This window comes from Streptomyces sp. NPDC036764 (genome assembly GCF_055609385.1).
Window position 1 is genome coordinate 176608 of the sequence record NZ_JBVJPT010000009.1, and the last position, 57671, is coordinate 234278.

47 protein-coding genes and 2 tRNA genes (2 of these 49 only partly in view) are annotated in these 57671 nt (G+C 68.9%); 15 read left to right on the plus strand and 34 right to left on the minus strand.

Annotation, left to right across the window (positions count from 1 at the left end; genetic code table 11):
- Positions 1-247, minus strand: partial view of a hypothetical protein gene (locus ACZ69Q_RS29330; RefSeq protein WP_471047195.1) — the 5' end (the start) only. 875 nt of this gene lie to the left of the window's left edge; 247 of the gene's 1122 nt are visible here — the first part of the coding sequence; it begins with the start codon at positions 245-247; its stop codon lies beyond the left edge, outside the window.
- 609 nt (positions 248-856) lie between these two features.
- Here ACZ69Q_RS29330 and ACZ69Q_RS29335 point away from each other — a divergent pair.
- On the plus strand, positions 857-1891 hold the full coding sequence (locus tag ACZ69Q_RS29335) for a hypothetical protein (RefSeq protein ID WP_471047197.1): 1035 nt from the start codon (positions 857-859) through the stop codon (positions 1889-1891).
- Between the two features lie 8 nt (positions 1892-1899).
- On the opposite strand, the gene ACZ69Q_RS29340 is transcribed toward ACZ69Q_RS29335, so the two are convergent.
- Both ACZ69Q_RS29340 and ACZ69Q_RS29345 read right to left on the minus strand, forming a co-directional pair.
- Positions 1900-3279 carry a hypothetical protein gene (locus ACZ69Q_RS29340; RefSeq protein ID WP_471047199.1) on the minus strand — a complete coding sequence of 460 codons (1380 nt, stop codon included), beginning with the start codon at positions 3277-3279 and terminating at the stop codon, positions 1900-1902.
- Between the two features lie 233 nt (positions 3280-3512).
- The gene (locus ACZ69Q_RS29345) at positions 3513-4499 is read right to left on the minus strand and encodes a polyphosphate kinase 2 family protein (RefSeq protein WP_471047200.1); all 987 of its coding nucleotides are present in this window, start codon (positions 4497-4499) and stop codon (positions 3513-3515) included.
- A gap of 299 nt (positions 4500-4798) precedes the next feature.
- Between ACZ69Q_RS29345 and ACZ69Q_RS29350 the strand changes: the two genes are divergently transcribed.
- Positions 4799-5635, plus strand: a complete 837-nt coding sequence (locus ACZ69Q_RS29350) for an enoyl-CoA hydratase/isomerase family protein (RefSeq protein ID WP_471047202.1) — start codon at positions 4799-4801, stop codon at positions 5633-5635.
- Positions 5636-5713: 78 nt separating this feature from the next.
- Here the strand turns inward: ACZ69Q_RS29350 and ACZ69Q_RS29355 are convergent, their stop codons facing one another.
- The gene (locus tag ACZ69Q_RS29355) at positions 5714-6250 is read right to left on the minus strand and encodes a winged helix-turn-helix transcriptional regulator (protein WP_471047203.1); all 537 of its coding nucleotides are present in this window, start codon (positions 6248-6250) and stop codon (positions 5714-5716) included.
- A 109-nt stretch (positions 6251-6359) separates the two neighbouring features.
- Between ACZ69Q_RS29355 and ACZ69Q_RS29360 the strand changes: the two genes are divergently transcribed.
- Positions 6360-6683: a putative quinol monooxygenase gene (locus ACZ69Q_RS29360; protein WP_471047205.1), complete on the plus strand. Its 324-nt coding sequence runs from the start codon at positions 6360-6362 to the stop codon at positions 6681-6683.
- A gap of 2 nt (positions 6684-6685) precedes the next feature.
- Here ACZ69Q_RS29360 and ACZ69Q_RS29365 read toward each other — a convergent pair whose 3' ends face one another.
- From ACZ69Q_RS29365 to ACZ69Q_RS29380, 4 genes are all read right to left on the minus strand, one after another.
- Positions 6686-7042 (minus strand): carboxymuconolactone decarboxylase, encoded by a 357-nt coding sequence (locus ACZ69Q_RS29365; protein WP_471047207.1) that lies wholly within the window; start codon positions 7040-7042, stop codon positions 6686-6688.
- Positions 7043-7186: 144 nt separating this feature from the next.
- Positions 7187-8797 carry an MFS transporter gene (locus ACZ69Q_RS29370; protein ID WP_471047210.1) on the minus strand — a complete coding sequence of 537 codons (1611 nt, stop codon included), beginning with the start codon at positions 8795-8797 and terminating at the stop codon, positions 7187-7189.
- Positions 8798-8922: 125 nt separating this feature from the next.
- On the minus strand, positions 8923-9324 hold the full coding sequence (locus ACZ69Q_RS29375; protein ID WP_471047212.1) for a hypothetical protein: 402 nt from the start codon (positions 9322-9324) through the stop codon (positions 8923-8925).
- 450 nt (positions 9325-9774) lie between these two features.
- Complete coding sequence (locus ACZ69Q_RS29380; RefSeq protein ID WP_471047215.1) at positions 9775-10320, minus strand: hypothetical protein; 546 nt, start codon at positions 10318-10320, stop codon at positions 9775-9777.
- A gap of 413 nt (positions 10321-10733) precedes the next feature.
- On the opposite strand from ACZ69Q_RS29380, the gene ACZ69Q_RS29385 reads away from it, so the two are divergent.
- Together ACZ69Q_RS29385 and ACZ69Q_RS29390 are read left to right on the plus strand one after the other, a co-directional pair.
- On the plus strand, positions 10734-11312 hold the full coding sequence (locus ACZ69Q_RS29385) for a hypothetical protein (protein WP_471047217.1): 579 nt from the start codon (positions 10734-10736) through the stop codon (positions 11310-11312).
- Complete coding sequence (locus ACZ69Q_RS29390) at positions 11309-11878, plus strand: potassium channel family protein (protein WP_471047219.1); 570 nt, start codon at positions 11309-11311, stop codon at positions 11876-11878. The genes ACZ69Q_RS29385 and ACZ69Q_RS29390 overlap by 4 nt, the downstream gene beginning before the upstream one ends.
- A gap of 327 nt (positions 11879-12205) precedes the next feature.
- On the opposite strand, the gene ACZ69Q_RS29395 is transcribed toward ACZ69Q_RS29390, so the two are convergent.
- Positions 12206-13021: a sulfite exporter TauE/SafE family protein gene (locus ACZ69Q_RS29395; RefSeq protein WP_471047222.1), complete on the minus strand. Its 816-nt coding sequence runs from the start codon at positions 13019-13021 to the stop codon at positions 12206-12208.
- A gap of 285 nt (positions 13022-13306) precedes the next feature.
- Between ACZ69Q_RS29395 and ACZ69Q_RS29400 the strand changes: the two genes are divergently transcribed.
- Positions 13307-13957: a DUF4328 domain-containing protein gene (locus ACZ69Q_RS29400; protein WP_471047225.1), complete on the plus strand. Its 651-nt coding sequence runs from the start codon at positions 13307-13309 to the stop codon at positions 13955-13957.
- A gap of 605 nt (positions 13958-14562) precedes the next feature.
- On the opposite strand, the gene ACZ69Q_RS29405 is transcribed toward ACZ69Q_RS29400, so the two are convergent.
- The 12 genes from ACZ69Q_RS29405 to ACZ69Q_RS29460 form a co-directional block, all read right to left on the minus strand.
- A complete protein-coding gene (locus ACZ69Q_RS29405; RefSeq protein WP_471047227.1) occupies positions 14563-16620 on the minus strand; it encodes a restriction endonuclease in 2058 nt (685 codons plus the stop codon).
- A gap of 420 nt (positions 16621-17040) precedes the next feature.
- Positions 17041-19014 carry a TIGR03960 family B12-binding radical SAM protein gene (locus ACZ69Q_RS29410; RefSeq protein ID WP_471047230.1) on the minus strand — a complete coding sequence of 658 codons (1974 nt, stop codon included), beginning with the start codon at positions 19012-19014 and terminating at the stop codon, positions 17041-17043.
- Positions 19015-19102: 88 nt separating this feature from the next.
- On the minus strand, positions 19103-20611 hold the full coding sequence (locus ACZ69Q_RS29415; protein ID WP_471047232.1) for a CYTH and CHAD domain-containing protein: 1509 nt from the start codon (positions 20609-20611) through the stop codon (positions 19103-19105).
- A 166-nt stretch (positions 20612-20777) separates the two neighbouring features.
- Entirely contained in the window at positions 20778-21977 is a 1200-nt protein-coding gene (gene rodA / locus ACZ69Q_RS29420; protein ID WP_471047233.1) for a rod shape-determining protein RodA, read from the minus strand.
- Complete coding sequence (gene mrdA / locus ACZ69Q_RS29425) at positions 21974-24235, minus strand: penicillin-binding protein 2 (RefSeq protein WP_471047235.1); 2262 nt, start codon at positions 24233-24235, stop codon at positions 21974-21976. Before mrdA ends, rodA begins: the two co-directional genes overlap by 4 nt.
- A gap of 127 nt (positions 24236-24362) precedes the next feature.
- On the minus strand, positions 24363-25043 hold the full coding sequence (gene mreD, locus ACZ69Q_RS29430) for a rod shape-determining protein MreD (protein WP_471047238.1): 681 nt from the start codon (positions 25041-25043) through the stop codon (positions 24363-24365).
- Between the two features lie 13 nt (positions 25044-25056).
- Positions 25057-26106 (minus strand): rod shape-determining protein MreC, encoded by a 1050-nt coding sequence (gene mreC / locus ACZ69Q_RS29435; RefSeq protein WP_471047241.1) that lies wholly within the window; start codon positions 26104-26106, stop codon positions 25057-25059.
- A gap of 184 nt (positions 26107-26290) precedes the next feature.
- On the minus strand, positions 26291-27310 hold the full coding sequence (locus ACZ69Q_RS29440) for a rod shape-determining protein (RefSeq protein ID WP_004931372.1): 1020 nt from the start codon (positions 27308-27310) through the stop codon (positions 26291-26293).
- Positions 27311-27591: 281 nt separating this feature from the next.
- On the minus strand, positions 27592-28005 hold the full coding sequence (ndk, locus tag ACZ69Q_RS29445; RefSeq protein ID WP_129802331.1) for a nucleoside-diphosphate kinase: 414 nt from the start codon (positions 28003-28005) through the stop codon (positions 27592-27594).
- A gap of 81 nt (positions 28006-28086) precedes the next feature.
- Positions 28087-28443 (minus strand): DUF4233 domain-containing protein, encoded by a 357-nt coding sequence (locus tag ACZ69Q_RS29450; protein ID WP_471047244.1) that lies wholly within the window; start codon positions 28441-28443, stop codon positions 28087-28089.
- A gap of 9 nt (positions 28444-28452) precedes the next feature.
- Positions 28453-29955, minus strand: coding sequence for a bifunctional tetrahydrofolate synthase/dihydrofolate synthase (folC, locus tag ACZ69Q_RS29455; RefSeq protein ID WP_471047246.1), 1503 nt, complete (start codon positions 29953-29955; stop codon positions 28453-28455).
- 200 nt (positions 29956-30155) lie between these two features.
- Entirely contained in the window at positions 30156-32780 is a 2625-nt protein-coding gene (locus ACZ69Q_RS29460; RefSeq protein WP_471047249.1) for a valine--tRNA ligase, read from the minus strand.
- A gap of 136 nt (positions 32781-32916) precedes the next feature.
- Between ACZ69Q_RS29460 and ACZ69Q_RS29465 the strand changes: the two genes are divergently transcribed.
- A complete protein-coding gene (locus ACZ69Q_RS29465; RefSeq protein ID WP_471047252.1) occupies positions 32917-33912 on the plus strand; it encodes a hypothetical protein in 996 nt (331 codons plus the stop codon).
- Between the two features lie 70 nt (positions 33913-33982).
- Here the strand turns inward: ACZ69Q_RS29465 and clpX are convergent, their stop codons facing one another.
- From clpX to ACZ69Q_RS29490, 5 genes are all read right to left on the minus strand, one after another.
- On the minus strand, positions 33983-35266 hold the full coding sequence (gene clpX / locus ACZ69Q_RS29470; RefSeq protein ID WP_030967070.1) for an ATP-dependent Clp protease ATP-binding subunit ClpX: 1284 nt from the start codon (positions 35264-35266) through the stop codon (positions 33983-33985).
- A gap of 180 nt (positions 35267-35446) precedes the next feature.
- A complete protein-coding gene (locus ACZ69Q_RS29475; RefSeq protein WP_471047255.1) occupies positions 35447-36127 on the minus strand; it encodes an ATP-dependent Clp protease proteolytic subunit in 681 nt (226 codons plus the stop codon).
- Positions 36128-36178: 51 nt separating this feature from the next.
- On the minus strand, positions 36179-36787 hold the full coding sequence (locus ACZ69Q_RS29480; RefSeq protein ID WP_030967072.1) for an ATP-dependent Clp protease proteolytic subunit: 609 nt from the start codon (positions 36785-36787) through the stop codon (positions 36179-36181).
- A 361-nt stretch (positions 36788-37148) separates the two neighbouring features.
- Positions 37149-38543 (minus strand): trigger factor, encoded by a 1395-nt coding sequence (gene tig, locus ACZ69Q_RS29485; RefSeq protein ID WP_471047258.1) that lies wholly within the window; start codon positions 38541-38543, stop codon positions 37149-37151.
- 210 nt (positions 38544-38753) lie between these two features.
- Positions 38754-38830, minus strand: a tRNA-Pro gene (locus tag ACZ69Q_RS29490).
- A gap of 131 nt (positions 38831-38961) precedes the next feature.
- Here ACZ69Q_RS29490 and ACZ69Q_RS29495 point away from each other — a divergent pair.
- Positions 38962-39032, plus strand: a tRNA-Gly gene (locus ACZ69Q_RS29495).
- 62 nt (positions 39033-39094) lie between these two features.
- Here the strand turns inward: ACZ69Q_RS29495 and ACZ69Q_RS29500 are convergent.
- The gene (locus ACZ69Q_RS29500) at positions 39095-41248 is read right to left on the minus strand and encodes a serine/threonine-protein kinase (RefSeq protein WP_471047261.1); all 2154 of its coding nucleotides are present in this window, start codon (positions 41246-41248) and stop codon (positions 39095-39097) included.
- A 111-nt stretch (positions 41249-41359) separates the two neighbouring features.
- Positions 41360-41554 carry a hypothetical protein gene (locus ACZ69Q_RS29505; RefSeq protein WP_004001285.1) on the minus strand — a complete coding sequence of 65 codons (195 nt, stop codon included), beginning with the start codon at positions 41552-41554 and terminating at the stop codon, positions 41360-41362.
- Positions 41555-42094: 540 nt separating this feature from the next.
- On the opposite strand from ACZ69Q_RS29505, the gene ACZ69Q_RS29510 reads away from it, so the two are divergent.
- Complete coding sequence (locus ACZ69Q_RS29510) at positions 42095-43297, plus strand: acyltransferase family protein (protein ID WP_471047263.1); 1203 nt, start codon at positions 42095-42097, stop codon at positions 43295-43297.
- 67 nt (positions 43298-43364) lie between these two features.
- Here ACZ69Q_RS29510 and ACZ69Q_RS29515 read toward each other — a convergent pair whose 3' ends face one another.
- Positions 43365-43847, minus strand: a complete 483-nt coding sequence (locus ACZ69Q_RS29515; RefSeq protein WP_471047266.1) for an HD domain-containing protein — start codon at positions 43845-43847, stop codon at positions 43365-43367.
- A 34-nt stretch (positions 43848-43881) separates the two neighbouring features.
- On the minus strand, positions 43882-45060 hold the full coding sequence (locus ACZ69Q_RS29520; RefSeq protein ID WP_471047268.1) for a PP2C family protein-serine/threonine phosphatase: 1179 nt from the start codon (positions 45058-45060) through the stop codon (positions 43882-43884).
- Between the two features lie 162 nt (positions 45061-45222).
- On the opposite strand from ACZ69Q_RS29520, the gene ACZ69Q_RS29525 reads away from it, so the two are divergent.
- A complete protein-coding gene (locus ACZ69Q_RS29525; protein ID WP_471047271.1) occupies positions 45223-46479 on the plus strand; it encodes a GNAT family N-acetyltransferase in 1257 nt (418 codons plus the stop codon).
- 16 nt (positions 46480-46495) lie between these two features.
- Here ACZ69Q_RS29525 and ACZ69Q_RS29530 read toward each other — a convergent pair whose 3' ends face one another.
- Together ACZ69Q_RS29530 and ACZ69Q_RS29535 are read right to left on the minus strand one after the other, a co-directional pair.
- Positions 46496-47305, minus strand: coding sequence for an Fpg/Nei family DNA glycosylase (locus ACZ69Q_RS29530; protein ID WP_471047274.1), 810 nt, complete (start codon positions 47303-47305; stop codon positions 46496-46498).
- 188 nt (positions 47306-47493) lie between these two features.
- A complete protein-coding gene (locus tag ACZ69Q_RS29535) occupies positions 47494-47979 on the minus strand; it encodes a ribose-5-phosphate isomerase (protein ID WP_471047277.1) in 486 nt (161 codons plus the stop codon).
- Between the two features lie 217 nt (positions 47980-48196).
- Here ACZ69Q_RS29535 and ACZ69Q_RS29540 point away from each other — a divergent pair, with 217 nt between their 5' ends.
- Positions 48197-49663 (plus strand): amino acid permease, encoded by a 1467-nt coding sequence (locus tag ACZ69Q_RS29540; RefSeq protein ID WP_471047279.1) that lies wholly within the window; start codon positions 48197-48199, stop codon positions 49661-49663.
- Positions 49664-49740: 77 nt separating this feature from the next.
- On the opposite strand, the gene ACZ69Q_RS29545 is transcribed toward ACZ69Q_RS29540, so the two are convergent.
- Positions 49741-52932: a serine/threonine-protein kinase gene (locus ACZ69Q_RS29545; protein ID WP_471047281.1), complete on the minus strand. Its 3192-nt coding sequence runs from the start codon at positions 52930-52932 to the stop codon at positions 49741-49743.
- Between the two features lie 241 nt (positions 52933-53173).
- On the opposite strand from ACZ69Q_RS29545, the gene ACZ69Q_RS29550 reads away from it, so the two are divergent.
- The gene (locus ACZ69Q_RS29550; protein ID WP_471047283.1) at positions 53174-53899 is read left to right on the plus strand and encodes a hypothetical protein; all 726 of its coding nucleotides are present in this window, start codon (positions 53174-53176) and stop codon (positions 53897-53899) included.
- 94 nt (positions 53900-53993) lie between these two features.
- Here ACZ69Q_RS29550 and ACZ69Q_RS29555 read toward each other — a convergent pair whose 3' ends face one another.
- The gene (locus ACZ69Q_RS29555) at positions 53994-54575 is read right to left on the minus strand and encodes a biotin transporter BioY (RefSeq protein WP_471047286.1); all 582 of its coding nucleotides are present in this window, start codon (positions 54573-54575) and stop codon (positions 53994-53996) included.
- Between the two features lie 486 nt (positions 54576-55061).
- Here ACZ69Q_RS29555 and ACZ69Q_RS29560 point away from each other — a divergent pair, with 486 nt between their 5' ends.
- From ACZ69Q_RS29560 to ACZ69Q_RS29570, 3 genes are all read left to right on the plus strand, one after another.
- Positions 55062-56264, plus strand: a complete 1203-nt coding sequence (locus ACZ69Q_RS29560; RefSeq protein WP_471047289.1) for an ROK family protein — start codon at positions 55062-55064, stop codon at positions 56262-56264.
- A 226-nt stretch (positions 56265-56490) separates the two neighbouring features.
- A complete protein-coding gene (locus ACZ69Q_RS29565; protein WP_471047292.1) occupies positions 56491-57558 on the plus strand; it encodes an ABC transporter substrate-binding protein in 1068 nt (355 codons plus the stop codon).
- A 5-nt stretch (positions 57559-57563) separates the two neighbouring features.
- Positions 57564-57671, plus strand: partial view of an ABC transporter permease gene (locus ACZ69Q_RS29570; RefSeq protein WP_471047295.1) — the beginning only. The gene runs 738 nt beyond the window's last position; the window shows 108 of its 846 coding nt (coding positions 1-108); its start codon is at positions 57564-57566; its stop codon lies off the right edge, out of view.

Here is a 57671-nt window from a genome sequence, read left to right on the forward strand (position 1 = left end):
ACCGCCACAGCGCCACGAACGGCCACACGAACACCGCCCGGCCGAGCCACAGCAGCGCCCGGCCCACCGGCCGCAGGACCGTGTCGTTCAGGAAGCGCCCGGCGACCACGAGTGCGTCCCACGCCATGCGCACCGGCACGACCAGTACGAGCACGACGATCCGCACGGGTATCCGGATCGCGACGACAAGACACCCCTCGGGCGCCGGGTGCTGCTGTTGCCGAGCCGGTGGCTTCTCAAGGTCCATATCGGTGTAGACGCCCAAGTCACCTGTCCGGATCCCGATGCCCGGTGATCGCCAGGGATCTTCCAGGACAACCCCGGGCGGGGGGCGAGGGGTTCGCATTGCGGGATGCGCGGAGCGGGTGAAGAGTGGACTTATAGGCCCGGGTCGGCCAACAGTTGATGCGGAACCGCGCAGAGCGCATCGGGAACCATCATGGCCAGAACCACTCGGCGATACTTCCTCCGCAGGGTCAACGCGTCTCTCCTGGCTGCGGCACTCGCACTGCCGGCCGGTGTGACGAGCGCGGTGGCGGCCCAGCAGGCGCCCGACGCGGGCAGCCCCGAGGCCCCCGTACAGGCGCCACCACCGCCACCACCGCCTCCACCCCCGCCTCCGTCTCCGCCCACCCCGACGCCGACGACAACGTCTCCGCCGGCTCCTCCTCCGCCGCCGCCCGAGCCCAAGCCTCCACCGCCCAAGCCTCCACCGCCCAAGCCGCCGCCCCCCGATGACCCACCGCCCGGTGACGAGGAACAGGAAGAGGACAAGGAACAGGAGCAAGAACCGGGAGAGGGAGAGGAAGAGAAGACGAAGGACCCGCCGTCGGAGCAGACGCAAGCGGTTGAAGACGTGACGACGACGCTCAGCGCGAAGCGCGAGGACGTACCCAAGGAGCTGACGGCGTCCGTCGACACAGTGACCGCGACGCTCCGGGCGGCCGAAGCCCCGGACACCACACCGCAGGACCGGGGAGCGGTCACCGACAGCGCGAAAGAACTGGCCTCGGCGCTGGAGGTCATCAGCGACGACGGCACGCCGGCCGAGGTACGGGAACAACTGACCACGCTCGTGCAGCAGGTGACCGCCACCCTGGAGGCCGGGCAGGCCCCCGACGTGCCTGCCGAGGACCGTTCGCGGCTCTTCGTCGTGATGAAGCGGATGACTGCCGAGTTCGGCCTGGTCGCCGATCCCCAGACGCCCCAGGGCGTGCGCGGGCCGACGATTGCGGCGATCACAGACACGACCGAAGCGGAGGAACAGGACAAGGGGAGTGACGAGACGGGCCTGACGATAAGTTCCTCAATGGGCCTTGTCAGTGACCGGCAGATACCCGAGAAGCAGCGGCAGAGGCTCGCGGAGATCACTGCGGAGGTCAGTCGGCTGATGAAACGGGCGACCGACCCCGAGGCCTCGCCGGAGGAACGGGCCGAAGCTCAGCGGGAGATGAACGACCGGTCCTCCCGGATGAAGGACGAGCAGGAGGAGGCCGCCTCGGCTCAGGAACCGCCGGACTCTCCGCTCGGGGAGGCCGCCGAAGTGTGCACCAACGCCGTGTTCGAGGCCGTTTCGCAGCGGGAACTCTCGAAGGGTCTGGAAGACGTGACGCCCTCGGCTTGGGACAGCACCGGGGTCAAGGACTTCTGGAAGGCCAGCGACGAGGGAAACAACATGCTCGACGTCCGCGCCCAGTTGGAGAACGACGAGCACACCCACGCCCCCTTCGAGGTCGCGCCGCTCATCACCGGGCTCGCCGAGATCGTGGAGGGCAATGACCTGATCGGGAAGCTCGGCGGAAAGCCGGCCGCCCACTGCCGACAGACGGCCGTGTACCTGCAGGAGAAAGGCATCACGACGGGGAGCTGGCTGCCGAGCGACGAGGGATAGGCCCCTCGTCACACACCGGCGGACTTCAGCAGTTCCGCCACGGGCACCTCCGCGTCGGCCCGAATGCTCGCGGCCCCGTACCTGTCCAACTCCGTTCGTTCTTCCCGCAGGGAGCCCTTTGCCTCCCAGAAACGAAGCGAGGAGATGGAGGAAACGGGCCGGACACCCGGCGACCAGCTCGTCGTCACGAACCGTGGTTTGCGTGTCACGTTGATGAGGTTGTTGTTGTGCCGGACGCGCCCGCTGTAGATGATCTGCTGTCCGCACAGCACCCACGAACAGTAATAGCGCTTGTCGCTTTCGTGCCACGTGTAGTGCGCCTCACTGAACTCGTCCACATCGAGCTTTCCCCGGTCCTTCCTCATGTAAGAGATCTGCACATTGACGCTGACCGTGTCGTATTCCGCTTCTCTGGGAAGTTGGAAGACGCGCCGGGTCGAGAACTCCTGCCCGACTTCAAGCCACTTGCCGGCGCCGTAGACGTGACTGCTGCTGATCGTGGTCTTCCTGAGATCACCGATGTAGAGCTCGGCCTCCCCCAGCGTGTTTCCCAACTCCCCGGCGGTCTCTCGCCACTCCTCCACCAATTCCGCGTCCCTGGGTACTTTGGAGTATGCGGCGGCCCTGCCCCGGACCGTGTAGATGTCATTGATGACATAGACGGGAATTCCGCCGGTGTTCTTCATGGAGAACGTCAGTGGCACATGGACGAACGGCAGCTTCCGATCCGCCCGCGCCGCCCCGAACTCCGCCTTCAAGGTGAGGTGCATGGGGGCCGCCGTCGGTTGGTACATGGTCGAGTAGGCCAGGCTGACACCGGTCAGGAGCGCGGTGGCCACCACGCCGGCCGCGAATCTCTTGGGCCACGGGACGCCTTTCCAGCATTTCGCCCGCACGAGAACGACGAGCGCCCACACCGACCAGGACCAAAGGGGCAGGAACATCAGCAGATAGGGCGTGTACTCCATCTCTTCGAGCCACATGAAGAGCAGGAGGCTGGACGTGGCCAGCGCGATGAGCACCCCGAGCAGCACGACAGCCCCGGAGAACCTGAACTGACGTCTCCCCCAGTAGTCGAGCACGGTCACCGCGGCCAGGCCCTGCACGAGGCCCGTCAGTACGAAGAGCACGCCGGTCATCCGTTGCGCGAAGGTGAGCGCCCCGCCGGCGTCCGGCCATCCGACGGCCGCGCTGAGCACCATGGACGCCAGCAGTCCGGCCATCATCAGCACGAGCGTCGTGTGTCTTCGCCAGGGGTGGTCCGGCCACGTGCCGCTGTCACCGCCGCGCCAGTAAATGGAGGTCGTGTCCTCCAGGTCCGTATCGTCCGGAAAGCCGAGATGGCGGAGAATCCTGCGCAGCTCCCCCACCGACCAGGCGCTGCCCACCGTCGCACCGCCCACGGTCACCCGGCGAAGACCACGACTGTCCGGTGCCTCGACGACGACCCATGGGCGGATGCTCATGCCACCAGGCTCGGACGCGGCCCACCCGAGCGCACCCGGGGCTACCCCGTTCGGCCGCCCCGGGACAGCAGGCCGATCGTGATGGCCAGTCCTGACTCTCGATGTGCTTCTGGGCCCGCCCGCGCGCCTCGTCGTTCCACGGCCCGGCCCTCCCGTCAGGAGCGCCCGTGCTTCTTCTTGCCCTTCTTGGCCTTCTTGCCTTCGGCGGCCGAGTCCGCGTACGGGTCGGGCGATGCGCCCTGCGGGGCCTGGCTCTCCAGCTCCCGTCTGACCTTGGCCAGGTCGCGACGGGTCCGGTTGCTGACGTGCGGGTACTGCGGATCGATGTCCATCAGGGTGTGCGCCAGCACGGCCGCGGCACACAGCCGCGCGAACCACTTGTGGTCGGCCGGGATGACGTACCAGGGCGCCCATGGGGTGCTGGTGGCGGACAGCATCTGCGAGAACGCCCGCTGATAGTCGTCCCACCTGGCCCGTTCACGGACGTCCGCCGCGGAGAACTTCCAGTTCCGCTCGGGAACGTCGATGCGCTTGAGGAAGCGGATGCGCTGCTCCTCCTTCGACAGGTTCAGGAACAGCTTGACGACCTTGAAGCCGTTGTCGGTGAGATAGCGCTCCCAGTCGTTGATCTCCCGGTAGCGCCGCCCCCACACGTCGGGGCCGCGCACCGCCTCCGGCAGCTTCTGCCGGGCGAGGTTCTCCGGGTGCACCCGGACCACCAGGACCTCCTCGTAGTGCGACCGGTTGAAGATCCCGATCTCCCCGCGTCCGGGCAGGCGGGAGGCGTAGCGCCACAGATAGTCGTGGTCGAGTTCCTCGTCCGAGGGCACCTTGAACGACGACACGCTCACGCCCTGCGGATTGACCCCGCTCATCACATGCCGGATCGTGCCGTCCTTGCCCCCGGCGTCCAGCGCCTGGAGGCACACCAGCACGCCGTAGGTGTCCTGGGCGGCCAGCCGCCGCTGGTAGTCCGCGAGCAGCTCGATGCCGTCCTGCAGCAGCCGCACGCCTTCCTTCTTCTTGCGGACGCCCGCCTTGTAGCCCGGATCGAAGTCCTCCGCCAGATGCACCTTCGTGCCGGGCTCGACCCGCAGGGGCCCGATGAAGTCCGCTATGCGCGCGGCCCTGTCGTCACCCATCGCCGGCTCGCCCCTTTCATCGCCTCGATCCTGCTCCGTCCGGCCCGCCGCGCGGTCTCGCGCCGTCCCAACAGCCGACCGCGGAAGGAGCTCCGGCGCTTCACCCTCCGAGGGTGGTTCGCCGAGGGGGGCGCCGCGGATGGTCCGCCGGGGATGGGTCGCCGAGGGCGCGCCGGTCGGGCGGGGAGTAGCGGCTCGGTACGCCCCGCCCGCTCACCGCGTAACCCCAGGCGGACCCTCGTACAGTGAAGTGAGCGGATCGCCCCGAACTCCATGGTGCTCGTCGTCAAGGAGTGATCATGAGCTTCGCCTACGCGTCGATCCACACCCGGCAGGAAGACGGTGTCCTGTTCGCCAACCTCTCCGCCGGTCCGCTCAATCTCATCGGCGTCGATCTCGTGCGCGACCTGGTCTCGCTCGTCGACACGCTGTACGGCGACCCCGGTGACGTGCGGGTCGTCGTCATCGAGAGCGCCTCGGCCGAGTACTTCTCGGCGCATGTGGATCTCACGGCGATCCCGCAGTACACGGCGGAGGCGGCGAAGGCCGGCGGCCCCGGAGACGCCTCGCTCGGCATGTTCCTGTACAGGCTGGCGCACGTCCCGGTGATCACCATCGCCAAGGTGCGCGGCCGGGCCCGCGGCGGCGGCAACGAACTCGCGCTGGCGTGCGACATGATCTTCGCGGCCCGTGAGAACGCGATCTTCGGGCAGTTCGAGTCCGGCACCGGAGCCATGCCCGGCGCCGGCGGAGTACAGCATCTGGCCCGCCGGCTGGGCCGGACCCGCGCCATCGAAGCCATCGCCGGCGCCGACGACTTCGACGCCGGCCTCGCCGAGCGCTACGGCTGGATCAATCGTGCCCTGCCCGACGCCGAACTGGACGGCTTCGTCGAGCGCCTGGCCAAGCGCATCGCCGGCTTCCCGCCCACCGGGGTCAGGACCGCCAAGCGCGCCATCAACGACCTCACGCTGCCGGCCCCGGCGAACGTACGCTCCGACGCGGCCACGTTCGTCGGCCTGGTCGGTCTGCCCGAGACCCGTGAACGCCTCGACCACCTGTCGGGCAGGGGCCTCCAGACGCCGGGTGACGTCGAGCGCGATCTCGGCAGGGCCGTGACGGAGTTCGGCGACTGAGCGTCAACCAGTGATCGGCTCGGGGCGAATGAGCGTCATCCGGTGATCAGCTCGGGGCGGCTGAGCGTCATCCGGTGATCAGCTCGGGGCGGGTGACGGGGTGACCGGTTCGAGGAGTCGGCGTGGGGTGTTGATCGCCCTGGACACGGGATCGGTGTCGGAGTCGGCCGGTTCGAATCCGGGTCCGGGTTCGAACCGGACCTCCGGGACCGGAACGGCCGAGCCGCAGTCCTCGCAGCGTCCCTCGGGGTCGAGCAGCCCTCCGTCCCGGTCGTGACGGAGGACGCGCTTCACTCCCGCGGGAGAGTAGAACGCGTCTCCCCAGTTCATCAGGGCGCGTACGACGGGCCACAGTTCGACGCCCTTGTCGGTCAGCCGGTACTCGACACCGGCACCCGCGTCCTCGTCACGGGTGAGCACGCCTTCCTGTACGAGGGACTTCAGCCGGTTGGCCAGTACGGCGCGCGGGATCTTGAGCTGGGTGGCGAAGTCCCCGAACCGACGCACACCGAAGAACGCGTCGCGGACGATGAGGAGCGTCCACCGCTCCCCCACGACTTCCAGGGTGCGCGCCAGCGAGCAGTTGCCGTCCGCGTAGGTGCTGGGGAGCGTCATGCGCCGATTCTACCCGCACCAGTTCACTCACTGAACCAAGCGTGCTACGTTCGTCCTCGATGGCAGTTCAGTCACTGAACTGCACACTGGAGCCCGTGGAGGCTGCCCCATGTACCAGTTCCTTGTGTCCTTCACCGTCCAGCCGGAGCACCGCGACGACTTCGTCCGGGCAGCCCGGCGGACCGCTCGCGACTCCCTGGCGAACGAGCCCGGCTCGCACCGGTTCGAGGTCATCGCGGATGAGGAGAACGCGGACGTCTTCTACCTGAACGAGGTCTACGAGGACGTCGAGGCGTTCGACGCGCACGCGAACGGCCCCTACTTCGCCGCGTTCTTCGCCGAGGCAGGCGCCTACGCCGAAGGCCCGACGTGGCTCATGCGCGGAAACGTCGTGGCCGACAAGACCACCGCCCCCGCCGATCTACGGCCGTGAGTTCAGGACCCGGTGCGGCTCTGGGCCTCCGCCTGAGCGATGGCCTCGGCCTCGCTCTCGGCCATCGCCAGCGTGACGCCGAACGCTTCGGCGATATGGCCCGCGGCCGACATCACGCGCGCCGTCCCCACCACGGGGGCGATCGCGACCAGCAGGTCCTGCAGGTGCTCGACGGTGAACTCGGCCTTGATCGCCGGGTTGATGTGGGCCAGGTAGGAGATCGCCGGTGCGTCCATGGCCACGAGTGCGGCGAGCCGGGAGAGGATGAGCGTGCGCTCGTCCATGTTGCAGTGCTCGAGGGAGTCGATCGTCATCGCGGCGATCGTGTCGAGTACGGGAGTCTCGGATGCAGTGGCCATGACAGGAACCGCCCTCCGGTGCTGTAGGAAGTTTCAACCGCGCCCACCCGCTCGACGCGGGAATCGCCCCTGGGTGTCCGGCGATTGCCCCTCAAGCGTAGGCGGCGTCCTGCGGCGGCGCGCGTCGAGCCGGAGGTGCCGTGCCTACGTGGAGCGGGGCTGGGTCGTCGGGATCCTCGACGTGAAGAACATCGCCAGGGCGCAGGCGAACCCGAGGATCGCGAGCGCGGCACGCAGGCCGTCCAGCCGGGCGTCGGCGTTGGCGTCCAGCGCGGCCTGAGCCACATCGTCGTCGACACCCGCCTCGTCGAGAGCGGACTTCAACTGATCGTCCGACAGGAAGGTCACACCGTCCTGGATCTCGACGGCCGCCTGATCCTTGACCTCGGCCGGGATCGCCGGATTCTGTTCGAAGCTGGTCAGGAACGAGGAGGCGAGCGCGGCGATCAGGATCGATCCGGCGAGTGCCGTACCGATCGAGGAACCGAGGTTGGTTACGGCGTTCTGGATGCCGCCGACCTCCGCGCTCTGCTCGTCCGGCACCGCCGAGACGGTGACCGAGCCCAGTTGGGACGCCAGCGCCCCGGTGCCCAGCCCGATCAGCAGGAACGGGATGGTCACGATCTCCGCCCCGGCGTCCGCGTCCAGCGCGGCAAGCAGGACCACCGCGCCGGCGAGCAGCGCGAGGATCCCGAGCCTGACCACCCGCCTCGGCGAGACGTCCGGGAGGAAGCGGGGGATCAGGGTCGCGGCCGCCAGCAGGGTCAGGGAGAGCGGCAGGAGGCGGGCACCGGTCTCCAGCGCGGACAGGCCGAGCGCGATCGACAGATAGAGGGGTACGACGAAGAACACGCCCATCAGGACGAGGTACTGGAAGAAGAACATGGTCAGGCCGCCGGTGAACTGCCTGATGTGCAGCAGCGCCGGGTCGATGAGCGGATCCCTGTGCCGCTCCACGAGGCGGGCCTCCCAGGACAGGAAGAGCCGGATCAACAGCACGCCCGCCAGCATCAGCCACACGACCGGCGAGATCCCGAGCCACACAGGCGCGTCGGGCTTCGGCCGGAACCAGCCCCACTCGTCCGAGCGGAGGACGCCGTAGACGAAGACCCCGAGCCCGAGGGCGCACAGGGCGGCGCCGACGAGGTCGATTCGCGGGCGCTCGCGGCTCACGGCGTCGGAGATGTTTCGGGCGAACACCAGAATGCCGGACACCACCAGGACCTCACCGGCGAACACCCAGCGCCACGACAGATATGTCGTGGCCAGGCCTCCGATGAGGGGCCCGAGCGCGATCGCCACGGCGCCCGCGGCCGCGACGAGTCCGTAAGCGGCGGGTCGTCGCTCGACCGGGAAATTGCCGGCCACCAGCGCCACGATCGATGGCAGGATGAGTGCGGCCCCGATGCCCTCCAGGAAGGACCAGCCGAGCAGCAGCACCGGCAGGTTCGGCGCGAGCGCCGTGACGAGGGAACCGCATCCGTAGATGCAGCAGCCGATCATGAAGGCGCGTCTGCGGCCGATCAGTGTTCCGACCTTGCCGCCCGGGATCATGAACATCGCCATCACGAGCGTGTAGGCGGTGATGGCGCCCTGAATCCCGGTCACCGTGGTGCCCACGTCGTCGGCCACCGCTGAGATGGAGACGTTCATGACGGAGCTGTCGAGCGCCATCAGGAACTGACCGGCCGCCAGTGTCCACAGGACGAGCCCCGCCTTTGCCGAACCCTCAGCCGTGCCAGTCCTGGACGTCATGGCCGAAGCATTGCCCCCATCCAGGCCCGGATCCTTGACCCACGACAGAGTTCAGCCGCTCGGCGCACAGCGACTTCTTGCCGGTCGGGCCGATCAGGATGTGACCGGACCTGCGGGACTGATGCTCAGGAGCCGGCAGTGCGGTCGAAGCTGGTGATGTTGAGCTTGATGCCCTTCACGCTCTTGAGCGTCGTGGGGTACTCACCGCGGGCGGTCTGGCCGGGTTGCACGTCGGTCTCCAGTTGAGAACCGTTCGCCAGTCGTGTGCCGCCGGCGTCGACCGCCTCCCAGTCCCACGAGTAGTCGGACTTCTCACTGCTGCTGTTCTTGATCGTCCAAACGACCCAGATATTGGTGAGACCGGCCGTTGAGCGGTCGTCGAGCTGGAAACTGATGAGGTCCGCTCGTTCGCCCTGCGCTTCCTGCGGCGTTTCCCCGGTGGTGGCCTGACTGGGCGCGGGCGTGGTGCCCTCGTCGTCATTCCCCAGCGTGATCACCAGCGCGATCACGACGATGCCGATGACCACGGCCAGGGCGCCGGCGCACCCCCAGAGGCAGGCACGGCCCCGCGGTCCCTTCTGCGGCGGCCCAGCAGGAGACGCCCACTGCCCGGAAGAGGGCGAGCCATCGCCTGGTCTCCCCCACCGAGGCCCGTTCCCCGGCGGCTCACTCGCTGGCATGTCGGCTCCTCCGTAGCGGCTATCGCCACGCTAGGAAGCCAGGAGCACTCCTCGCGAACCGAGAGCAGCCACTCGGGCGACAGCCGCCTCCACCTCCGAGTTGGCCCACCTCAGTGGGAGTGGCCGCTCGCGGCAGGCGCCGGGCCGGCGTTCTGACCGTCAGGGGCAGCGGCTTCTTCCCGGTCGGGGCGATCTGGATGTGGGTGTCCACCTGCGGGCTATAGCCAACAACGACCGGCGCTTCGGAAGTGGCGCTACGTTCGCCGCATCAAGCTGCTTCAGCCTCCATGGACCTGTTCAGTACCGCAATGCGTCGCGGACCTCGGCGGTCACCGTGCCGGTCAGGTCGCGGTTGCTCCGAGCTGTGGCTTTGGCGGTCTTGCCTGCGGCGACCTGGGAGACGTCGAGGACGACCACGTCGGCCAAGTTGCCCGACTGGTCCTTGAAATTGACCACGATGATGTAGCTCCTCGACTTCGAGTCGTGGTTGGCGATGGTCACCGGGACCTCTGCCTTGCCGTCGGAGTCCGTCGCGACGCTGCCCAGGGTGACGTCCGACTTGGCGTCCAGGCCGCCCTTCACCTCATTCAGCGCAGACGAGGCAGCCGCCTCCGCGGAAGCGGCCGCAGTAGCCACCGCGGACGCTGCCGCGCTGCTGGCCGCAGAAGCAAGCTCGGACGCCCCGGACTTCACAACAGAAGCCGCCGAGGAAGCGGGAGAGCTCGGCGACTCGTCGTCGGACGAGCAGCCGGTCAGACCGGCCCAGCCAAGCATGACGGCCACCCCGACAACAGCACATCGGTTGGTCTGGCGCTCCATGGCTTCTCCCACCTCGTCGGCCATTTCCGTCCAGCGTCAGCCAACCCGGCCAGCCGTACCAGCAGGACGCGGCACAAGGGTGACGTAGCTGACGACGGCTCTGGCAGCGACGGCGGCACTCGGACACCCGGGCCTGCTGACCTGAGCCTTCGGGTGTGGAAGCCGAGCGCCCGCAGCGCCGTGGATGTGCCGCTGTCGGCCAGGGCGCCCAGCCCGGCAGCCCCGGGCACACCGAGGTCACCCAGTCGGGTGAAGATGAGCACGGCGTCGATCAACGCGAGAAGCACCCGGCCGAGCCGCCACGCTCGAACCCGTGCATGATCGATAGAGCGACGGGCTTCTGAACAGCTAAAATGACACAGCAAGCCCATCGAGCAGGCGCGGTTGTGCCCTCAGCCAGGTCCTGATGTCGGCCCCTCGGCTGCGAAGGACTCCCCATGACGTCGGAGACCACCTCGGTCGCGCAATCCGGGCAGGAAGCGGTAGTCATCGCCAGCTTCGACAACCGCCATCGCGCCGAACGCATGCTGGTGTCGCTCGGGCGAGGCTTCCGCAGGAAGGCCCGCACCGGCGGCACGACTGCTGTGGTGATCAGAGGAAACGCCGACGGCTCGCTGAGGGTGACTCAGTCTCGCGTGCTGACGGCCAACGGTTTCGTGAACGCCCTGTTCCGCATCTCCCTCGCGTGGATGGTCGGATTCATGGGTCTGTTCGCCACGCTGAAAGGGGCAAGGGTCGGGGCCCACGCCGCTGGAGTGCACAAAGGTCACGTCGGATCCAACGCGCAGCAAGCCCACAGGATCCTCGCGGAAGCCGGCCCCGATGCCGCCATCACGCTGATTCGCTGCAAGGACACGGACACACGGCAGATGGTCGCCGCTGCAGCGGCCGAACGTGCGAAAGAGAGCTGGGATGGCCCGCTCACAGCGTTTCTCGCCACCCTCGACCCCGGTAGTGCTCACGATTGGCTGCGCGCCGCTGTCGGTGAGCCCTCCCCCACACACCGCGACCCGTGACTGACAGCGCCGGCCGCAGGCTGGACACCCGACGTGAGGCCAGACCCCCGCGCCGCATGATCGTGCGGGTTGTTCTGCGGATCGTGGGATCCGCCACCGCGCTGGTGACCTTGTACTTCCTGCTGCCCCTGGACCACTCCTCGGCCTGGTTCGCCGTCACGATGCTGGTGGTCGGGCTGATGGTGTTCACCGGCTTGGTCGCGTTTCAGGTGCGCTCGATCTTCCGGTCACCGTTCCCGGGACTGCGGGCCGTCGAAGCCCTGACCACCAGTGTTCCGTTCTTCCTGCTGCTGTTCGCCGGCACCTATGTCGTCATGGCGGCAATGTCGGCCAGCAACTTCGGCGAGCCACTGACGCACACCGACGGGTTGTACTTCGCCGTGACCGTCTTCGCGACGGTCGGGTTCGGTGACGTCACGGCCAAGAGCGAGGCGGCTCGGCTCGTGGTCACCGGGCAGATGATCGCTGATCTCGTCATCCTCGGACTCGCGATCAAGATCATCATGGGCGCTGTCGGTCGGAGCCGACAACCGGGAGGCGCCTCCGGCGCACAGCCCTCCGAGTAGATCTCCCACGACGATGCCGGTCGATGCGGCGGGCCCGGCCGGGAAGCCCCGACCGAAGCCAGCACCGCAGACGCCTCGTCCTCACTCGCCCCCGCCAAGGCCTCCATCACCCGAGCGAGGGCCTCGCCCACATCAGTGCAAGTGACCACTCGAAGCCGGCGTCGGACCAGCGTTCTTGACCGTAAGAGGCAGCAGCTTCTTCCCGGTCGGGCCGATCTGGATGTGGGTGTCCATCTGCGGGCATGCTCGGAACTACAGAACAGCGCCGTCGAGTCGATGAGAGGTCTGCCTTTCCGGGCCTGCACCGGCGCTCGCCTGCGCTGCCTGTCAGTCATGACGAGCGAGCTTGATCGCGGACACGAGCAGAATCACGGCCAGTACTGGAATCAGCACCGCGTCCGAGAACACGCCCAGCAGCAGTCCGCCCAGCAGTGCGCCTGCGATCGAGCCGGCGGCCATGACCATGGTGAAGCGGAGGTTGGCGCCCAACACGGCGAAGCTTCCGTCTCGGCTGTAGCGGGCGAACGCGACCAGCATGGTCGGCAGGGACACCAGCAAGGACAGGCTTCCGGCCAGCTTGATGTCCGCGCCGAACAGCAGCACGATCGTCGGGATCAGCAACTCGCCCCCGGCGACACCCATGATCGCGGCGACCACGCCGATACCGAACCCCGCGACGATCCCGCTCGGTACCTGGGCCCAGAGCGGCAGGTCGAGCGTCCCCAGGGCGGTGCTGTGTGTGATCAGCAGGGCAGCGGCCATGAGAACCATCAGGGCTGCGAGCACCTTGTAGAGCGTTGAGCTGCGCATCCGCACCGCCCACGTGGCCCCGGCCCAAGCACCGAGCAGACTGCCGGCCAAAAGGTTGGCTGCGATGGTCCAGTGCGCGCCCAGCTCGGATGCCGGCACTGCTGCCAGACGGGCGGGCAGCGCGACCAGGACCACGACCAGGCTCATCGCCTTGTTCAGGATGACCGCTGAGAGCGCGGCGAACCCGAACAGGCTGATCAGCAGCGGGAGCCGAAATTCCGCGCCGCCCAGACCGATCATCCCGCCCAGCACGCCAACAGCCCCTCCGGCAACGAACGCCAGCGGCATGGAGTGTGTCGAGCGCTGGCGGATCAGGTCGCTGTCGGTGGTCATGACGGGCATCCTCACTGACGGCACGCCATAGCCGCTACGGCGCGGCTCCACTCTCGGGGGATGCCACCCGGCATCCGCTTCCGACTCGTCGGCTCCTCTGAACCCGCTGGTCTGCTCCCGGCGTCGGGCAGGCTTTGACGAGACCTTCTGAAGCATGCAGCACAGGGAGCAGCACAGCCGCCGCCGGGCTCACGAGTTGGGGCTGTGGCATCCGCCCACCTGGGAGTTAAGATCCGCTGCCGACCTGCGGGAAGTCCGAACAGGCGGCCTTCCAGGGGGTGTGAGGTGGCTGAAGCAGTTACATTGCCGCGCGGGCAGGCCCGGCTTGCTTCCGGCGTCCTCGCCACGTTCGCACTGGTGACCCTCGCGGCCGGGCTGGCAGCATGGCAGAAGTATCAACTGCTAGCGGGGCCGCTGACGCCAGGGCCGTATGTCGACAACCCGTTGGTCGAGGTCGACACGTACTTCAGAAACCTGATGGGCTGGCGGACAGGACTGCTCCTTGTGGCCCTGCTTCAGTTCAGCATCTGGCTCGCCAACATGCGTGACGTCGCGGATGTGCTCTGGCGGCAGGGACAGCGTCGGCGCAGGATGTGGCTGGTCTTCGGCTGGGTGATACCGCTGGCGCAGCTCTTCGTACCCAAGATGTTCATCAACGACCTGTGGGCTGCCAGCCGCCCGGAACCGCAGCGTCGTCGCGGACATCCTCTGCTCACGGCATGGTGGCTGTCCGTCCTCGTCGCGGCGAATGCGTACAGCGATGCATCCGCGGATCTGAAGAAGGCGGTCAATGCGGGCCAGGCTCGTCATTCCCTACGGCAACTGATGATCAGCGATGGTCTGTACATCTGTGCCGCTGCGCTATCGATCGTCGTCGTCTGGCAGCTCATTCGCAGGTTGGAACGCGCCTCGGCGATGACGCCCGCTGAGGTCTGACCGACGGGCCAAGCGAGATCCTGAGGACCCCTGGGCGTTTGCGTGTCCACGCGATCCGTGGCGCGTCGTTGGTCAGGATCTGATTTGGGGGAGTGATCGCGATGTACGCCGCCATAGACGTCGCGCGACTCCATCCAGCAATCACCATCCTGGATATCAACTTGCCAAAGGCAAGCTGAGCCGACCGTTCAGGCAGCTCACCGGCGCAGGACAGCATTGAGCCCCCTCTGTATCGAGAGGGGGCTCAACATCGCCATACGGGACCTCACCGAGGTCTGAGCACTCGGACCCACTCGACCTCTGAGTGGATGCCCGCGGGCTCTGCGGGGCCTGGCAGAGGCGTGACAGGCCCTCGCCGTGGCACTGACTCTCGAAGACTAGAAGCCGCGACAGCAGCCAGCGCAGCGGCCACCTCTTCCTCGCGAGCCCCCGCCAGGGCCGCAATCACCCGATCGAGAGCCTCGCTCACCTCAGTGGGAGTGACCGCTAGGCGCCGGCGCCGCGTTCTTGACCGTCAGAGGCAGCAGCTTCTTCCCGGTCGGGCCGATCTGGATGTGGGTGTCCATCTGCGGGCACGCCCTGAACTACACAGAGCGTGGGTGGTGCTACTCCACCTCGATGCCGTAGTCCTGGAGGAGCTGTTCCAGACCCCGCGAGTAGCCCTTTCCACCGAGGACGAAGTCCCAGTCACCGCTCGGCCGGTGCCGGAAGGAGCCCAGCACCAGAGCTGTCTCCCCGGAGCGGCCATCGGAGACGTCAAGTCGGCCGAGCTCCACCCTTGCCGGATCCAGCAGCCTGATACAAGCGTCGGTGAAGCCTGACAGGTCCGCGTCCGGGTTCACCTCTGGGTCAACAGCAGCCACGACCACGAACCGATCAGCTTCCTGAGGGAGCGCGTCAAAGGAAACACGAATAGCTGCCTTGTCCGGCGCCCGCGCCGGCACTGCTCGCACCGAACCATCCGGAGTCTGGGGGTTGTTGAAGAACACGAAGTGCTCTTCGCTCAGAACCCGGCTACCGCGACATACGAGCGCGCACACGTCCAAAGCGACATTCCCCGACCACGTCATACCCAACACGTTGTAGTCGTCAGTCGGGGTTGCTGACCCGGACGGCGCCGTTTGCGTAGGAGCCGCTCGCCCTCCCTCCCCCAGACGGCCACGTAGCCCGTGCCTGTGCAGCAGATCGACAAGCTCACTACCAGAGATGAGCTCCAGAGGCTTACCGCGGGCGAACGTGTGCGAACCGGGTCCGAAAGCCGAGGTGGTCACCAGAACGCCCTTGTTGGCGCCACGGTCCTGGACCGTGCCGTACAAGTCACGCACAGCAGTAGGCGGCACCGTTGCCCGGTAGCGCTTCACCTGTACGACGATCTTGCCGCCCCGGATGGGAGTCGGGTCCAGGGCGTCGACATCAACGCCTCCGTCGTTCGAGCGCTCAGTCGTCACCGCCTGCATCCCCATCGCACGGAACAGCTCCGCGACCAGCGACTCGAAGGCGATCGGATCCATGTCGTACAGATCCGGTTCCTCATCCCCGCCATGCGTGACGACGTGATTGCCGACGTCCCGAGGCTGACGGCTCGGCCGCACCGAGGTGAGCTGATCGGGGCGAGTGGCGAGCTGTCCGCGCAAAGCGTCGGTCAGACAACTGACGGGATCCACCTGCTCCAGATGCAGCTCGGTGAAGCCCGACCGTCCAGCCATAACGGTCGCCAGAAAAATGTGCGACTGCCTCCCCGTCGCCGGGTCCGGCGCGTCCACGAAGCCGTTCAAGGCGACCGAGTCGAGGATGCCGTACTCATCCGCGGCGAATAGCTGGTGCAACACCAGCAGCATGCTCTGCGCCAGCACCTCTCGGTACAACGCCCGACGCTGGGTCACCGGACGAGCGGTCTCCTTGTCCTGGTCCTGAGAGGGGACGTACCTCACCGACTTCGCCTCAGGCACGACGTCGTACGTGGGCATCTCCCAGTCCAGGACGAGTTGTCGGGCCGCTGGGTCAAAGGCTGCCGCAACCTGCCGCGGGAACCCATCAGGCCAGGCAGTCGACGAGTACAGCGCGGCCGAGAAGTACTCGATCACGGAGTCCGGCTCGCCTCGCCTCACCCCCGCGGTCACCTCGACAATGCCGCCGTTGTGCCGACGTATCTCCGACCGCTGAGCCTCCGCCCCTCGCGCATACTCCTGCTGTGCGGCCGCTAACTGCTGCTGCCGCTGCGCTTCGGCAGCCTGCGCCGCGTGCCAGTCACGTTCGAAATGAGCCCGCGCCTCGGCTTGAGCTTGTGCACGCCGACTTGCGGTCCAGCCTCCCTGCGCCTGGTACTGGCTCTGATCCGGCATACGCACAGGCCACGCAAGCGGCCCTGGATCGAACGGTGCAATCTCTTCCGGGCGCATCAGGGACGACGCTCTGAAGACCGGGGCATGGCAACCAGCGACCAGCAGTCCTTGTAGGGACACGACCTGGGCTTCGATCTCCTCCGTACGCCGCCTGGCCTCCGCCTGCCGAAACTCTCGATGCCCCTGAGCAGCGAGCCGCTGATAAGCCCGCGCCTGCCGAGCTTCCTCCCTGCGCTGTCTCGCCTCAGCTTCCATCTGGCGCTGTTGCTGACGCTGCATCTCAGCCCAGACGCCGACCAAACCAGCAGAGCGACGACTCATGCGCTACCTGCCCTCCCCAGGGACGTCGGCACCGCCGACCAAACCTGGTTGCCCCCGCAACCAGTAGTAACAATCCGACTTTATCCAGTAATCATCATCCTGGATATCAACTTGCCAAAGGCAAGCTGAGCCGACCGTTCAGGCAGCTCACCGGCGCAGGACAGCATTGAGCCCCCTCTGTATCGAGAGGGGGCTCAACATCGCCGTACGGGACCTCACCGAGGTCTGAGCACTCGGACCCACTCGACCTCTGAGTGGATGCCCGCGGGCTCTGCGGGGCCTGGCAGAGGCGTGACAGGCCCTCGCCGTGGCACTGACTCTCGAAGACTAGAAGCCCCGACAGCAGCCAGCGCAGCGGCCACCTCTTCCTCGCTCGCCCCCGCCAAGGCCTCCATCACCCGAGCGAGGGCCTCGCCCACCTCAGTGGGAGTGACCGCTCGGCGCCGGCGCAGCGTTCTTGACCGTAAGAGGCAGCAGCTTCTTCCCGGTCGGGCCGATCTGGATGTGGGTGTCCATCTGCGGGCACACCCCACAGTCGAAGCACGGCGTCCACCGGCAGTCCTCGACCTCGGTCTCGTCGAGGGCGTCCTGCCAGTCCTCCCAGAGCCAGTCCTTGTCGAGGCCGGAGTCGAGGTGGTCCCAGGGGAGGACTTCCTCGTAGGTGCGCTCGCGCGTGGTGTACCAGTCGACGTCCACGCCGTACGGCTCCAGCGCCTTGTCCGCACAGCTCATCCAGCGGTCGTACGAGAAGTGCTCGCGCCAGCCGTCGAAGCGGCCGCCGTCGTCGTAGACCGCGCGGATGACGGCGCCGATACGACGGTCGCCGCGGGACAGCAGGCCCTCGACGATGCCGGGCTTGCCGTCGTGGTAGCGGAACCCGATCGAGCGGCCGTACTTCTTGTCGCCGCGGATCTTGTCGCGGAGCTTCTCCAGGCGCGCGTCCGTCTCCTCGGCGGAGAGCTGCGGCGCCCACTGGAAGGGGGTGTGGGGCTTGGGGACGAAGCCGCCGATGGAGACCGTGCAGCGGATGTCGTTCGAGCGCGACACCTCGCGACCCTTGGCGATGACGTTCATCGCCATGTCGGCGATCTGGAGCACGTCGTCGTCGGTCTCCGTCGGCAGGCCGCACATGAAGTACAGCTTCACCTGGCGCCAGCCGTTCCCGTACGCCGTCGCGACGGTCCGGATCAGGTCCTCTTCGGAGACCATCTTGTTGATGACCTTGCGCATCCGCTCGCTGCCGCCCTCGGGGGCGAAGGTCAGGCCGGAGCGGCGGCCGTTCCTGGTCAGCTCGTTCGCCAGGTCGACGTTGAAGGCGTCCACGCGGGTGGAGGGGAGGGAGAGGCCGATCTTGTCTTCCTCGTAGCGGTCCGCCAGACCCTTGGCGATGTCGCCGATCTCGCTGTGGTCCGCCGAGGACAGGGACAGCAGGCCGACCTCCTCGAAGCCCGTCGCCTTCAGGCCCTTCTCGACCATCTCGCCGATGCCGGTGATGGAACGCTCACGCACCGGGCGGGTGATCATGCCGGCCTGGCAGAAGCGGCAGCCTCGCGTGCAGCCGCGGAAGATCTCCACCGACATGCGCTCGTGCACCGTCTCGGCCAGCGGGACCAGCGGCTGCTTGGGGTAGGGCCACTCGTCGAGGTCCATGACCGTGTGCTTCGACACGCGCCACGGGACACCGCTCTTGTTCGGTACGACACGGGCGATACGGCCGTCCGGGAGGTACTCGACGTCGTAGAACGCCGGGATGTAGACCGCGCCGGTCTTCGCCAGGCGGAACAGGACCTCCTCGCGGCCGCCCGGCCGCCCCTCGGCCTTCCACTCGCGGATGATCCGCGTCATGTCGAGCACGGCCTGCTCGCCGTCACCGATGACGGCGGCGTCGATGAAGTCGGCGATCGGCTCGGGGTTGAAGGCCGCGTGGCCGCCCGCGAGGACGATCGGGTCGTCGATCGTACGGTCCTTGGACTCCAGCGGGATCCCGGCCAGGTCCAGGGCAGTGAGCATGTTCGTGTAGCCCAGCTCGGTGGAGAAGCTGAGCCCGAACACGTCAAAGGCGCGAACCGGCCGGTGGCTGTCCACGGTGAACTGCGGGACGCGGTGCTCCCGCATCAGGGCCTCCAGGTCCGGCCACACGCTGTACGTGCGCTCGGCGAGGACGCCCTCCTGCTCGTTGAGTACCTCGTAGAGGATCATGACGCCCTGATTGGGCAGCCCGACCTCGTAGGCGTCGGGATACATGAGCGCCCAGCGGACGTCGGAGGACTCCCACGGCTTGACCGTGGAGTTGAGTTCTCCGCCGACGTATTGGATCGGCTTCTGCACATGCGGGAGCAGCGCTTCGAGCTGCGGGAACACGGACTCGGCGACCGCAGCGGCTTCGGCAGGCATCTCGCGAACCTTCGTGAGCTGGACGGAACTGACAGGGGTGACCATCTAGCCTAACGCGACCGCGGACACCCTTTGTCCGTCCGAAGGCTCACAGGACGTCCGTCCCGCTCTTGATCCCGTCCCAGAACCCGGGCAGCTCGGCCTCCGCGGCCGCCGCGCGCTGCTCCTCACGCCCGTACAGCAGTCCGTAGGTGAAGGCGCTCTCCCCGGCCGCGTGCGCGACCGCGGACAGCTCGCGCAGGGTCTGGCGGGCCATGACGCTGTCCTGGTGCTCGCCGAGCAGGTTCTGCAGCGCCTTCATCGTCTTGACCAGGTCCTTCGCCGGCCTGCCGAGCGCCGGGGTGGCCGCCTCCGCCGCGTAGCGGGTGCGCTTGGTCTTCTTGCGGGCCTCGTGGATGGCCACGTCCCGGTCGTGACCGGGGTCCAGCTCCAGGGCCTGCTCGACCAGCGCGGAGACCTTCCCGAAGTCCTTCTTCACGGCCTTGGGCAGGGCTTTGCCGGGCTTGTGTCCGGCCGCCTTGCGCAGCGGCGGATCGGCGAGCAGTGCGTCCAGGGCGTCGAGCAGGGCCAGGTAGCGGTGGGAGTCGAGGATCCCGATCAGCCGGCTGCTCGCCCCGCCGGGCCTGTCGCCCGCCCAGTGGCTGATCCGCTCGGCGACCGGACCCGAGACCAGCGGTGGGGGCACCTCCTCGAGTGCCGCGCTCAGGCGTTCGTTGAGCACCTCGCGGTCCCGGTCCACGCCCAGCTCACCGGCGAGCCACTTCAGCTCGTCGCCGATCGGGTCGGTGACCGACCGGTCGAGGACCTTGCCGAAGGACTTGAAGGTGCTGCGCATCCGCCGGGTCGCGACGCGCATGCTGTGGACGGAGTCCTCGGCGTCCTGGCGTACGGCGGGGTCGAGCTCGACGATCGCGTCCCGCTGGGCCCGGACATACGCGAGCACATGGTCACCGGCCGTCACAAGGTCCGCGTCCTCGGCGGGCCCGGGGGCGAGCTTCTTCGGAGCGGTCTCGGCCAGGGCCCGCGCGAGCTTGGACGCCGACTTCGACGGCCGTACCCCTGCCTTGCGCAGCCGCTTCTCCACCTTGTCGAGGAAGGCGGGGTCGCCGTCGTCGGCCAACTCCACCTCCATCTCGGTCCATTGGGCGCTGCCGTCCCCTCCGGCGAGCCGTTGCGCGTGTACGGCGTCCACACTGACCTCGGCCAGCAACCCGCCGTCGGCGTCCACGAGATGGCGCACATCCCGGTCGGAACGCAGCCGGACCACCGGCACCAGTTCGGCGCCGCGGACCCGGGAGCGGACGAGCCCGGCGAGCGCGCCGGGCAGTTCGTCGGACAGCGGGGCCTGGATCTCGTCCCGCACCCCCCGGGCGATGGGGAACTTCAGATGCCAGCCGGCGTCGGAGCCGCCTGTTCTACGGCGCAGTGTGATCGACGAGGCGGCGAGGCGCTGGTCCGCGGTGTCGTAGTACGTGGCGTCCAAGTGCGCGACACCCTTGTCGACGACGGAAGCGACCCCGGCGACGCCGGTCAGATCGGGCAGGCCGCTGTCGTCGGATTCATACTTCCGCTCGATTTCGCGCTTCGTGTCCGCCATGAACCGAATCTAATCGGAGTCACGACGAGATGACAGGGCTTACCAGCCATGAACCGCAGGCAAACGGGCGGTGAAGGCAGAGGGAATGGCCTATTCCGTGCACGGCACGCGGCGGCGCGGAAACGCCGCGCCGCCGGGCACCCACTGCCTCAGCCGATCACCGAGGTCACGCCGACATCGGACGTTGGACCCGGATCGACTGGAGCAGCCCCACGGCCACCCACACCGCGAACATCGACGATCCGCCATAGGAGACGAACGGCAACGGCAGACCCGTCACCGGCATGATCCCCAGCGTCATCCCGATGTTCTCGAACGCCTGGAAAGCGAGCCACGCCACGATCCCGGCCGCGACGATGGTCCCGTACAGCTCGGTCGTCTCACGGGCGATCCGGCAGGCCCGCCACAGGATCACACCGAGGAGCACGATGATCAGCCCGCCGCCGAGGAAGCCGAGCTCCTCCCCCGCCACCGTGAAGACGAAGTCGGTCTGCTGCTCCGGCACGAACTGGCCGGTGGTCTGCGAGCCGTGGAACAGCCCCGATCCCGCGAGCCCGCCCGAACCGATGGCGATGCGCGCCTGGTTGGTGTTGTAGCCGACGCCCGCCGGGTCGAGATCGGGATTGGCGAAGGCGGCGAAACGGGCGATCTGGTAGTCGTCCAGGACGCCGAGCTGCCAGACCGCGATAGCGCCGATGGTCCCCGTCCCGATCAGTCCGAAGACCCAGCGGTTGGAGGCACCGGACGCGAGCAGCACGCCCAGCACGATCACCACCATGACCATGACCGACCCGAGGTCGGGCATGAGCAGCACGATCAGCATCGGCACCGTGGCCAGGCCCAGCGCCTGCATCACCGTGCGGTGGTCCGGGTACGGTTTGTCGCCCGCGTCCACTCTCGCCGCCAGCAGCATCGCCATGCCCAGGATGATCGTGACCTTCACGAACTCCGAGGGCTGCAGGGAGAAGCCGCCGGGGAGCTTGATCCAGGAGTGGGCGCCGTTGATGGTGGAGCCGAGCGGTGTGAGCACCAGCAGGATCAGGAAGACCGACAGGCCGTACAGGATCGGCACGGCCGTGCGCAGCGCGCGGTGGCCCAGCCACACCGTCCCTATCATCAGCGCCAGCCCGATGCCGGTGTTCAGGAAGTGCCGGATCAGGAAGTAGTACTGGTCGCCCTGGTTGAGCTCGGTGCGGTTACGGGTCGCCGAGTACACGAGGAGCGCGCCCATCATGGACAGGGCCGTCGCCGACAGCAGTATCGGCCAGTCCAGCCGGCGGGCCATCGAGTCGCGGGCGAACAGGCGGGTCCAGCCCGCCCGTTCCGGCCCGTACCCGGAGACCTGGAAACTGTTGGCGCCGGTCATGTCAGCATCCTCCGGCTTCCCCGCTTGCGGCCGCCGCGTCGCCGGCGCCGGGTGTCCCGGTTCTCGGCCGTGGGCGTCGCCGCCGTCCCGGCGAGCTGCTGCTCGTCGGTCGAGTCCTCACCCTTCTGGGTGACCCGCTGCTCCTTCGCCGGGTCCTTGGAGACCTTGGGCGAGGCCATGGTGCCGTCCGTACGGACCTTCGGCAGGCTCTTCTGCGGCGTGGGCAGCAGCGCGTTCTTCTTGTTGATCGTGCCGTCGTCGGAGACGCCGTACAGCGCGTCGTAGATGTTGCGCACGGCCGGACCCGAGGCACCGGAGCCCGTACCACCCTGGGAGATCGTCATGACGACCGAGTAGTCCTTGGTGTACGTGGCGAACCAGGAGGTCGTCTGCTTGCCGTAGACCTCCGCGGTACCGGTCTTGGCGTGCATCGGGATCTTGTCCTGCGGCCAGCCGACGTCGGCGAACCGCCAGGCCGCCGTGCCGCGGGTGGCGACGCCGGCGAGGGCGTCGTCCATCTCGGCCAGCGTCTTCTGGCTTATCGGCAGCTTGCCGTGGGACTTGGGCTGGATCTCCGCGACGGACTTGCCGTCGGCGCTGACCACGGCCTTGCCGACGGCCGGGTCGTAGAGGGTGCCGCCGTTGGAGATGGCCGCGTAGATCGTGGCCATCTGGATCGGGGTGACGAGGGTGTCGCCCTGTCCGATGGAGTAGTTGACGGAGTCACCGGCGCGCATCCGGTTGCCTTCGAGGCAGTTCTCGTAGGCGATCTTCTCGGCGTACGAGCCGTCCTTCTTGCCGTACTTGCACCAGGCGTCCTTGTTGGCCTTCCAGTAGTCCTGCTTCCACTGGCGGTCGGGGATGCGCCCTGTGACCTCGTTGGGCAGGTCGATGCCGGTCTCCGCACCGAGGCCGAACTGGTGGGCCGTCTTGTAGAACCAGTCGTTGGCGTTCTTCTTCGGCTTGGTACCGCCGTCCCGCTTCCACTCCTCGTGGGAGAGCCGGTAGAACACGGTGTCGCAGGAGACCTCCAGGGCGCGGCCGAGGCTGATCGGGCCGTACCCCTTGGTCTCGAAGTTCTTGAAGACCTGGCCGCCGATCGAATACGAGCTGGAGCATTCGTAGGGGCCGTCGAAGGAGTAGCCGGCGTTGATCGCGGCGGCCGTGGGCACGACCTTGAAGATCGAGCCGGGCGCCGACTGGCCCTGGATGGCCCGGTTGAGCAGCGGGTAGTTGGAGGCCTTGCCCGTCAGCGTCCGGTAGTCCTTGGCGGAGATGCCGCCGACCCAGGCGTTGGGGTCGTAGGTCGGGTTGGACGCCATGGCGACGATGCGGCCGGTCTTGGCCTCCATCACCACGACCGCGCCCGAGTCCGCCTTGTACGGCTCGTTGGTGTTGCGGTCCCACTCCTGGCGGGCCTTCTTCATTGCGTCGTTCAGCTCGTACTCGGCGATGCGCTGCACGCGGGCGTCGATGCTGGTGACGAGATTGGAGCCGGGCTGTGCGGCGTCGGCCTTGGCCTGGCCGATGACGCGGCCGAGGTTGTCGACCTCGTAGCGGGTGACGCCGGCCTTGCCGCGCAGCTCCTTGTCGTACTGGCGCTCCAGGCCGGAGCGGCCGACCTGGTCGGAGCGCAGGTAGGGCGAGTCGGTGTCCTGGGCCTTCTGGAGCTCCTCGTCGGTGACCGGCGAGAGGTAGCCGAGGACCTGGGCGGTGTTGGACTTGCCGGGGGCCGGGTAGCGGCGGACGGCCTGCGGCTCGGCGGTGATGCCGGGGAAGTCCTCGGCGCGCTCGCGGATCTGGAGGGCCTGCTTGGCGGTGGCCTCGTCGGTGATGGGGATCGGCTGGTACGGCGAGCCGTTCCAGCACGGCTGCGGCGTTTTGGCGTCGCACAGCCGGACCTTCTCCATGACCTCCTGGGGCTTCATGCCCAGCACGCCGGCGAGCTTGGTCAGGACCCCCTTGCCGTCCTCCGGCATCTTCAGCAGGTCCGTGCGGGAGGCGGAGACGACCAGCCGGGTCTCGTTGTCGGCGAGCGGCACCCCGCGCGCGTCCAGGATCGAGCCGCGCACGGCGGGCTGGACGACCTGCTGGACGTGGTTGCCGGACGCCTCCTTGGCGTAGGCGTCGCCCTCGCGGATCTGGAGGTACCACAGGCGCCCGCCGAGGGTGCCGAGGAGGGAGAGGACGAGGATCTGGATGACGATGAGCCGGATCTGGACACGTGGCGTCCGGCCGGTCTCGGGGATGTTGGTCACTGCGCTGCCTCCCCCTCTCAGTACGAGTACCAGTGCGGATACGACTGTGTGCGTTCGAGTGATGAACGATCGGCCCGCAAGGCCGGGTTCCTCCCGGACTCACCCCTGCGGGTGAACTCCCCTGTCCTCACAGCCGCTTGACCCCCTTGATGCGCCCGGCGCGGGCCGTGCGCGCCGTGCGCGCCTTCACTTTCAGACTGCCCAGGCCGCCGCGCTGGCCGCCGATCCGCAGGCCGGTGCCGCCGGAGAGCCAGCCCGAGGAGATGTCGGCCTTCTTGGCCTGGGAGCTGGTGTCGGCGAGCGGGTCGTTCTCCGCGCGCCGGGCCAGCGCCATGATCCCGGGGACGACGAACGGCGCGAGCAGCAGGTCGTACAGGGCCGCCGTGAACAGCAGGCTGCCGAGCCCGACATGACGCGCGGCGGTGTCCCCGACGAGGGCGCCGACTCCGGCGTACAGCAGGGTCGTGCCGATCGCGGCGACGACCACGACGACCATCGGCCCGGTGGCCGACTTGAGCCGGCCGTTGTCCGGCTTGATGAGTCCGGCGAGGTAGCCGATCACGCACAGCACCAGCGCATTGCGGCCGGCGACATGGTCGGCGGGCGGGGCGAGGTCGGCGAGCAGACCGGCGCCGAAGCCGACGAGGGCGCCGCCGACATGGCCGTAGACCATGGCGAGGCCCAGCACTGTGAGCAGCAGCAGATCGGGGACGGCGCCCGGCAGATGCAGGCGGGCCAGGACGCTCACCTGCAGCACCAGGGCGACGACGACCAGAGCGGAGGAGAGCAGGATTCGGTTGACGCGCATCGGGCTTCAGCTCCTACTGCTCTTGCTCGTACTGGTTCTGTCCGTCGCCCGGAGGCTGGTACTGGCCGTCGGCCCGGGGCTCGTACAGCCCGTCGGCCAGCGGCTGGTCCTGGTCGTCCGTCTGCGGCTGCTCCTGGCCGTCGGCCGAGGGGTCGGCGCCCGGTGTGACCGTGACCGTCACGGTAGGCCTGGGAGTCGGCTTGGGCTTGGCGGGGAGCACCGTGTCGCGCGGGTCCTTGGTGGGGGCCTGGACGACGACGCCGACGATGTCGAGCTTGGAGAAGCCGACGTACGGCGTGACGTAGAGGGTGCGGGTCAGGTCGCCGCCGGACGGGTCCACGCGGGAGACGACACCGACGGGGACGCCCGGCACGAAGGGCTTGTCGGCCTGCGAGCCGAAGGTGACGAGCCGGTCGCCCTTCTTCACCTCGGCCTTGCCGTTGAGGAGTTCGACGCGCAGGGGGCGGTCCCCCTGGCCGGAGGCGAAGCCGAGCTCGTCGGTGGACTCCATGCGCGTGCCGACGGTGAAGTCGGGGTCGTTGGCGAGGAGCACGGTCGCGGTGTTGGGGCCGACGGTGGTGACCCGGCCGACCAGCCCGTCGCCGTTCAGGACGGTCATGTCGCGCCGGATGCCGTCGTTGGCGCCGACGTCGATGGTGATGGTCCAGGAGAAGCCCTGGGCCGCTCCTATGGCGATGACCTCGGCGCCCTTGATGCCGTACTGGCCCGCACCCGCGATCTTCAGCATCTTGTCGAGCTGCTTCAGCCGGCTGTTGTCGCGGTCTTCGCTGCCGAGCTTCGCCTTGAGGGCGGCGTTCTCCTGCTCCAGTTGGGCGAGCCGGTCGTGGCGCTCGCCGGAGTCACGGATCGCGGCGACCGCGTTGCCGACCGGGTTCACCGCGGTCGACACACCGTCCTCGATCGGGCCGAAGACCGTGGCGGCGGCCTGGCGGGCACCGTCGACCGGAGAATCCTCACCACCGCGGATATCCACCGTGATCAGTGCGAACGCGATGGCGATCAGCAGCACCAGGAGCAGCCGGCTCTCTCGTGTGTCCCTCACGTGCGGCGGCCGTGCCCTTCCTCATTGGAATGTGCAGAGGTTTTTGGTCTTCAAAAAGCGTTCAGAGGTGTCGGTCTTCAGATGTTTCGGATGCGCAGAGACTTATGTGTGAGCTTATGCCTCTATATCAACGATCCGCCGTACGAGAGGAGATCATCCCGTACGGCGGAACCGAAGAGTTACTTCATCTGCGCGGCTGGGCGTCGAGCACCTGCTGCAACGCCTCGAACTCCTCGACACACTTGCCGGAGCCGAGCGCCACGCTGTCCAGCGGGTCCTCGGCGATGTGGATCGGCATGCCGGTCTCGCGGCGCAGCCGCTCGTCGAGGCCGCGCAGCAGGGCGCCGCCGCCGGTCAGAACGATTCCTCGGTCCATGATGTCGCCGGACAGCTCCGGCGGGCACTTGTCGAGGGTCGTCTTCACGGCGTCCACGATGGCGTTGACCGGCTCCTCGATGGCCTTGCGCACCTCGGCCGCGGAGATGACGACGGTCTTCGGCAGCCCGGAGACGAGGTCCCGGCCACGGATCTCGGTGTGCTCGTCGGCGTCGAGGTCGTACGCCGAACCGATCGTGATCTTGATCTGCTCGGCCGTCCGCTCACCCAACAGAAGGGAGTACTCCTTCTTGATGTGCTGGATGATCGCGTTGTCCAGCTCGTCACCCGCGACGCGGATTGACTGGGCGGTGACGATGCCGCCGAGCGAGATGACCGCGACCTCCGTGGTGCCGCCGCCGATGTCGACCACCATGTTGCCCGTGGCCTCGTGGACCGGCAGGCCGGAGCCGATGGCCGCGGCCATGGGCTCCTCGATGATGTGCACCTGGCGGGCGCCGGCCTGGGACGACGCCTCGATGACGGCGCGGCGCTCGACACCGGTGATGCCCGAGGGCACACAGACGACGACCCGCGGGCGAGCCAGATAACGGCGCTTGTGGATCTTCAGGATGAAGTAGCGGAGCATTCGCTCGGTGATCTCGAAGTCGGCGATCACACCGTCCTTCAGCGGACGCACGGCGACGATGTTGCCGGGCGTGCGCCCGATCATCTTCTTCGCCTCGGCGCCGACGGCGAGGATGCCGCCGGTGTTCGTGTTGATCGCGACGACGGACGGTTCGTTGAGTACGATCCCGCGACCCCTGACGTACACCAGCGTGTTGGCGGTCCCGAGGTCGACAGCCATGTCACGGCCGATGAACGACATTGAGTTCCCCATCAGGATTCGTCTGGCCTTCCTGGGAGCGTTTGATGGCTTGTCAGGACGGCGAAGTGGGTGCTGTGACGTGAAGGCTTCCATCGTAGACGCGCCTGCACGAACACTGCGGGAGGGTCTTCGCCATTGTCAGCAGATGGCGAGTCGCCCCGCTTGTGGAGACGGGCCATCGGGGGCACTCGTTCCCTCGATCGCCGCGCATATGCACTCGGTATCCATTCGGGTGTGGAGACTTCAATCCCCACACCCATTCCGTTCAACTACACAGGGCGTTACGCACGGCCCGGAAAGAAGATCTTCACCTCGCGCTCGGCGGACTCCTCGGAGTCGGAGGCGTGGATGAGGTTCTCACGGACGATCACACCGTAGTCACCGCGGATGGAGCCGGGCGCCGCGGCGATCGGGTCGGTCGGACCGGCGAGGGCACGCAGTCCCTCGATGACCCGCTCGCCCTCGACGATCATGGCGACGACCGGGCCGGAGGCCATGAACTCCACCAGCGGCTCGTAGAAGGGCTTGCCCTTGTGCTCGCCGTAGTGCTGCTCCAGGGTCTCCTGATCCAGGGTGCGCAGCTCCAGCGCGGTGATCTGCCAGCCGGCCTTGCGCTCGATGCGGCTGATGATCTCGCCGGTCAGGCCGCGGCGGACTGCGTCGGGCTTGAGCAGGACGAGGGTGCGCTGGGTCACGGGAGGGCTCCTTCTTACTGCGGTGTGCGGTGGATGCCGGTGGACGGTGGGATGAGGTTACAGGGCGTGTCCAGGCGCCCGTCACGCAGCGTCAGGTGTGGAGGAGTCCGCCTGAGCGGCGAATCTCGCCCTCGCCTCGTCGACCTTCTTGCCGTAGTGCACAGAAGCCCACCAAAGTGCCGCGAAGATCGCGCCCAGGAAGAACATCGTGGGAACAATGAACCCGGACGCGATGAGCGCGACCTGCAGGGCCCAGCCGAGCGCGACGCCGCCGGGGCGGGTCACCATGCCGCACAGCAGCACGCACAGGAGCATCGCGATGCCGCTGACCGTCCACACCGTCGACATGGCCAGATCCGGGTCCTTCATCGCGACCAGACCGGCAAAGCCGACGACGAAGAACTCGCCGATCAGGGTCGAGGAACAGAGGGTACGCATCTTTCGGACTCAGCCCTTCCCCAGCAGCAGCCGGGCCTCGCCGACCGTGATGACGGACCCGGTGACCAGCACACCGCCGCCCGTGAACTCGCCCTCCTCCTCGGCCAGCGTGATCGCGGCCTCCAGGGCGTCCGGCAACCGCGGCTCGACCTGCACACGCTCGTCGCCGAACACCTCGACGGCGATGGCCGCGAGCTCGTCGGCATCCATGGCGCGGTGGGAGGAGTTCTGCGTGACGACGACCTCGGCGAAGATCGGCTCGAAGGCCTCCAGCAGTCCGCGCACGTTCTTGTCGCCGCTCGCGCCGACGACGCCGATGAGCCGGCTGAAGTCGAAGGCCTCACCGATCGCCTCGGCGGTCGCCCGCGCACCGGCCGGGTTGTGGGCGGCGTCCAGCACGACGGTCGGAGAGCGCCGTACGACCTCCATCCGGCCCGGCGTGGCGACGGCCGCGAACGCCTTGCGGACCGTGTCGATGTCCAGCGGCTCGGCCCGTGCGGCCCCGACGCCGAAGAACGCCTCCACGGCGGCGAGGGCGACGGCGGCGTTGTGCGCCTGGTGCGCGCCGTGCAGCGGCAGGTACACCTCGGCGTACTCACCACCGAGACCACGCAGAGTGACCAACTGCCCGCCGACGGCGACCTGGCGTGCGACGACCCCGAACTCCAGGCCCTCGCGCGCGACGGTGGCGTCGACCTCCACGGCCTTCTTCAGCAGCACCTGGGCGGCGTCCACCGGCTGCTGGGCCATGATCACGGTGGCGTCCTGCTTGACGATGCCGGCCTTCTCGACGGCGATCTCGCCCGGAGTGGAGCCCAGCCGGTCGGTGTGGTCGAGGTCTATCGGCGTCACGACGGCGACGTCACCGTCGATGACGTTGGTGGCGTCCCAGGAGCCGCCCATGCCCACTTCCACGACGGCGACGTCGACGGGCGCGTCCGCGAAGGCCGCGTACGCCATGCCCGTGAGCACCTCGAAGAAGGACAGGCGGTACTCCTGCGAGGAGTCGACCATCTCGACGTAGGGCTTGATGTCGTTGTACGTCTCGATGAAGCGCTCGGCGGAGACCGGGGCGCCGTCGAGGCTGATCCGCTCGGTGACCGACTGGACGTGCGGCGAGGTGTAGCGGCCGGTGCGCAGCTCGAAGGCGCCGAGGAGGGCCTCGATCATGCGGGCGGTCGACGTCTTGCCGTTGGTGCCGGTGATGTGGATCGAGGGGTACGACCGCTGGGGTTCGCCCAGGACGTCCATGAGCGCGGCGATGCGGCTGACCGAGGGCTCCAGCTTGGTCTCGCCCCAGCGGGTGGCGAGCTCCGCCTCGACCTCGCGCAGGGCCTTGTCGACCTCGGGGTCCTCGGGGCGCGCGGGCACGTCCGCTTCCGGCGGGCCGCCCTGGGTGCGCAGGGTTCGGCTGCCGGCCTCGATGACGGCGAGGTCCGGGTCCCGGTCGGTCTCGGCCGCGATGATCTCTTCGAAGGGGTCGAGGGGGTCGGGCTCGTTCTGGTCGCTCACGGGGCCAGTCTACGGAGGGCGACTGACAGTGCGCCCAGGGAGTGGGGTGTCGTGGGTTGCCGGGCGGCCAAGGGTGAGTCCTGGCTGGTCGCGCCCACGCGGCGGAGCCGCACATCGAAACAGACCCGCGTCCCCAAGAGACGTAGGCGAAGGCCCCCGGCGCCGCATGGCACCGGGGGCCCTCATAGCCGTACGAACACCTACGCCTGCGGCAGGCGCTCCAACTGGGCGGCGATCCGGGCGATGTCCTCGTCCGCCTTCGCGAGGCGGCCGCGGATCTTCTCCACGACGTTGTCCGGGGCCTTCGCCAGGAACGCCTCGTTGCCGAGCTTGGCGGTGGCCTGGGCCTTCTCCTTCTCGGCGGCCGCCAGGTCCTTCGCGAGGCGCTTGCGCTCCGCCGCGACGTCGATCGTGCCGGACAGGTCCAGCGCGACCGTCGCGCCGGCGACCGGGAGGGTCGCCGTCGCCGAGAAGCTCTCGCCCTCCGGCTGGAGGCGGAGCAACTGGCGGATGGCGGCCTCGTGGGGGGCCAGCGCCGTGCCGTCCAGCGTCAGCCGCGCGGGCACCCTCTGGCCGGGCTGGAGGCCCTGGTCGGCGCGGAAGCGGCGGACCTCGGTGATGACCGACTGGAGGGACTCGATCTCCTGCTCGGCGCCCTGGTCACGGAAGCCGCTGTCGCTCGGCCACTCGGCGATCACGATCGACTCGCCGCCGGTGAGGGTGGTCCACAGGGTCTCGGTGACGAACGGGACCACCGGGTGCAGCAGCTTCAGGGTGACGTCCAGGACCTCGCCGAGGACGCGCTTGGAGACCTCGGCCGGCTCGCCGCCCGCCTGGAACGTCGTCTTCGAGAGCTCGACGTACCAGTCGAAGACCTCGTCCCACGCGAAGTGGAAGAGGGCGTCGGACAGCTTGGCGAACTGGAAGTCCTCGTAGAACGCGTCGACTTCGGCGACGACGGAGTTCAGACGGGACAGGATCCAGCGGTCCGTGGAGGACATCGCGGACGGCTCGGGCAGCGGGCCGTCGACCGTCGCTCCGTTCATCAGCGCGAAGCGGGTCGCGTTCCAGATCTTGTTGGCGAAGTTGCGGGAGCCCTGGACCCAGTCCTCGCCGATCGGGACGTCGACGCCGGGGTTGGCGCCGCGGGCGAGGGTGAAGCGGAGGGCGTCGCTGCCGTACTTGTCCATCCAGTCCAGCGGGTTGACCGCGTTGCCGAAGGACTTCGACATCTTCTTGCCGAACTGGTCGCGGACCATGCCGTGCAGGGCGATGGTGTGGAACGGCGGGGTGCCGTCCATCGCGTACAGGCCGAACATCATCATCCGGGCGACCCAGAAGAAGAGGATGTCGTAGCCGGTGACCAGGACGGAGTTCGGGTAGAACTTCGCGAGCGACTCGGTCTGTTCGGGCCAGCCGAGGGTCGAGAAGGGCCACAGGCCGGAGGAGAACCAGGTGTCGAGGACGTCGGTGTCCTGACGCCAGCCCTCGCCGCTCGGCGGCTCCTCGTCGGGGCCGACGCAGACGACCTCACCCTCCGGGCCGTACCAGACCGGGATGCGGTGGCCCCACCACAACTGACGCGAGATGCACCAGTCGTGGAGGTTGTCGACCCAGTCGAAGTAGCGCTTCTCCATCTCCTGCGGGTGGATCTTGACGCGGCCGTCGCGGACCGCGTCACCGGCGGCCTTGGCGAGCGGGGCGACCTTGACCCACCACTGCATGGAGAGCCGGGGCTCGATGGTGGTCTTGCAGCGCGAGCAGTGGCCGACGGAGTGGACGTACGGCCGCTTCTCGGCGACGATCCGGCCCTCGGCGCGCAGCGCGGCGACGATGGCCGAGCGGGCCTCCAGCCGGTCCAGGCCCTGGAAGGGGCCGTGGGCGGTGATGACCGCGTGCTCGTCCATGATCGTGATGGCCGGCAGGTCGTGGCGCTGGCCGATCTCGAAGTCGTTCGGGTCGTGCGCCGGGGTCACCTTGACGGCACCGGTGCCGAACTCGGGGTCGACGTGGGTGTCGGCGACGACCGGGATCGAGCGCTCGGTCAGCGGCAGCTTGATGAGCTTGCCGACCAGGTGCTTGTAGCGCTCGTCGTCCGGGTGGACGGCGACGGCGGTGTCACCGAGCATCGTCTCGGCACGGGTGGTGGCGACGACGATGGTGTCGTCACCGTCGCCGTACTTCATGGAGACGAGCTCGCCGTCGTCGTCCTGGTACTCGACCTCGATGTCCGAGATGGCGGTCAGACAGCGGGGGCACCAGTTGATGATGCGCTCGGCGCGGTAGATCAGCTCGTCGTCGTAGAGCCGCTTGAAGATGGTCTGGACGGCCTGCGAGAGGCCCTCGTCCATGGTGAAGCGCTCACGCGACCAGGCGACGCCGTCACCGAGGCGCCGCATCTGCCCGCTGATCTGCCCGCCGGACTCGCCCTTCCACTGCCAGACGCGCTCGACGAAGGCCTCGCGGCCGAGGTCGTGGCGGGACTTGCCCTCCTTGCCGAGCTCGCGCTCGACGACGTTCTGCGTGGCGATACCGGCGTGGTCCATGCCGGGCTGCCACAGCGTCTCGTAACCCTGCATGCGCTTACGGCGCGTCAGGGCGTCGATGAGGGTGTGCTCGAAGGCGTGCCCGAGGTGCAGGCTGCCGGTGACGTTCGGCGGCGGGATGACGACGGTGTACGGCGCCTTGTCGCTCTTGGCGTCCGCCTCGAAGTAACCCCGCTCTACCCAGCGCTCGTACAGCGGCCCCTCTACATCGGCCGGCGCGTACTGGGTCGGCAGTTCGGTGTCGGGCGCTGGTGGCTGCTGCTGAGCGTTCTCGGTCACGGGCCCAGTTTAGGGGTGTCTCGGGGGTGTCCCGAAACGCGTTTGTTCTGTAACGGTGGGCACCCCGATGCCATGCGTTGCCTGTGTCTGCGCCAGGATGTCAGGAACACATAAGCATCTGGAGGGGAACCCAGAAATGAGCTACAACCAGCCGGGCCCGTACGGCGGGCAGCCTCAGCAGCCCGGTCCGTATGGCGGGCAGCCTCAGCAGCCCGGTCCCTACGGCCAGCAGCCGCAGGCACCCCAGCCCGGCTATGGCTACCCCCAGCAGACTCCGCCGGCCCAGCCCGGGTACGGCTACCCGCAGCAGCCCCCGCAGGGCGTCCCGCCCCAGCAGCCCTACGGCCAGCAGCCCCCGTACGGCCAACAGCAGCCCTACGGTCAGCAGCCGTACGGCATGCCGCAGCCGCCGGCGCCGGGTGGCGGCGGCAAGAAGACCGGCCTGATCATCGGCGCCGTGGCCGTAGTGGTCGCGATCGGCGTCGGCGCGTACTTCGTCTTCGGCGGCAGCAGCAGCGGCGCGGGCAACCTCGAGGACGACGGGGCGCACAAGCTGGCCACGCCCGAGAAGCTGCTCAGCGAGTACACCCGCGCCAGCAAGGTCGGCCAGTCCATCGGCGGGTCCAACGACACCGCCAAGGACCTGGAGAAGAGCGGCGTCAAGAACGGCGAGAGCGTCGTCGGCGTCTACTCGACGGCGGACCTGAGCGGTTACGACCCCAGCGACCCGAGCACCACGCCGGATCTCTCCGAGCTCGCGACGGCCAAGGGCATCACGTACTTCGGTGCCTACGGCGAGGTCGCAGACCCCGAGGCGGCGCTGGACAAGTTCTTCACCGACTTCAAGAAGTCGGCCGAGAAGGACTCCTCCTCCGGCTCCTCCGGGGCGGGCAAGACCGAGCTGGTCGGTGAGGCCGAGTCCGTCGACCTCGACGGCGCGGTCATGAAGTGCCAGGCGGCCAAGGGCACCGACCCGGCCACCAAGAAGGAGAAGACGGACTGGTTCTGCGCGTGGGCGGACTACAGCACCATCGCGATGGTGTCGCCCGGTGATGCCACCCAGGGCGTCCCCAAGGACGTCGCCGTGGACATCACCACGAAGGTCCGCGCGGAGATCCGCGTCAAGGCCTGACGCCCGAAGCGTCAAATGCGAAGGGGCCCCGGTCGGTTGACCGGGGCCCCTTCGCGTGTCCTTGGTGCGGCTACGCCGACTTCTGCTCGCCCGGTCCGCGGCGCGCGTCGCGCGGGATCAGGGTCGGGTTCACGTTCGAGTGGACGACGTCGGCCGTGATGACGACGCGGGCCACGTCCTTGCGGGACGGGATCTCGTACATCACGCCCTGGAGGACTTCCTCCATGATGGCGCGCAGGCCGCGGGCTCCGGTCTGGCGGAGGATGGCCTGGTCGGCGATGGCCTCGAGGGCCTCGCGCTCGAAGTCCAGCTCCACGCCGTCGAGTTCGAAGAGGCGCTGGTACTGCTTGACGAGGGCGTTGCGCGGCTCGACCAGGATCTGGAGCAGGGCCTCGCGGTCGAGGTTGTGGACCGAGGTGATGACCGGGAGACGGCCGATGAACTCAGGGATCATGCCGAACTTGACCAGGTCCTCCGGCATGACGTCCTCGAACTGGTCCTTGGCCTCCAGCTCCCGCTTGGAGCGGATCGTCGCGCCGAAGCCGATGCCCTTGGCGCCGGCCCGCGACTCGATGATCTTCTCCAGCCCGGCGAACGCGCCGCCCACGATGAACAGGACGTTCGTCGTGTCGATCTGGATGAACTCCTGGTGCGGGTGCTTGCGGCCGCCCTGCGGCGGGACCGAGGCCGTCGTGCCTTCGAGGATCTTCAGCAGGGCCTGCTGGACACCCTCGCCGCTGACGTCCCGGGTGATCGACGGATTTTCACTCTTACGCGCGACCTTGTCGATCTCGTCGATGTAGATGATCCCGGTCTCGGCCTTCTTGACGTCGTAGTCGGCCGCCTGGATCAGCTTCAGCAGGATGTTCTCGACGTCCTCGCCGACATAGCCCGCCTCCGTCAGCGCGGTGGCGTCGGCGATGGCGAACGGGACGTTCAGCATGCGCGCCAGGGTCTGCGCGAGCAGCGTCTTGCCGGAGCCCGTGGGGCCCAGCAGCAGGATGTTGGACTTCGCCAACTCGATGGCGTCGTCACGGCCTTGGGCGCCGCCGTTCTCGCCGGCCTGAACGCGCTTGTAGTGGTTGTAGACGGCGACGGAGAGCGCCTTCTTGGCGGCTTCCTGGCCGACCACATAGCCCTCGAGGAACTCGTAGATCTCGCGGGGCTTGGGGAGTTCCTCCCAGCGCACCTCGCTGGTCTCCGCGAGCTCTTCCTCGATGATCTCGTTGCAGAGATCGATGCACTCGTCGCAGATGTACACACCAGGGCCTGCGATGAGCTTCTTGACCTGCTTCTGGCTCTTGCCGCAGAACGAGCACTTGAGCAGATCGCCGCCGTCACCGATGCGTGCCACGGTGTGCTTCCCCTTCGCCTGGGAGACGCCTGGACGTTTTCGAATCCAGCGGCTCCTGGTGCTGCCTTATGTCGACGGTACCTTGCCTGGCCCCCCGTTCGGGCCCCCCTTGGCGCGGTTCACTTTGACGTGCACCGTCTCAAACCGTGCCAAGGGGCAGCAGACAATACCGGGTCCGCGTCAGCGAACGTCGGCGTTGTTCATCTTCCGGGTGGAGATGATCTGGTCGATCAGCCCGTACGACAGCGCGTCCTCGGCCGTGAGGATCTTGTCGCGCTCGATGTCCTCGCGGATCTTCTCGATCGGCGTGGTGGAGTGCTTGGCCAGCATCTCCTCGAGCTGCGCGCGCATCCGGAGGATCTCGTTGGCGGCGATCTCCAGGTCGGAGACCTGACCGCGGCCGGTCTCGCTGTACGGCTGGTGGATCAGCACACGGGCGTTGGGCAGCGCCATGCGCTTGCCGGGCGTACCGGCGGCCAGCAGGATGGCCGCGGCGGAGGCCGCCTGACCCATGCAGACCGTCTGGATGTCCGGCTTCACGAACTGCATCGTGTCGTAGATGGCCGTGAGCGCGGTGAAGGAGCCGCCGGGGCTGTTGATGTAGACCGAGATGTCCCGGTCGGGGTCCATCGACTCCAGGCACAGCAACTGCGCCATGACGTCGTTGGCGGAGGCGTCATCGATCTGCACGCCGAGGAAGATCACGCGCTCCTCGAAGAGCTTCGCGTACGGGTCGTACTCGCGGATGCCCTGCGAGGTGCGCTCCACGAAGCGCGGGATCACGTAGCGGGACTCGGCGGCGGGGCCGGTGTACTCGGCGCTCGTGCGGTCGTACAGGCCGCTGCCGGGGAAGTCGTTCACTGTCTGTCTCCTAGAGGCTGTGGCGGTCGGCTGGGGCTTTCAGGGGTGGCCTCAGGCCGCCCCGGTGCCGCCGCCGCCCGGCATGCCGGCGGCCGTCGGGATGACGTCGTCGATGAGGCCGTACTCCTTGGCCTCGAAGGCGTCGAACCAGCGGTCGCGGTCCGAGTCGCGGGTGATCTGCTCGACCGACTGGCCGGTGTGCTGGGAGGTGAGCTCGGCCATGCGCTTCTTGGTGTGCAGCAGCCGCTCGGCGTGGATCTTGATGTCGGAGGCCGAGCCCGCCAGGCCCGCGGAGGGCTGGTGGATCAGGATCTCGGCGTTCGGCAGCGCGAAGCGCTTGCCGGGGGTGCCCGCGCTGAGCAGGAACTGACCCATCGAGGCGGCGAGGCCCATGGCGATGGTCACCACGTCGTTCTTGATGAACTGCATGGTGTCGTAGATCGCCATACCGGCCGTGATCGAACCGCCCGGGCTGTTGATGTACAGGTAAATGTCCTTGTCCGGGTCGGCGGCAAGGAGCAGAAGCTGTGCGGTGATCTTGTTCGCGATGTCGTCGTCGACCGGCTGGCCGAGGAAGATGATCCGCTCGCCGAGCAGCCGGTTGTAGACCTGGTCGCCGAGGCCACCACCGATAGAGGGCTCGCCGGCGGCGTAGGGCATCAGATTCGTCACGTCTCCACCTGCTCGTCTTACGACGGCGCCGGGCCGTCTCACGTGTTCCCTGCGGGGGGCCCGGCGGTTTCGCCGACTTCCCTGCCCCCATACTCATGGACCCTAACGCGCAGGCTGTGCGGTGCCATCCCGGTTCCGGGAGTGTTCGCCGGGGGCGTAGAGCCGCCGGCGGTGGGCCGATGCCTGCGCGCCGTTGCTCCGCCGGGCCCTGGGCGGCTGCGGGATGCGTCGTGGCTGTTCGCGCAGTTCCCCGCGCCCCTCACCGGTGCTGCAGCAGCCGTACGAAAGAAGGGCCCCGGGGATATCGCATCCCCAGGGCCCTTCCTACGAGCTACTCGGTGCCGTGGGCTCAGCCCTCGGTCTTCTCCTCGGCGGCCTCGTCGGCGGTGCCCTCGGCGGCCTCGACCGTCTCGGTGGCCTGCTCGACCTCGTCCTCGTCGTCCAGGTCGATGACCTCGCCGTTGGTGTCCTTGACCACGGCCTTCTCGACCACGACGGCCAGGGCCTTGCCGCGGGCGACCTCGCCGACCAGGAGCGGAACCTGACCGCCCTCGACGACGGCCTGGGCGAACTGGTCGGGGGACATGCCGGAGGAGGCGGCGCGACGCATGAGGTGCTCGGTGAGCTCCTCCTGGTTGACGTTCAGCTTCTCCTGCTTGACGAGCTCGTCCAGCACGAACTGCGTCTTGATGCCCTTGACCGCGGCTTCCTTGGTCTCGGCGTCGAACTCCTCGACCGTCTTGCCCTGGATCTCGAGGTACTTCTCGAGGTCGAGGCCCATCTGGCCGAGCTGGTGGTGCTCGAGGTTGTGCTTACGGGTGTTGATCTCGTCCTCGAGCAGCTTCTCGGGGACGGGCACCTCGACCAGCTCGAGCAGCTTCTCCAGGACGCGCTCCTGGGCCTGCGTGGCCTGGTCGTACTGCTTCATGTTCTCGAGGCGCTTGCGGCTGTCGGCCTTGAGCTCGTCGAGGGTGTCGAACTCGGAGGCGAGCTGCGCGAACTCGTCGTCCAGCTCGGGCAGTTCGCGGGCTGCGACCTGGGTGACCTTGACGGTGACCTCGGCCTCCTTGCCGGCCGCCGAGCCGCCCTTGAGCTCGGAGGTGAAGGTGGCCTCGCCACCGGCCTCCACGCCCTTCACGGCGTCGTCGATGCCGTCCAGCAGCTCGCCGGAGCCGATGGTGTAGGAGACGCCGGAAGCGACGCCGTCCTCCAGGACCTCGCCGTCGACCTTGGCCTCCAGGTCGATGGTGACGACGTCGCCGTCCTCGGCGGCACGCTCGACCGGGGAGGTCGACGCGAAGCGCTCACGAAGCTGCTCGACCGACTTCTCGATGTCCTCGTCCGTCACCTCGACGGCGTCGACCTCGACCTCGATGCCGGAGTAGTCCGGGATCTCGATGGTCGGACGGATGTCGACCTCGGCGGTGAAGTTCAGCGTCTCGCCGTCCTTCAGCTCGGTGATGTCGACCTCGGGCTGGCCCAGGACGTTGAGATCGGCCTCGTTGACCGCCTCGGTGTAGAACTTCGGCAGCGCGTCGTTGACGGCCTCTTCCAGCACGGCGCCACGGCCGAACCGCTGGTCGATGACGCGGGCCGGGATCTTGCCCTTACGGAAGCCCTTCACCGTGACCTGCTGGTTGATCTTCTTGTACGCCGCGTCGAGGCTGTCCTTGAGCTCCTCGAAGGGCACCTCGACAGTGAGCCGAACCCGAGTCGGGTTCAGGGTCTCCACGGCGCTCTTCACGGTTCGGTCTCCTTGTGGCTGACTTCTTGGTTTCTGCCGGAGCCAGACTGGTCCGGCGGATTCGCCGCCCGGAGGACTTCGTGACTTCATACGGAGAGACACACGGGCGTGCAGCTTGCATAGTAACGGCAGCGGGGACACGCCCCCAAAGGCGATCACGGAAGGCGATCACACGAGGTCGTCGCGCATGTGGCCGGTCTTCACCGGTCCTGGTCGGGGTGGCGGGATTTGAACCCACGGCCTTCCGCTCCCAAAGCGGACGCGCTACCAAGCTGCGCCACACCCCGTGCTGGTGCGACACGTAGGGTACATGCCCGCAGGCAGTGGGGCCGCCGCATTTACGGGGTGTGCGACGAGGGGGGCCGACCCGCTACGATGCATCCTGTGCCGCGGTCATCTGACCTGCGGCGCGTCCTGTGCGGGCGTAGCTCAATGGTAGAGCCCTAGTCTTCCAAACTAGCTACGCGGGTTCGATTCCCGTCGCCCGCTCTGTACGACTCAGGGCCAGGCCAGAGGCAATTTCCTCCACCTGGCCCTGATCGTTTCCGGCGTCAGGTGCTCAGGTTGCGTACGTCCACCGTGTAGACGGAGCGGATGCCGTACGGGACGTAGAGGGCGTCGCCGACGAGGGTCAGTGGAGCGCCTATGCCGGTGGAGTCGGCGGTGCCGCCGTCGTCGCGGCCCTGGAGGGTGGCCTCGACCGTGCCGGTGCGCAGGTTCAGGGCGGCCAGGCGGCCGCTGGGGGACGCCAGATAGAGGTGGGTCGCGGAGGCGGTCGGCGGGCCCGGCGACTCCACGGTGGAGTTGCTCTCCCACAGCTTGCGCCCGCTGTCCGGAGCGATGGCGCGGACGCTGCCGCTGGAGGAGGTGACGTAGAGCGTGCCGTTCAGGAGAGTGGGGGTCGCGGCCTCGGGCTGGGGCTCGGACAGCCGTACCGTCGTCACGACGTGCGAGGCGGCGTTGATCAGGGTCAGGGTGCGGCGGGTTCCGGTCGTGTTGAGGACGACCAGGCGTCCGTCGGCCTGTCCGACGACGTCCTGGTCCTTGTCCACGGTCACGGTCCAGCGGGGGCGCCCCGTGGCCGGGTCGAGCTGCGTGAAGGACGTGCCGGCGATGGCGTCGTCGGCCCACTTCTGGCACACGAGGTAGGCGTTGCGGGCGGCGCTGCGCAGCAGGCACGTCTGGGCGTCCGGGGCCGGCAGCGGGCGTTTCCAGCGGACCTTGCCGTCCGCGGCGTCGAGCAGGGCGTACTGCCGCCCCTTCGGGCCGTAGACGGCGACGACGCCCTCGGGGATGGCGGCGGAGTAGCCCTGCTCGCTGTTCGGTTCCGTCGATTCCCGGCCGTCGCCGGTGACCGTCTTCCAGATCACCTTGCCGGTCTCGGCGTCCAGGGCCTGGATCGTGTAGCGGGAGGGGTTGAATTCGCCCTCGGCCCTGTCGTCGGCGCCGTACACGTACACGCGGCCGCTGCGGGCGGCGATGACCGTGCCCAGGTCGCTGCTGCCGAGCTCGTCGGGGGTGCCGTCGATCGGGCGGGCCCAGGTGTTGCTGCCGTCGGCGAGGGCGAAGCGGGTCGCCATGACGTCGTCGCCCGCGCAGACGAGGGACCTGCCGGTGGCCGCGCAGCGGCTGAACGGGCCGTCGGCCCCGATGGGGTCCTGGTCGGCGTTCGGATCCTTGGACTTCCTGTGCCACTCCTGCCAGCCGGCGGGCAGGTCGCGTGCGATCGGGGTCGGCTCCGAGGTGACCGCGAGGACCGTGAGGGTGGTCGCGGCGGTCAGGAGGAAGGCGCCTAGGGCGGAGGCGAGGAGGAGGCGTTTGCGCCGCCGGGAGCGTGGAGCCCTGGGGGCGTCCGCGGCGGGGACCGCCCGGGGGGCGGGTCGCGGGTCGGGGAGTTCGCCGTCGCGCAGGAGGTGGAGCAACTCGTCCGGCGACGGCCGGGATTTGGGATGCTTTTCCAGGCAGAACTGGACGAATGGGAGCAACTCGGGCGGAACCCCGTCGAGTTCCGGGGCGCCGTCGACCACTCGCAGGGCCGTCTCGTAGGGGCTCGGACTGTCGAAGGGGCCGCGGCCGGTGGCGGCGTAGGCGACGACCGAGCCGAGGGAGAAGACGTCGGCGGCGGGGCCCACGTCCTGCGGGGACGAGAACTGCTCGGGGGACATGAAGGGCGGGGTGCCCATCACGCGCCCCGTCTGGGTGAGCACGTCGGAGGCGGCGAACTCGGTGGCACGGGAGATGCCGAAGTCGATGACCCGGGGGCCGTCCTCGGCGAGCATCACATTGGCCGGTTTCAGGTCCCGGTGGACCATCCCGGCGCGGTGGATGTCCCGGATGGCCTCGGCGAGGCCGGCGGCGAGTTCGCGCAGTTGCGGCAGCGGCAGGGGGCCGTGGCGGCGGACGTGGGTGCCGAGGTCCTCGCCGGGGATGTAGAGCGTGGCCATCCAGGGGCGCGACGCGTCGGCGTCCGCGTCCACGACGGGGGCCGTGAAGGCGCCGCTGACCTGGCGGGCGGCGGCCACCTCGCGGCGGAAGCGGATGCGGAACTCGTCGTCGTCGGCGTACTGAGCGTGCACGACCTTGAGGGCGAGGCGGCGACCGGAGGCGGAGCGGGCCAGGTAGACCACGCCCATGCCGCCGGAGCCGAGGCGGTCCTCGATCCGGTAGCCCCCGACCTCAGCCGGGTCCGTTTCGCGCAGCGCCATCCCGTACGTCCCCCGTCCGCACCGTCGTTCCATCACGTTCGACGATCACGAACGAGGGTATCCGTACCCCTCCGGCCCGGCCCACGGGCCCTGGATGCCGCGCCACGGACCTTAGAACTGGATGGAGTTGATGGTCTCGGCTATCGAGTTGAGGAACCGCTGGATGTCGTCGGCCATGCCGGTCGAGGCGAGGAAGAAGCCGAACAGCACGGCGACGACGGCGGGGCCGGCCTTCAGGGATCCGCCACGGATCAGCACCACCAACACGATCGCCAACAGCAACACCACTGACAGCGAAATGGCCACAACAGATCACACCCTCGGTCGGTCCGCTCTCCCGGCCCGGGGACGCGACCCCGCGCACCCCCGCCAGAACCATCGTGCCACCAACCGGGCCCCGCTATGCGGCACGTGACGTTTCGTTCGCCACACCTGTGCCGGAACCGTGCGGGTCCTCGGGACGCACCGACCTGTCGCGTCACGCTCGTGCGGCAATTAGGAGAGACATCCGCGCGGAGAATTCGACGGGATCGTTTCCATCGCCACACAACGTGTTCGCCGGCATTTCGAATTCGCGGCCCGGTGATCATTTCATCGGCGTCACCTCCTTGCCATATGCGCTACTTAGTCAGGATGAATCCGGACAAGTGGGGTGACCAACAGGTGTCCGGCAGGTGCATGTTCGCTGTACACGTGAAGTCGCGCGTAATAACCGCTAATGACCTCGGGGGTTTTACGAAATCCCACAGGCAACGCTAGGGTGCCTCAGATGTTCCACGCTGCCTCGTCCCCCGCATGCGCAGCGAGGTCCTGGATCCGATACCCGGGCTTCCGACGGGAGGGTCTGTGACGGACTCGCTACGACCGCACGGCCACAACAGAGCGCCACTCCCCCCGACACAGCAGTCGGCGGACGGAGTGCCGAGTCCGCGCTCACCGCAGGGCAGGAAGGCTCAGGGCGACGCCAGAGCCGCGTCCAGCGGTGCCAAGCAGCGCGACTCGTTCTTCGACAACGCCAAGTACCTGGCGATCGTGCTCGTCGCCATAGGCCACGCCTGGGAGCCGATCAAGGGCGACAGCCGGATCCTGGAGGCCGTGTACACCGTCGTGTACACCTTCCACATGCCGGCGTTCATCATCATCTCCGGCTTCTTCTCGCGCAGTTTCGACGCGAGCCCCAACCGGCTGAAGCGCCTGATCACCGGCGTCGCGGTGCCGTACATCGTCTTCGAGACGGCCTATCCGCTGTTCAAGCGCTGGATCGACGAGGACCCGAGCCAGGAGATCAGCCTCCTGGACCCGTGGTACCTGACGTGGTTCCTGTGCGCGCTGTTCATCTGGCGGATGACGACGCCGATCTGGAAGACGGTGCGCTGGCCGCTGCCGATCGCGCTCGGCCTCGCCATGGCGGCGACGGTCACCCCCGAGATCGGCGACGACCTCGACCTCCAGCGGGTCCTTCAGTTCCTGCCGTACTTCGTGCTGGGCCTGATCATGAAGCCCGAGCACTTCCACATGGTGCGCACGCGCAAGGTGCGGATCCTGTCCGTGCCGGTGTTCGCGGTCGCGCTGGCCTTCGGCTGGTGGGCGGTGCCGCGCATGAACACCGCGTGGTTCTACCACCGGGACTCCGCACAGGAGCTGGGCGCGCCGTGGTGGGCCGGGCCGGTCATGGTGCTGGCGATGTTCGGCTGCTCGCTGCTGCTGACGGCCTGCTTCTTCGCCTGGGTGCCGCGCCGCCGCATGTGGTTCACGGCGCTCGGCGCGGGCACGCTGTACGGCTATCTGCTGCACGGCTTCGTCGTGAAGGCCGGTGACTACCAGGGCTGGTTCGAGCACGCCTGGTTGCAGCGCCCGCTCGGCGAGATCTTCGTCAGCGTCGTCGCGGCCGCCGGCGTCACGCTGCTGTGCACCGCGCCGGTGCAGCGGGTGTTCCGGTTCGCGATGGAGCCCAAGATGGAGTGGGCGTTCAAGCGGGACGCCGCCGAGCTGGCGCGGGAGCGGGAGAAGCGCGAGGGCGCGACGGCCCGCGAGAAGGTCAACGCCTGACCCTGCGCCGTTCCTTCACAACGAGGAGAGCCGCCCTCCGGTCATCGAGGGTTCATATCGAGGAGCGTCAGTCTCCGGACAGACCGAGAAGTGCGCGCATGCGTGCGTACTTCTCGGTCAGTCGTTTCCGGGTCGTCTCGTCCAGGACCGCGAGGCGCGCCGGGTCCGCGTTGTGCGCCAGGTCCGCCTCCTTCACCAGCAGCGCGCCCGGGGTGGCGAGGATCCGCGCCGCATAGGCCTCCGGCGGCTCTCCGGCCCGCTTGGTGACCGCGCGCACCACGTCCTTGGTACGACGGCTCAGCGCGGCCTCCTCCAGCCACCGCTCGGACAGCGCGTCGTCCTCCACGGCGTCGTGCAGCCAGGCCGCGGCGATCTGCTCCTCGTCGCCGCCACGCGCGCGTACGCCCTCGGCGACGGCGCTCAGATGCTCGGTGTACGGCCGCCCGGCCTTGTCGGTCTGCCCCACGTGGGCGGCGCGCGCGACGGCCTCCACGTCGGCGAGGGACAGCGTCGAGTGCGGGGGGCCCTGCGGCTGAGGTGTCTCGGTCACCCGCCCAGTGTCGCCTCTGCGGTGCCGTCCAGGCTCAGCGGGCCGTCGTGGTCGTCGGGCCCTCGCGGGAGATCAGCAGGAGCGCCCGGTCGTCGTTGACGTCCTTCGCCACGGCCTCGATGAGGTGCCAGGCCGCGCCGTGGAAGCCGCCGGCGACATAGCGGTCGGCCTCGCCGGTGAGGCGGTCTATGCCCTCGACGATGTCGCGGTCGGACGTCTCGACCAGGCCGTCCGTGAACAGCATCAGCACGTCGCCGGGGCGCAGCGAGCCCTTCACGGGGTCGAACTGGGCGCCGTCGTACACGCCGAGGAGGGGGCCCTCGGCCGCCTTCTCCTCCCAGCGGCCGCTGCCCGCGCTCAGTTGCAGGCCCGGCGGGTGGCCCGCCGAGTAGAGCTCGTAGTCGCCCGAGTCGAGGTCGAGGACGAGGTGGATCGAGGTGGCGAAACCCTCGTCCCAGTCCTGGCGCAGGAGGTAGCCGTTGGCGGCGGGCAGGAACGCGTGCGGGGGCAGGCTGCCCAGAAGGCCGCCGAAGGCTCCGGAGAGCAGCAGGGCGCGGGAGCCCGCGTCCATGCCCTTGCCGGACACGTCCGTCAGGACGGCCTCCAGGGTGCGGCCGCCGTTCGTGCGGGCCGCCACGACGAAGTCGCCGGAGAAGGACTGACCGCCCGCCGGGCGCAGCGCCATCTCGCGGTGCCAGCCGTGCGGCAACTGCGGCAGCTTGCTCTGTACGCGGATGCGTTCGCGCAGGTCGAAGAGCATGGTGCCGCCGCGCCGCCAGGGCACGCCGACCCGGCTGCGGAACTGCGCGATGAGCAGACCGAAGAAGCCGCACGCCGCCACGACCAGCACCACGCCCGGGGTGACCCTGGACGGGCCTTCGGTGTACGGGCCCAGTTGCACCGACTCGACGATGAGGGCGGTGGCCGCCGCCGCGTACAGGCCCAGCAGGCTCGCCGGGCGCAGCAGCAGCCCGCCGGCCACGATCGGCAGGACCAGCGCGGCCGGTGAGAACCAGACGGAGTTGGCCATCGTGGCGGCACAGATCAGCGGCACGGTCAGGAGCAGTCCGGCGAGCGCGACCCAGTCCGAGCCGTCACCGCGGAAGTAGTCCACGGCGCTTCTGCGCACGCCGACGCGGGCCCGGTGCCAGTGCATCCTCAACCGGGCCATGAACGTCTCGGCCGCCGCGCGCCGCTCTCGTCCTGCTGCCATTAGTTCGGGACCCTATCCATCGGACCAGTTGCTTGGCACGGGAGGTCCCACTTGTCCCCCGTCCGAGGTTCAACTTCACAGTGAACTTCACGGAAAGGCGTCCCGCCGCCGCCAAGGAGAAATTCCCTCGCTCGTCCCGCATTGCGCTGGTAGGCATGGTTCATGGCGAAAGACAGTGGGAGCGAGGCCGACCGCCTGGAGCTGCGGACGCTGCATCAGGACGAGTGGGACATCTGGTACGAGACCCTCATCCGCGCCTTCGGTGGGGTCGCGGAGGCGGCCGAGGAGCGGAAGCTGTGGAACTCGCTCACCGAGTTCGACCGGTCCTTCGGGGTCTGGGACGGGCCCGCGTGCGTGGGGACGGCCGGGGCGTTCAGCTTCCGGCTCACCGTGCCCGGCGGGGCGGCCGTGCCCGCCGCCGGCGTCACGATGGTCAGCGTCGCCGCCACGCACCGCCGGCGCGGCGTGCTGACGTCGATGATGCGCCGGCAGCTCGACGACGTGCGCGAGTGGGGCTGGCCGCTGGCGGTGCTGACCGCCTCCGAGCCGGCGATCTACGGCCGGTTCGGCTACGGCATCGGCAGCCATCAGGTCAGCGCCGAGATCGACACCTCGCGCGTGCGGCTGTCCGTGCCGCCCGGCACCGATGACGTACATCTGCGCTACGCCGTACCGGCCGACGTCCTCGACGCGTGCGAGGCCGTGTACGCGCGCCGGGTGTCCGGCCGGCCGGGGATGATCGCCCGGCTGCCGGGCTGGGAGCGGCTCGGGCTGCTCGACCCGGAGAGCGACCGGGAGGGCGCGTCGCCGCTCCAGTGCGTACTGGCGGAGCGGGAGGGCGAGGTCGTCGGGTACGCGCGCTTCCGCGTCAAGCCGGAGTGGGACGGCAGCGGCCCGAGCGGTGCCGTCCTGCTGAGGGACGTCCAGGCCCTGGATCCGGCGGCGCAGGCCGCGCTGTGGCGGTTCCTGTTCGACATCGACCTGACGTCCACGGTGAAGGCGTGGGCACGGCCGGTGGACGAGGCGTGGCTGCACCAGGTCTCGGACATCCGGCGGTGCGCGGTCCGGGTGAAGGACGCCCTGCATGTCCGGTTGGTGGACGTCGGGGCCGCTCTGCAGGCGCGGACGTATCAGGCGCCGGTGGATGTGGTGTTCGAGGTGAAGGACGACTTCTGCCCCTGGAACACCGGGCGTTGGCGGCTGAGCGGGGACGCCAAGGGCGCGTCGTGCGAGCGTACGACCGAGGCGGCCGATCTCGCCCTGTCCGTACGGGAGTTGGGGGCGGCCTACCTGGGAGGCGTGAGCCTCGCGGCGCTGGGCGCGGCCGGGCGGGTGCGGGAGCTGCGGCAGGGGGCGCTGACGGAGGCGTCGGTGGGCTTCGCGTCCACGGTGGCGCCCTGGCTGCCGCACGGCTTCTGACGCAGGCCGGACTGCCTTACGGCCGCTGGCAGTTCGGGCACCAGAACAGGTTGCGGGCGGCGAGGCCGGCGGTGCGGATCTCGCTGCCGCAGATGTGGCAGGGCAGGGTGGCCCGCCGGTAGACGTATACCTCGCCGCCGTGGTCGTCGACGCGGGGCGGGCGACCCATCGCCTCCGGGGTGTGCTCGGGGCGGACGGTGTCGATGCGGTTGTTGCGGACGCCCTCGTGCATCAGCTCGACGAGGTCCGTCCAAATGACGTCCCACTGGGCCGGGGTGATGTCCTTGCCCGCGCGGTAGGGGTCGATGCGATGCCGGAAGAGGACCTCGGCGCGGTAGACGTTGCCGACGCCCGCGATGATCTTCTGGTCCATGAGCAGGGCGGCGATCGTCGTACGGCTGCGGGAGATCCGCCGGTACGCCTGGTGCGGGTCGGCGTCGTCGCGCAGCGGGTCGGGGCCGAGGCGGTCGTGCACCGCCTGCTTCTCGGTGTCGGCGATCAGGGCGCAGGTGGTGGGGCCGCGGAGGTCCACGTACGCGGTGGTGTTCGCGAGGCGGAGCCGGACCGTGTCGGTGGGCGGGGGTGCGGGGGCGTCGCCGAAGTCGACCTTGCCGAAGAGGCCGAGGTGGATGTGGATCCAGTCGGCGTCGCGGAAGCCGAGGAAGAGGTGTTTGCCGTGGGCCTCGGTGCGGGTGAGTTCGGCACGGTCGAGGAGGGCCGCGGCGTCGGAGAACTTGCCCTGGGGGCTGGTGACCCGGGGGGCCGTGCCCAGGAACGCGGCGGCGTAGTCCTGGGCCAGCCGGTGGATGGTGTGCCCCTCAGGCACGGTGGCTCCTTCGTCGTGTGTGGGTGGGTGGGGCCGCGCGTCGGTTTCTCGCCCCCGCCGCCCCTACCCGTCCCATCCTGAAGGGGCTCCGCCCCTTCCACCCCGCTGGGGGCTGCAGCCCACAGACCCCCGCATCGGCCCTGAACGGGCCTCGTCCTCAAGCGCCGGACGGGCTGAAAGAGGCCGAGCTACTGCTGCGGGTGGTGGGCCGGGATCGCGGGCAGGTCGCCCGTCGTCTCGTAGGCCGCGAGCATGTCGATGCGGCGGATGTGGCGCTCGTCACCCGAGAACGGGGTGCCCAGGAAGGTCTCGACGAACTTGGTCGCCTCGTCCGTCGTGTGCATACGCGCACCCACCGCGACGACGTTGGCGTTGTTGTGCTGACGGCCGAGCGAGGCGGTCTCCTCGCTCCAGGCCAGGGCCGCGCGGACGCCCTTCACCTTGTTCGCGGCGATCTGCTCGCCGTTGCCCGAGCCGCCGATCACGATGCCGAGGGCGTCGGGGTCCGCGGCCGTCCGCTCCGCCGCACGGAGGCAGAAGGGCGGGTAGTCGTCCTGGGCGTCGTAGATGTGGGGGCCGCAGTCGACGGGGTCGTGGCCGGCCGCCTTGAGCCAGTCGACGAGGTGGTTCTTGAGTTCGTAGCCCGCATGGTCCGAGCCGAGATACACGCGCATGGGACGAGTGTGACACGGCTGTTTCCGGGCAGCAGCGCCGGGTGTCGATCACGTCAATTGTGATCTGGACTATGGAAGCTCAAGGAAACCTCAAGTAACAATCCCGAATCAAAGGTTCCCGAATCCGTTCTCCTCCGATTCACTGGTCCGACTCGTACGCCATACGCAATCCGCCAGTGCGAGAACCGCTCCCCACGGCGCAAAGGAAATCCGTTCCATGACTTCGCAGCCGACACAGAAGACGGCCGGACCGGCCCCCGGCGGCCACGGCCTACAGGCCGGACTCAAGAACCGTCATCTGTCCATGATCGCCATCGGCGGCGTGATCGGCGCAGGACTCTTCGTCGGGTCCAGCTCCGGTATCGCCACCGCCGGACCCGGCATCCTCCTTTCCTACGCACTCGTCGGCACGCTCGTGGTGCTGGTGATGCGGATGCTCGGTGAGATGTCGGCGGCCAACCCGACGTCCGGCTCGTTCTCCGCCCACGCCGACCGGGCGCTCGGCCGCTGGGCCGGGTTCTCCATCGGCTGGCTGTACTGGTTCTTCTGGGTGGTCGTGCTGGCGGTCGAGGCGACCGCCGGTGCGGTGATCCTGGAGGGCTGGATCCCGGCCGTGCCGCAGTGGGCCTGGGCCCTGATCGTCATGGTGGTGCTGACCGCCACCAACCTGGTCTCCGTCGCCTCGTACGGCGAGTTCGAGTTCTGGTTCGCCGGGATCAAGGTCGTCGCGATCGCCGCATTCATCGTCATCGGCGGTCTGGCCGTCTTCGGGGTGCTGCCGGGTGTCGACAGCGACCAGGCGGGACTGAGCAACCTCACCGAACACGGCGGATTCCTGCCCAACGGCCCCGGCGCCATCCTCACCGGTGTGCTGCTCGTCGTCTTCTCCTTCATGGGCAGCGAGATCGCCACCCTGGCCGCCGGTGAGTCGGAGAACCCGCAGAAGGCCGTCACCAAGGCCACCAACAGCATCATCTGGCGTGTCGCGGTCTTCTACCTCGGCTCGATCTTCGTCGTGGTGACCCTGCTGCCCTGGGACAGCAAGTCCATCGCCGAGGACGGCTCGTACGTGGCCGCGCTCGACTCCCTCGGCATCCCGAACGCCGGTGAGATCATGAACTTCATCGTGCTGACCTCGGTGCTGTCCTGTCTCAACTCGGGCCTCTACACCGCCTCCCGCATGGCCTTCTCCCTCGGCCAGCGCGGGGACGCGCCGCAGTCCTTCGCCCGCACGACCGGCAACGGCGTGCCGCGCACCGCGATCCTCGCGTCCGTGGCGTTCGGCTTCGTGGCCGTGTTCTTCAACTACAAGTTCCCGGACTCCGTCTTCCTCTTCCTCGTCAACTCCTCCGGTGCGGTCGCGCTGTTCGTGTGGCTCGCGATCTGCTTCTCGCAGCTCCGCATGCGCAAGATCATCCAGCGTGAGGCGCCGGAGAAGCTCGTCGTGAAGATGTGGCTGTACCCGTACCTGACCTGGGCGACGGCCGCGCTGATCGTGTTCGTGCTCGGCTACATGCTGACCGACACCGAGCACGACGGCCGCAAGACCGTGCTGCTGTCGCTGCTCGTCGCCGCGGTCGTGCTGATCATCGCCTTCGTGAAGGAGAAGATCGGCGGCGGGCGCCCGGCGGGCGTCGAGGCCGCAGACGCGCAGGCGCCGCGCGACGAGGTCAAGACCGGCTGAGTCGTCGGCCGTGTGCCGGCCGAGGGGCGACGGGGTGCCACCCCGTCGCCCCTCTTGTCTTCTTGTCCTCCGCACGGTCACAGCACCGTGAAGGTGTCCCGGACCTTTGCGTAGGTCTTCAGGGCCTGTGCCTCGACGTCCGGGCGGTACCACGTGTTGATCTGGTACGACTTCCCGCCCACGGTGAAGCCGAGTAGCTGGGCGTGCCAGGGGTCTCCCTTGAGGGTGAAGGTGTACTCCCATACGACCGCCGGGTGCCCGCGGAAGGTCGTGCGTTCCAGCCGGATCTTGCTGTAGTCGCCCTGCTGGGCGTTCTGCTCGGACTTCTGCCAGGAGTCCATCAGGTCGTCGCGGGCCACGGAGGACTTGGCGGCCAGTTCCTGTCTGGCGTCCGGTGACGTGTAGTGCACCTCGGAGCCGGTCTGGACGTCCCGCTGCCAGCCCTCGGGCGGCACCCACGCGAACCCGCCCGCCTCACGGCGTGAGCCCGGCGGCAGGCTCTGCGGCCTCGACGTGCCCTCGACCGTGGACGACGGGGAGGACGCGGCCGTGGAGGGCGTCGGTGAGCCGCCCGCCTCGTCGTCCTTCGGCGACCCGAAGTCGGAGGCCAGGACGACCGCGACGACCGCGCCCGCGGCGGCGATGCCGACGGCGGCGACGATTCCCGTACGGCGATGCCCGCGCCCGGGTCGGGGCCGAGCCGGAACCGCCGGGCCGGGGAACTCTCCGGGCGGCATGGCGCCGTGGGGCCGCGAACCGCTCAGCGGGACCCCCGCCCCGGGAGCCGGCCGCCGCTCGGTCACCGCTTCGGCCCGCTCCAGGGAGACGCCGGCACGGTAGGGCGTGGGGCCGGTGGAGTTGCGAGCCGGGGTCGCCGAGTGCACTTCCGAACGGGACCCGGGGGCGAGTTCTGTGGAGGCGTTGGGGGCGCGGGGGGGTTGGGTGGGTGCGGGTGGGGTGGGGGTGGGCCGGGGGCGTGTGGACGGGTTGGGGCCGGCCGGGGTGGGGGTGGCTTGGGTGGGGCTGGCCGAGGCGGGGTTGGCCTGGGCGGGGCCGGCCGGGGTGAGGTTGGCCGGGGTGAGGTTGGCCGAGGTGGGGTTGGCCTGGTGGGTTCGCTCGGCGGGTGGAGCCTCGGTGTGTGCAGGCTCGGTGCGTGCAAGCTCCGTGTGTGCAAGCTCGGTGCGTGGAGCCTCGGTTCGGGCGTCCCTGGTCGGGGCCAAGCGGTGTCGTGGCGGTATCGCATCGTGTACGTCGTCCGACGGCTGTCGCGGGTCGGGCGGGAGCAGCACTCGGGAAGGGTCAAGGAGGGCGGGGGTCGGGGATTCGCTGGGGGGCGTGGTGGCTGCTGCGGGATCCGAGGGCCGGGTGGGCGCCGGGTTGGTCGCCGTGTCAGGGGTCGGGGCCTGGCTGGGTGCCGGGGCCGGGTTGGCCGCCAAGTCAGGGGCCGGTGCAGGCGTCAACGTCGGGGCATGGCTGGGTGCCGGGGCCGGGGCCAGGTTGGCCGCCAAGTCAGGGGCCGGTGTGGGCGTCAACGTCGGGGCATGGCTGGGTGCCGGGGCCGGGGCCAGGTTGGCCGCCAAGTCAGGGGCCGGTGTGGGCGTCAAGGTCGGGGTATGGCTGGGTGGCGGGGCCGGTGGGGACTCGGGCGGTGGACCGGGTTGGGGCGTCAGGTCGGCCACGGGGGCCGATTCCGCCTCCGGGCCGTGCTCCGGTACGGCAGCCGTTCCGGGTATGAGCGCTTCCTCGGGATCCGGAGGCAACTGCGGCTCCGCGCCCGGGCCCTGACTCGGCGGCAACTGCGGCTCTGCGCCCGGCTGCTGCCCCTCGGCGGACCTCGCCTGTTCGACGTCCGGCTCGGGGCCGGCCGGCGAAACCTCCGCCGCGGCCCCGACGTCCCCACGCGCAGGACCGGCCTCGGGCCCTCCTCCCCCACCGGGCACCGTCGCAGTCTCGGCACCCCTCGGCACCTTGGCGGACCGCTCTGCCCTCGGCAGCGTTGCAGACTCACCTGCCCATGGCACAGCGACGGCGTCATCTCCGCGCTGGACGGTCCCGGCGTCATCTCGACCCGGCACCCCAGCGGACCCGCCTGCCCACGGCACCGCGGCAGGCTCGCTATCCCCCGGCACCGTCCCGGCGGCGTTTTCACCCGGCACCGCCGCGGACTCATCTCCACCCGCCACCAATGCCACGCCGCCTACACCCGGTACCGAGCCAGACCCGTCCCCCCTCGATCCGGCCGCAGGACCTCCACCCTCCGGCCCCGCCGCAGACTCGCCGACCCCCGGCACCGCCGAAGGCCCGTCGCCCTCCGGCCCCGCCGAAGACCCTCCACCCCCCGGCACCACCGCAAGCCCATCCCCCCTCGGCAGAGTTGCGGGGAGGTCGCTCCCAGGTGGAGCCGACCCCTCAACCCCGCTCGGTGCCGTCGAGGGGTCGGTGGCCCGGCCGCTCCAGTCGGCCGGCCCTCCCCAACCCAGCCCTGCGCCCACAACCGGCACAGTCGGTGTGGGTGTCGGGTATGCCACCGGCTGCAGGGCCGTTTCCAGGTCGTCCAGGCCGGGGCGCAGGGTGGGGTCCTTCTCCAGGAGGGCGGCGAGGACGTCGCGCAACGGGCCTGCCGTGGGCGGGAGTTCGGGCTCCTCGTAGAGGACCGCGTGCAGGGTCGCCAGGGTCGTGTCGCGGGAGAAGGGGGAGCGGCCGGCGAGGGCCGCGCTCAGCGTGGCGCCCAGGGACCAGATGTCGGACGGCGGGCCCTGGGGCCGGCCGGAGATGCGCTCGGGGGCCATGTAGTCGGGGGAACCGACCAGCATGCCGACCATGGTGAGGGCCTTCGCGTCCTGGATCGCCGCGATGCCGAAGTCCGTCAGGACGACGCGGCCCCGCCCGCGCCGCACCTCCGACTCCACCAGTACGTTGCCCGGCTTGATGTCCCGGTGCAGCACGCCCCGGTCGTGGACCTGCCGCAGCGCCGCCACCAGCCCCATGCCGATCCGGGCCGCCTCGCCGGGCCGCAGCGGGCCCTCCTCCGCCATGATGCGTTCCAGTGAGCGGCCGGCCACCAACTCCATGACGATCCACAGGCGTTCGCCCTCGTCGACCACGTCGTAGACCCGTACGACGTTGGGGTGGTCGATCCGTGCCGTCGCCCTCGCCTCGCGCAGGGTGCGTTCACGGCGCGTGCGGGTGTCCTCCGGATCCAGGCCGTCGATGCGCATTTCCTTGACGGCGACCAGTCGATCGAGAATTTCGTCGACCGCTCGCCACACGCGCCCCATTCCCCCCTGGCCGATACTCTCGACCAAGCGATATCGCCCCGTCACCAGTACACCTGGAACCCCGCCACTCCTCGTATTCCCCGGCAATCCACTGCACCCCCCTCGATGCCGCATCGGACATCCGCCATTGAAACACAATGGTCACACTTCGTGCCGATCCAGCATAGTGCGGAGAAATCTTGTGGTAGCTCTTCAAGTACTGCGAATTCAGGCGCAGGCAAGGGGGACGAACATGAGTTCTCGTCGCACGACGGCCATCGCGGGATCGCTGGTCGCGACATCTTTTTCGGCAGTGATGATCCTTTCCTTCACTGCCAGTGCGGACGACCAGGGACCCGGGAGCAGCAAGGGGGGAAAGGTCATCGACGAGGCACCGTCGGGGGTGAAGCTCACCACCGAGCTGCCCGAGAAAATCTCGGTGAACAACAGTTCGCAAGAAACCGAGATCACTGCCACGGTGAAGAACGAAGGGACCAAGGAGAGCGGAAAGATCCAGCTTTTGGTCGTCGGTTTCGACGGCCTGACCGTCAAGAATGTCGAAGGCTGTTCGGCGATCGAGAAAAACAATCTTCCGGAGGGCTCGAACAGCGGTTTCGCCTGCCCTCTCGACAATCTCCCTGCCGGTGAGTCGAAGTCGTACGCCGTGGCCGCGACGTACGACCTCAGCAAGGAGGGCAAGATCTGTCTCCCCGTCCAGACCGGTGACGGCAAGAAGACGTACTGGCAGCAGGGCCCGGTGCCGTTCGGAACGACGAATCCGTCGCCCGACGCCCCTGCCACCCCGCTGCTGCTCGGCACCGACAACAAGCCGGTGGCTCCCGGCCCCGACGAACTGCCCAAGACCGGCCTCGGTCGTGACGTCCTGCCGCTGGGCGCGGCCGGCGCGGCGCTGATCGCGGCGGGCGCGGCAGGGCTGTGGTGGTCGCAGTTGCGGCGGCCGATGCGGCACGCGGACTGAGCCCACGGGCTCGCTGTCCGGCGCGGGAAAGCCAAAGAGGCTCGTCGGGTCGAAGTCACGGACCCGGCGAGCCTCTTGCGCAGGAGCTAGCGCGTCAGCGGTCGAGCAGCTTCCAGGCGGTGGGCAGCGCGCCCATCGCCAGGGCCGCCTTCACCGCGTCGCCGATCAGGAACGGCGTGAGGCCGGCCGCGATCGCGGCGGACGCCGACATGCCGGTGGCCAGGGCCAGGTAGGGGACGCCGACGGCGTAGATGATCGCCTCGCCCAGCACCATCGCGCCGACCGTGCGCAGTGCGGTGCGGTCGGCGCCGCGGCGGGCCAGGGCGCCGACGACGGTGGACGCGAGGATCATGCCGAGGATGTAGCCGAAGGACGGGGCCGCCGCGCCGGAGGTGCCGTCCGCGAACCACGGCACGCCCGCGATGCCCGCCAGCGCGTACAGCGCGAGCGAGAGGAAGCCGCGGCCGGCGCCGAGGGCCGTGCCGACCAGCAGCACCGCGAGGGTCTGACCGGTCACCGGCACCGGGGAGCCCGGCACGGGCACGGAGATCTGGGCCGCGAGGCCGGTGAGCGCAGCGCCGCCGACGACGAGCGCGATGTCGCGGACGCGGGAGGCCGGGAGCAGGTCGGCGAGGACCTGTCCGGTGCGAACGGGGGCGGCGGCAGCGGTGCTCATGGGGACTCCGCGAGGGTGAGGGCGGTACGGGACGCTGCGACGCTATCCCAGGGGGATCGGCTCGCTCACCGTCAGTGGTCGACAAAGGCCGGATCATGGGGTTCGTTGGCTCCGGACAAAGGGTGGGGGTTACACCGGGTACGGGGTGATGCCGGTCACTGAGGCAGGGACGTACGACTCACAGCGCGAGGCTTCGAGCCGACTGTAGGAGGGCGCCAATCGTGTTGCTCGCGCGTGAAGACATTGCCCGCGTGTGAAGAGCCGTCTCGCCCGTCGGTCGCCGTCTGGGCAGCAGTGGTCCGCTTTGCTAGCTTCGGGCACATGGTCGCCCAGTCCCGGTACTTCACGTCGCGTCGCCATGTCGACCTGCGACGCGTGGGCGCGGCCGCCTGTCGCCGACCGGGGTGAGTCCGCCCGAGGTGTCTTGGGCCCGGCTCGCCCGCAGCAGACGGCGCAGTGTCGGACCGGCCCCCGAGGAAGTACCCCATGCCCCGTACCGCGGCACCCACCCTTTCGTCCCCGATCCCCCGTGTCGCCGACCGTGACCGGCGCCGGACCAGTGCCAGCGTCATCCTGCGGTCCGTGCTGGAGCACGGGCCGGTCGCCCGCAGCACCATCGCCCGGCTGACCGGGCTGTCACCGGCGTCGGTGACCGACCACTGTGCCCGCCTCGGCCGGCTCGGGCTGATCCGCGAGGCCGCCGCACCCCGGCAGCCCAAGGGCGTCGGCCGGCCGCACGTTCCCATCGACCTGGACGACTCGCGGTTCGTGGTGGGCGGGGTGCATGTGGCGGTGCCGCACACCACGGTGGCGCTGCTCGATCTGCGCGGACGGGTCGTCGCCGAGCGGGAGTTGAAGCACACGGGGGACATGGACCCCTACGACGTCCTGGACCGGGCCGCCGACGGGCTGGCCGCGCTGCTGGACGCGGCGCCGGGCAGCCGGCCGCTCGGCGTCGGCTTCGCGGCCGGGGGCTGGGTGGACCGGGACTCGGGGGTCGTCGTCGAGCATCCGCTGCTGGGCTGGCGCGAGGTGCCGGTGCGGGAGGTGCTCGGCGCCCGCACCGGGCTGGGGGTCCATGTGGACGGGCACGCGCGGGCGTTGGTGAACGCGGAGCGGCTGTTCGGGCGGGCGCGCGGCAGTGGCAGCGTGCTGCACCTGTTCGTCGGGAACGTCGTCGACGCGGCCTTCGCCACCGGCGACGAGGTGCACCACGGTCCCCGCTCCCAGGCCGGCACCATCGCCCATCTGCCGGTGCCGGGCGGCACGGAGCGCTGCGCATGCGGTCGCGTCGGCTGCCTCCAAGTCGAGCTGAGCGAACGGACGTTGTGCCGCAGGGCGCGGGCGGCCGGGGTCATCGAGGGGTCGAATCCGCGGCATGTGGTGCGGGCCGCGCAGGACGGCGATCAGGTGGCCGTGCGACTGCTGACCGAGCGGGCCCGGATGACCGGGCGGGCGGTGGGGCTGCTGCTCGACGTGCTCAACCCGGAAACCGTCGTCGTCACCGAGCTGGGTGTGCTGAGCCGGGAGGACTGTCTCGCCGCGCTGCGGAACGCGGTGGGCAGGGAGCGCGCGGCGGACGTCATGCCGACGAGTTTCGCGGATTCCGTGCTTGCGGTGGCGGGCGGTTCGGTGGCTCTGGACGTGCTGTACCGGGATCCGTTGGGCGCGTCACCTGAGGCTATTTAATTCAGAAACTCGGAATGTTGACAGGGACCACCGATGACCAGGAACATCCTGCTCATGAGCCTGTTCGTGAGCTGTCGCACCCACTGTTGCTGACACGTCGCCGCGTGTGAAGCGCTCATTTCTCCCTGCGTGAATTCTCTTTCTCCGGCTTCTGTGGCCCGGAATTCCGCATGCCTTCTTCCCTGCTGAACGCACATATTCCTCCCTGAACTCGCGGAGCTCTCCCATGCCTTCATCCCCCGTGTCCGGTGTCGACCGACGGCTCTTCCTCACCTCCCTGCTCGGCGCCGCCGCCGGTGTCGCCGGACTCAGCGGCTGCGCCGACAGCAGCGCGGCCGCCGCGAGCAAGGGCGCCTCGACCGCCCCGCTGGCGAAAAAGGTGCCCGCCGGTACGAGCCTGAAGATCGCCTCCTTCCAGAACACCCAGCAACTCCAGTTCAGACTGGCCAAGTTGGGCGATCCGCCCTTCACGGTCAGCAACTGGCTGAACATCGGCGCCGGCCCTGATGTCATCAACGCCTTCCGGGCCAAGTCCCTGGACCTCGCCAACAACGCGGGCATCCCGCCGATCCAGGCGCACTACCAGGGCTTCGACGCGAAGATCGTGGCGATCAACATCACCCGTAAGCCCAACTACCTCTTCGCCACCAAGCCCGGCAGCGACATCCGGTCGGTCGAGGACTTCAAGGGCAGGAAGCTCGCCTTCTCGCAGGGCCAGGCGCAGGGCGTCGTCCTGCTCCGCGCGCTGAGGAAGGCCGGGCTGAAGTACGACGATGTGGAGCTGGTCCCGCTGACCAGCAACCAGTTCCTCACCGCCCTGCAGTCCGGGCAGGTCGACATCGCCCCGCTCGCCAACAGTCAGGCACCCGCCTATCTGAAGCAGTACGAGGGCAAGGGCGCCCGCGTCATCACCACCGACGTCGTCGACCTGCTCAACCTGCTGTGGGCACCGGCCTCGGTGCTGAACGACCCCGCGAAGGCCGCCGCGGTCGCCGCGTACATCCCGTACTGGGCCAAGGGCCAGGTGTGGACGTACGAGCACCCCGACGTCTGGAACCGGGAGTTCTACGTCAAGACGCAGAACCTGACCCTCGCCCAGGCCGAGGCGGTCACCGAGCTCGCCAACAAGCCGCTGTTCCCGCCGCGCTGGGACGAGGCGATCAAGTGGGAGCAGGAGACGGCGGATCTGCTCGCCGAGGGCGGGTTCGTGAAGAAGTTCGACGTCGGCGGGCTCTTCGACCACCGCTTCGAGGGCATCGCCGCGAAGTCCGTACCGGCCGAGTACCGGAAGTGACCGCCATGACCACGACCACCCTGGACAAGCCCGCCGCCGCCGTAGTCGCCGCCGACGAGCGGCCCCGCAAACGCCGCCGCGGGCTCGCCCCCGGCAAACGCCTGCCCGCCGCC

Coding starts and splice junctions, on each gene's coding strand:
- ACZ69Q_RS29405 (WP_471047227.1), bottom strand. CDS start 16,620: ATGAGTCGTCGCTCTGCTGGTTTGGTCGGCGTCTGGGCTGAGATGCAG.
- ACZ69Q_RS29360 (WP_471047205.1), top strand. CDS start 6,360: ATGTACCAGTTCCTTGTGTCCTTCACCGTCCAGCCGGAGCACCGCGAC.
- ACZ69Q_RS29415 (WP_471047232.1), bottom strand. CDS start 20,611: ATGGCGGACACGAAGCGCGAAATCGAGCGGAAGTATGAATCCGACGAC.
- ACZ69Q_RS29450 (WP_471047244.1), bottom strand. CDS start 28,443: ATGCGTACCCTCTGTTCCTCGACCCTGATCGGCGAGTTCTTCGTCGTC.
- ACZ69Q_RS29480 (WP_030967072.1), bottom strand. CDS start 36,787: ATGCCCTACGCCGCCGGCGAGCCCTCTATCGGTGGTGGCCTCGGCGAC.
- ACZ69Q_RS29560 (WP_471047289.1), top strand. CDS start 55,062: ATGCCCCGTACCGCGGCACCCACCCTTTCGTCCCCGATCCCCCGTGTC.
- ACZ69Q_RS29535 (WP_471047277.1), bottom strand. CDS start 47,979: ATGCGCGTGTATCTCGGCTCGGACCATGCGGGCTACGAACTCAAGAAC.
- ACZ69Q_RS29525 (WP_471047271.1), top strand. CDS start 45,223: ATGGCGAAAGACAGTGGGAGCGAGGCCGACCGCCTGGAGCTGCGGACG.
- ACZ69Q_RS29350 (WP_471047202.1), top strand. CDS start 4,799: ATGAGCTTCGCCTACGCGTCGATCCACACCCGGCAGGAAGACGGTGTC.
- ACZ69Q_RS29355 (WP_471047203.1), bottom strand. CDS start 6,250: ATGACGCTCCCCAGCACCTACGCGGACGGCAACTGCTCGCTGGCGCGC.
- ACZ69Q_RS29500 (WP_471047261.1), bottom strand. CDS start 41,248: ATGGCGCTGCGCGAAACGGACCCGGCTGAGGTCGGGGGCTACCGGATC.
- ACZ69Q_RS29540 (WP_471047279.1), top strand. CDS start 48,197: ATGACTTCGCAGCCGACACAGAAGACGGCCGGACCGGCCCCCGGCGGC.
- ACZ69Q_RS29345 (WP_471047200.1), bottom strand. CDS start 4,499: ATGGGTGACGACAGGGCCGCGCGCATAGCGGACTTCATCGGGCCCCTG.
- ACZ69Q_RS29380 (WP_471047215.1), bottom strand. CDS start 10,320: ATGGCCGACGAGGTGGGAGAAGCCATGGAGCGCCAGACCAACCGATGT.
- mreD (WP_471047238.1), bottom strand. CDS start 25,043: ATGCGCGTCAACCGAATCCTGCTCTCCTCCGCTCTGGTCGTCGTCGCC.
- ACZ69Q_RS29385 (WP_471047217.1), top strand. CDS start 10,734: ATGACGTCGGAGACCACCTCGGTCGCGCAATCCGGGCAGGAAGCGGTA.
- rodA (WP_471047233.1), bottom strand. CDS start 21,977: ATGACCGGCGCCAACAGTTTCCAGGTCTCCGGGTACGGGCCGGAACGG.
- ACZ69Q_RS29410 (WP_471047230.1), bottom strand. CDS start 19,014: ATGCCTGCCGAAGCCGCTGCGGTCGCCGAGTCCGTGTTCCCGCAGCTC.
- ACZ69Q_RS29520 (WP_471047268.1), bottom strand. CDS start 45,060: ATGGCAGCAGGACGAGAGCGGCGCGCGGCGGCCGAGACGTTCATGGCC.
- ACZ69Q_RS29370 (WP_471047210.1), bottom strand. CDS start 8,797: ATGACGTCCAGGACTGGCACGGCTGAGGGTTCGGCAAAGGCGGGGCTC.
- ACZ69Q_RS29395 (WP_471047222.1), bottom strand. CDS start 13,021: ATGACCACCGACAGCGACCTGATCCGCCAGCGCTCGACACACTCCATG.
- ACZ69Q_RS29365 (WP_471047207.1), bottom strand. CDS start 7,042: ATGGCCACTGCATCCGAGACTCCCGTACTCGACACGATCGCCGCGATG.
- ACZ69Q_RS29555 (WP_471047286.1), bottom strand. CDS start 54,575: ATGAGCACCGCTGCCGCCGCCCCCGTTCGCACCGGACAGGTCCTCGCC.
- ACZ69Q_RS29465 (WP_471047252.1), top strand. CDS start 32,917: ATGAGCTACAACCAGCCGGGCCCGTACGGCGGGCAGCCTCAGCAGCCC.
- ACZ69Q_RS29550 (WP_471047283.1), top strand. CDS start 53,174: ATGAGTTCTCGTCGCACGACGGCCATCGCGGGATCGCTGGTCGCGACA.
- ACZ69Q_RS29440 (WP_004931372.1), bottom strand. CDS start 27,310: ATGTCGTTCATCGGCCGTGACATGGCTGTCGACCTCGGGACCGCCAAC.
- ACZ69Q_RS29565 (WP_471047292.1), top strand. CDS start 56,491: ATGCCTTCATCCCCCGTGTCCGGTGTCGACCGACGGCTCTTCCTCACC.